Genomic DNA, 41,088 nt, shown 5'->3' on the forward strand with positions numbered 1-41,088 from the left:
GGCGCCGCCTGCTCCAGCCGTGGCGGCAGGGCCGGTACCGCATCCACCGTGCGCTCGCCCGAGCCGCTCCAGCGGTACCAGCCGGCATAGGCGCCGATGGCCAGCACGGCCCCCACCAGGATGATGGCGCCGGTCGGCACGCCGCGCTCCGGCACCGGCTCGGGGAAGACGAGATCCTTGCCGCGCGGCCCCTGCCCCGCCCCCTCGCGGAAGCGGCGCACCAGGTCCGGCGCGTCCAGCCCCATGGCCTGGGCGTAGCTGCGCACGAAGCCGATGCCATAGGCCGCGCCCGGCAGGTCGGCCACCCGGCCATCCTCCAGCGCCGCGATGTAGCGGCGGTTGATGCGCAGCCGCTCCGCCATCTCCTCCAGGCTGATGCCGAGGGAGAGCCGGGCTTCCCGCAATTCCTCGCCGACACGCAGGGCCTCGGCGGGGTTCTCGTTGGAGCGGTTCGAACGCTTCAGGTCATAGGGCACGTGAAAACACCTATCGCGCGGCGGCAGCCGCGACCAACCGTGACACGATGAAGCGGTCTCCCCACCCCGGCGAAGGGCCGCCGGGGATCATGCTCAGCCGCCGGCGCGGCGCGCCGCAAGGGCCGTCGCGGCCTGGTCCAGCAATTCGGCGATGATCTCGGCGGCGGGCTGCTCCCGCGTCACCAGGCCAACGCTCTGGCCGGCCATCAGGCTGCCATTCTCCACATCGCCATCCACCACGGCGCGGCGCAGGGCGCCCGCCCAGTAGTGCTCGATGTCGAGCTGCGCGGCCTCCTTGTCCAGCTCGCCCGCCTTGAAGCGGCGCACCACCTCGGCCTGGTGCTCCAGGAAGCGGCGGGTGCCCTCGTTCTGCAGGGCGCGGACGGGGATGACGGGGAAGTGCGGGTCGAGCTGCACGGTGGGCAGCGCGTCGCGCGCCGCGCCGCGCAGGAAGGCGCGCTTGAAGTTCGGGTGCGCCACGCACTCGGTGGCGCAGACGAAGCGGGTGCCGAGCTGCACGCCGGCCGCGCCCATCTCCAGATAGGAGAGGATGGCCTCGCCGCGGCCGATGCCGCCCGCCACGAACACGGGCACGTCGCGGATATGCGGCAGGATCTCCTGCGCCAGCACCGTCAGGCTGACCGGGCCGATATGCCCGCCGGCCTCGGAGCCCTCGATCACCAGCGCATCGGCGCCGGAGCGCACCAGCTTCTTGGCGAGCGCCAGAGCGGGGGCGAAGCAGATGACCTTGGCGCCGCCCTCCTTGGCCGCCTTGATGGCGGGGCCGGGCGGGATGCCGCCGGCGAAGACGATGTGGCCGACCTTCGCGTCCAGGCAGACCTGCACCAGCTCCATCAGCTTCGGGTGCATGGTGATCAGGTTGACGCCGAAGGGCTTCTGCGTGAGGGCCTGGGTGGCGGCGATCTCCTCGGCCAGCCGCTCCGGCATCATCGCGCCGCAGGCGATGACGCCGAAGGCGCCGGCATTGGAGAGGGCGGAGACCAGGTTCCGCTCGCTCACCCAGCTCATGGCGCCGCCCAGGATGGCGTGGCGCACGCCCAGGAAGGCGGCGCCACGCGCCATCAGCGCGTCGATCGCCGCCATCTCCGGCCGGGGGCTGCTCTCGGCGCGGGGGCTGTCCAGGGGCGCGTCCACGGGCATCAGCCCTCGGCGTCCAGGCCGTAGGCGGTGTGCAGGGCGCGCACCGCCAGCTCCGTGTACTCGGCGCCGACCAGCACCGAGGTCTTGATCTCCGAGGTGGAGATGACCTGGATGTTGATGCCCTTCTCGGCCAGCGACTTGAACATGGTGGCGGCCACGCCCGCATGGCTGCGCATGCCGATGCCGACGATGGAGATCTTGGCGACATCCGGGTCGGCCAGCATGGCCTCGAAGCCGATGGTGGGGCGCTGCTCCTCCAGCACGGCCTTGGCGCGCGGCAGGTCGGTCTTGCCTACGGTGAAGGTCATGTCCGTGGTGCCGTCGGCGCCCAGGTTCTGCACGATCATGTCGACGTTGACATTCGCGGCCGAGAGCGGGCCGAACACATGCGCGGCGATGCCCGGCTTGTCCGGCACCCGGCGCAGCGTGACCTTCGCCTCGTCCCGGGAATAGGCGACGCCCGTCACCAGCGGCTGTTCCACGATCTCATCCTCATCCACGACCATCGAGCCGGGCTTGTCCTCGAAGGAGGAGAGCACCTGCACCCGGACCCGCTGCTTCATCGCCAGCTCGACCGACCGCGTCTGCAGCACCTTGGCGCCGACCGAGGCCAGTTCCAGCATCTCTTCATAGGCCACCGCCGGCAGCTTGCGCGCCTTCGGCACGATGCGGGGGTCGGTGGTGTAGACCCCGTCCACATCGGTATAGATGTCGCAGCGGTCGGCCTTCACCGCGGCGGCGATCGCCACCGCCGAGAGGTCGGAGCCGCCACGGCCCAGCGTGGTCACGCGGTTGTCCGGGCCGATCCCCTGGAACCCCGCCACCACCGGCACCTGGCCCATCTTCATGCGCTCGATCAGCGCCGCGCCCTCGATCTCCTCGACCCGCGCCTTGCCGTGCGCGGCATCGGTGCGGACCGGCACCTGCCAGCCCTGCCAGGAGCGGGCATCAACGCCGATGGTCTGCAGCGCGATGGCCAGCAGCCCGATCGTCACCTGCTCGCCGGTGGCGACCACGGTGTCGTATTCCCGCGCATCATGCAGGGGGGAGAGGTCCTGGCACCACTTCACCAGCTGGTTGGTGACGCCGGACATGGCGGAGACCACCACCGCCACCTCGTTGCCGGCGTCGACTTCCCGTTTCACCCGGTTGGCGACGTTGCGGATACGGTCCAGATCGGCGACGGAGGTGCCGCCGAACTTCATCACGATACGTGCCATTATGGGCGTGCCATGCCGGTCCTGAAGGAACGGTCCGAGAGGGATTGTGCCACAGCCGCGGTTGCGGCCCGCGAGGGGGTGCGACAGATAACGGGCGGAGCGCGTGGCCGCAACCGGCATCACGCGCCCGCCAGCCCGGAGAGCGTGCCATGCCCCAGCCCACCCCCACCGCCCGTGCCGACGAGATCGCGAAGTTCGACGCCCTGGCCGCGCGCTGGTGGGACCCCTCGGGCCCGATGGCGCCGCTGCACCGGATGAACCCGCTGCGCACCGAGTGGATCGGCCGCCGCCTCGCCGCCGCCGAGGGGCGGCCGGGCGCCAACCTCGCCGGCCTCTCGGTGCTCGACATCGGCTGCGGCGCCGGGCTGGCGAGCGAGGCGCTGGCGCGCATGGGGGCGCAGGTCACCGGGCTGGACGCGGCCGCCGCCGCGCTGGAAGCCGCCCGCGCCCATGCGGCGGCGGAGGGCCTGTCCATCGACTACCGCGAGGGCATGCCGGAGGACCTGGCCGCCGAGGGGCGGCACTTCGACGCGGTGGTGGCGCTGGAGGTGATCGAGCACGTGGCGGACCGCCCCGCCTTCCTGGCGGCGCTGGCGGGGCTGGTGAAGCCCGGTGGCCTCGTCTTCCTCTCCACGCTGAACCGCACCCCCCGCTCCTTCCTGCTGGCCAAGGTGGGGGCGGAGTACATCCTGCGCCTGCTGCCGCGCGGCACGCATGACTGGAAGATGTTCGTCACGCCGGCCGAGCTGGGCGCCGAGGCGCGCCGCGCCGGGCTGCGGGTGACCGACATCGCCGGCATGTCCCCCGTCCAGGGCGGGCGCGACTGGCGCGAGAGCCGCGACGTCTCGGTGAACTACCTCGCCGCCCTGCGCCGCGACTGAGCCTGAGCAGGAACGGGGCGGCAGGCACCCCCTCCCCACCCGGCCCTGCTGCCTCAGGCCAGGGTGGTCTCCACCGCCACATTGCCGCGCAGCGCGTGGCTGTAGGGGCAGACCTTGTGGGCGCGCTCGATCAGGTCCTGCGCCACGGCCCGGTCCAGCCCCGGCAGGGAGACGCTGAGGGCGGCCGTGATGCCGAAGCCCTCGCCATCCTCCCGCTGGCCGATGCCTACCTCGGCGGTGACGGCCGCCTCAGCCGGGACCGCGATCTTGCGCTGGCCGGCGACGAACTTCATCGCCCCCAGGAAGCAGGCGGAATAGCCGGCGGCGAAGAGCTGCTCCGGGTTGGTGGCGCCGCAGGGGAGCGGCTGAGGCGTCGGCCGCGCCTCAGCCGTCGGCGCGCGGCACCCAGGGCAGGCGCGCCACGGCGATGCCCTCTTCCTGCAGGGCCTCCGCCTCGCCATCGCTGGTCTCGCCATAGATGCCGCGGTGCTCGCTCTCGCCGCGGTGCATCCGGCGCGCCTCTTCCGCGAAGTCGGCGCCGACATAGTCGCAATTCTTCTCGACCTCGGCGCGCATCCGCTGCAGCAGCGCCATCACCTGCGCCGGCATCGGGCCGGCGGCGGCCTGCGGAGCGCCGGAGGCCTGGGGCTGCGGGGGCGCCGGCGCATCGGACGCCGCCGGCTCGGCGGGGCGGGCCTTGGCGATGGCCGGCGCCATCAGCGCCCGGCTGACCTTGCTGCTGCCGCAGACGGGGCAGTCGATCATGCGCCCCTGGGACAGCTTCTCGAATGCCGCGCTGTCCTTGTACCAGCCATCGAAGCCGTGGTCCTGGTCGCAGCGGAGCTGGTAGTGGATCATACGGGTTCCGGTTGCCGTGGGGCCGGTTGTTCCGTGTCTGCCGGCCGCGTCATGCCGCCTGCAGCATGGCGTCCAGCTTGCCCGCGCGGTCGAGCGCGAACAGGTCGTCGCAGCCACCGATGGCTTCATCGTTGATGAAGATCTGCGGCACGGTGGTGCGCCCGCCGGAGCGGCGCACGGCATCGGCGCGCTCCGGGGAGCCGTTCGGCGCGTCGTATTCGGTGAAGCCGACCCCCTTGCGGCCAAGCAGCAGCTTGGCGCGCGAGCAATAGGGGCAGAATGCGGTGGTGTAGATTTCAACCTTGGCCATGCTGCAGAAATCGTCCCGGCGGGGGCGGCGGTCAAGAGCGTTGCGGGGCCGTCCCGGTGCTTATGTGTCCTCGTCCTGGCGGGGGTCGGGCACGCGGGCGGCGGCCAGCACCTCCACCTGCGCCGCCCCCGCCGCCAGCAGCACGGCGGCGCAGGCTGAAGCAGTGGCGCCGGAGGTGAGCACGTCGTCCACCAGCAGCAGCCGCCGCCCCGCCACCCGCGCGGCACCGCCGGAGGCCAGGCGGAAGGCGCCCTCCAGCTGGGCCGCGCGCGCGGCCGCGCCCTGCCCGGCCAGGGCGGCGGTGCGGCGCGTGCGGCGCAGCAGGTCCGGCGCCCAGGGCACGCCGCTGAGGCCGGAGAGGCGCCCCGCCAGCAGCCCGGCCTGGTTGTAGCCGCGCGAGAGCAGCCGGCGCCGGTGCAGCGGCACCGGCAGCAGCAGCTCGGCCTCGGCCAACAAGGCGCGGCCGGCGCGCGCCATCTGCCGCGCCAGCGGCAGGGCCAGCTCGGTGCGCCCGGCATATTTGAAGGGCAGCAGCAGGCGCTTCGCCCCGGCATTGTAGAGATAGGCAGCGCGGGCCCTCCGGTAGGGCGGTGGCTCGGCCGCGCAGCGCAGGCAAAGCAGGCCGCCGCCCAGCGCCGGCTCCCCCTGACCCGCATGCAGGAAGGGAATGCCGCAGCACTCGCAGAGCGGCGGGCCGATCAGCCGGATGTCATGGAAGCAGTCGCCGCAGAGCGTGCCTTCGGCGAGCACCGGGGTGGCGCAGGCCAGGCAGCGGGGCGGCAGCAGCATGTCCAGCACCGCGTGCCCCAGGTGGCGCATGCCATGCCGCAGACGGTCCAGGCCGGAAACATTGCTCACGATTTCGTGAAATTAGCGGAACGCGCCCCGGCTCCGCAAGGACGCTTGCGCACCGGCCGGTGGCGGCGCATCTCCCTGGCATGGCGGATGCGATGCAGGTTTTCGACCGGACCCTTGTGCGGCGGCGGCGCGACCGCGCGGCATCCCGCATGGCCGGGGTGGCACCCGTGCTGGAGGCCGCCGCCGAGCGGCTGCTGGACCGGCTGGACGACACCACCCGCCGGTTCGGCCACGCGCTGGAGATCGGCGGGCGCGGCGCCGTGGCGCCGGCGTTGCGGGCGCGCGGCGTAGGCCATGTGGTCTCGATGGACCTCTCGGCGCGCATGGCCGCCGGGGCGGGCGGCCTGCCCCTGGCGGCCGACGAGGAATGGCTGCCCTTCGCCCCGGGCAGCTTCGACCTGGTGGTGGCCAATCTCTCGCTGCACTGGGTGAACGACCTGCCGGGCGCCCTGCTGCAGATCCGCCGCGCCATGGCGCCGGATGGGCTGTTCCTGGCCAGCCTGCCCGCCCTCGGCACCTTGCAGCCGCTGCGCGAGGCGCTGGCGGCGGCCGAGACGGCGCTGCGCGACGGGCTCAGCCCGCGCATCTCCCCCTTCCCCGAGCTGCGGGACGGCGCCACGCTGCTGCAACGCGCCGGCTTCGCCCTGCCGGTGGCCGACCGCGAGACGCTGCCGCTGCGCTACCGCACCCCGCTCGCCCTGCTGCACGATCTGCGTGCCGCGGGCGAAGGCAACGCCGTGCTGGCGCGCGACCCGCGCATCCCGCCGCGCGCCCTGTTCCCGATGGCGCTGGCCGCGCTGCGGCCGGATGCCGAGGGCACGTTGCCGATGCCGCTGGAGATGCTGGTGCTGACCGGCTGGGCGCCGGGGCCGGACCAGCCGAAGCCGGCGCCGCGCGGCAGCGCCAATGCCCGGCTGGCCGATGCGTTGGGCACGGTGGAGCAGCCCGCCGGCGAGCGCCCCCCGCCGCGCCACTAGCGCCCCCGCTTCCCTGCCACGGCGGCACCTCTGCCCTGCGCGGCAGCCGCTTGCAACCAAAGGGCGTCTTGCGCATCTTGCGCGACATGGAACAATCCGGTGCCGAGGCGCGGCGCATCATCCTGCACGCGCCCGAAGATTTCGAAGGGATGCGCCGCGCGGGGCAGCTGGCCGCCGCGACGCTGGACATGATCACCGAGCATGTCCGCCCGGGGGTCACCACGGGCGCGCTGGACGCGCTCATCCTGGCGTTCATCGAGAAGAACGGCGGGACCTCGGCCACCATCGGCTACCGGGGCTACCAGCACGCCTCCTGCATCTCCATCAACCACGTCGTCTGCCACGGCATTCCGGGCACGAAGACGCTGGCCGATGGCGACATCCTGAACATCGACGTCACCGTCATCCTCGATGGCTGGTACGGCGACACCAGCCGCATGTATGCCGCAGGCCAGCCCAGCACCAAGGCGCGGCTGCTGATGGACGTGACGCATGAGAGCCTGCTGCGCGGCATCGCCGCGGTAAAGCCGGGCGCCCGTCTCGGCGACATCGGCCACGCCATCCAGAGCTATGTCGAGGGCCACCGCTTCAGCGTGGTGCGGGATTTCTGCGGGCACGGCATCGGCCGCCACTTCCACGCCGCGCCGAACGTGCTGCATTTCGGCCGCCCCGGCGAAGGGCCGCTGCTGAAGCCGGGCATGTTCTTCACCATCGAGCCGATGGTGAATGCCGGCCGCCACGACGTGAAGGTGCTGGACGATGGCTGGACCGCCGTGACGCGCGACCGCAGCCTTTCCGCCCAGTTCGAGCACATGGTGGGCGTGACCGAGACAGGGTGCGAGGTGTTCACCTTCTCCCCCGCCGGGCTGCACAAGCCCCCCTACCAGGCCTGAGTTCCCTGCCACCGCCGGCCCGGCGGTGGCATCCGGGCGCTGGACAAGCGCACCCTGCCCGGTTCAACCTCCGGTCGAGAACGGAGGTCCCATGCGCAAGACGCGCGGGCTGGGCGAGGCCGGCCCCGCCCTTCCCCTGCCGCCGGCCCTGCCGGACTCCCTGACCCCCGCGCCGCGCCCGCTGGCGATGAGCGCGGAAGGCCATCGCGCCCGGATGCGGGCGAAGCTGCTGGCGCACGGCCCCGATGCGCTGCTCGACCACGAGCTGGTCGAGATGCTGCTGTTCCTCGCCCTGCCGCGGCGCGACACCAAGCCGATCGCCCGTGCCCTGCTCTCCCGCTTCGGCAGCCTCGGCGCCGCGCTGAGCGCGCCGGTCGCCGAGCTGCGGCAGGTGGAGGGGCTGGGCGAGGCCGGCATGGCCGCGCTCAAGACCGCCCAGGCCGCCGCCCTGCGCCTGCTGCGCGCCGAGCTGCGGGACCAGCCGGTGCTGGACAATTGGGAGCGGCTGCTCGGCTACCTCAACGCCGCCCTGGCGCGGGAGCGGGTCGAGCAGTTCCGCGCGCTGTTCCTCGACAGCCGCAACCGCCTGCTGGCCGACGAGGCCCAGGCACGCGGCACGGTCAACCATACCCCCGTCTATCCGCGCGAGGTGATGCGGCGCGCCCTGGAGCTGCACGCCACGGCGCTGATCGTGGTGCACAACCACCCGAGCGGCGACCCCACCCCCAGCGAGGCCGACCGCGCCATGACCGCCGAGCTGCAGCGTGCCGCCGCCGCGCTCGGCCTCGCCCTGCACGACCATCTGGTGATCGGCAATGGCCGGCACTTCTCCTTCCGGCAGGCGGGGCTGCTCTGACAGGGCGGCACCGCCACCCTGCCGGGGCCCCGGCCTGCCTCAGCGCGCCACCGGCGGCGGCACCCCGGCGGCGGCCAGGGCCTCGGCCTGCCGCGCGGCCAGCGCCTGCTCGCTGTAGTCGGCGATCAGCTCGTTGAAGAGGCGGTGCCAGTTCAGCCGCGCCCCCAGCCGCAGGAAGGCGCTGCCCAGCCCGACCGCGCCGCGGTCCACCAGCACGAACTCCCGCGGCGGCTTCACGCCGCCGGTGCGCTTGAGGCCGGCATGCACCTCGGCCGCCACCTTGCGGCCGAAATCCGGGTCGTCCACCTCCTGGATCGGCCGCACCCGGTCGTCCAGCAGCGGCTCGTGCAGGAACTTCGCCCAGAGGCCGAGCACCGCCATCTTCTCGCGCGAGAGGTCGGTGAAGCCCCAGATGCGGTAGGCCTCCGCCGCCTTGTCGTCATCGCCGTCGCGGATCGCCTCGTAGAGCATGATCACGCCGGTGAGGAAGGTGGGCGGGAAGACGCGGATGGCGCCGAAATCGAGCAGGTTGATGCCCGCCTCGCTCTCCGCCGTGGGCTGGCGCACCTGGTAGTTGCCCAGATGTGGATCCCCGTGGATCACGCCATAGCGGTAGAAGGGCACGTACCAGGCGCGGAACAGGGCGCGGGCATAGGCGTCGCGCTCCTCCTGCGGAGGGTCCTCGGCCAGGCGGTCGAGGATCGGGCGGCCCTCTAGCCAGGTCATGGTGAGCAGCCGGCGGGTGCTGTACGCCTCCACCGGCACCGGGGTGCGGATGGTGGGCTCGTCGGCCAGCATGCGGTTGTAGAGCCGCATCTGCGCCGCCTCGCGGGCATAGTCCAGCTCCTCGCGCAGCCGGTCGCACAGCTCGATGTAGACATCGTCGTGCTGGATGGCGTCGTCCATCCGGGCGAACAGGCCCATGGCGATCTTCAGCTGCCGGAGGTCGGCCTCCACGACGCTGGCCATGTCGGGGTATTGCAGCTTGCAGGCCACCACCCGCCCATCCGGCAGGGTGGCGCGGTGCACCTGGCCGAGGCTGGCCGCGGCCGAGGCCTCCTGGCCGAAGCTGGCGAAGCGCGACTGCCAGGCCGGCCCCAGCTCGGAGGACATGCGGCGGCGGACGAAGGCCCAGCCCATCGGCGGCGCATTGGCCTGCAGCGCGGCCAGCTCCTTGGCGTATTCGGGCGGCAGGGCGTTGGGCACGGTGGTGAGGAACTGCGCCACCTTCATCAGCGGCCCCTTCAGCCCGCCGAGCAGGGCCTTGAGGTCGTTGGCGTGCACCGTCTTGTCGGTCTTGATGCCGAGATAGCGCTCCCCGGCCACGCGGGCGGCGATGCCGCCCACCGCGCCCGAGGTCCGCGCCATGCGGCGGATCTCGCCGAAGAGGGTGCTGCCCTCGCGGTCCTCAGCCATCCGTGTGCTCCAGTTCGTCGCGCATGCGGGCGCGCCCCAGTCGTTCATTGGCCATCGGTACGCTCCAGCTCGTCGATGAAGCCGGCGATGACGTTCAGCCCCATGTGCCAGAAGGCGGGGTCCGAGGCGTCGAGGCCGAAGGGGGCCAGCAGCTCCTTGTGCCGCAGCGTGCCGCCGGCGCGCAGCAGCTCCAGGTACTTCTCCTGGAAGCCGGGCACGCCGCCGTTCTGGAACACGCCGTAGAGCGCGTTCACCAGGCAGTCGCCGAAGGCGTAGGCATAGACGTAGAACGGCGTGTGGACGAAGTGCGGGATGTAGGACCAGTAGATCTCGTAGTCCGGCGTGAACTCGAAGGCCGGGCCAAGGCTCTCGGTCTGCACCTGCATCCACAGCGCGCCGATCTCCTCGCGGGAGAGCTCGCCCTTGCGGCGGGCGTCGTGCAGCAGCGTCTCGAAGCGGTAGAAGGCGATCTGCCGCACCACCGTGTTCAGCATGTCCTCCACCTTGCCGGCCAGCATGGCGCGGCGCCGCTTCGGGTCGGTCTCGGCATCCAGCAGGGCGCGGAAGGTCAGCATCTCGCCGAACACCGAGGCGGTCTCGGCCAGCGTCAGCGGCGTGCCGGACATCAGGTAGCCCTGCTCCGCCGCCAGGATCTGGTGCACGCCATGGCCCAGCTCATGCGCCAGCGTCATCACGTCGCGCGACTTGCCGTGGTAGTTCAGCAGCAGATAGGGGTGCGCGCTCGGCACGGTGGGGTGGGCGAAGGCGCCGGAGGCCTTGCCGGGGCGCAGCGCGGCGTCGATCCAGGGCTTGTCGAAGAAGCGGGCGCCGATGCGGCCCAGCTCCGGGCTGAAGCCGGAATAGGCCTTCAGCACCCGCTCCCGCGCCGCCTCCCACGGGATCTCGCTGTCATCCTCGTCCGGCAGGGGCGCGTTGCGGTCCCAGTGCTGCAGCTTCGGCAGGCCCAGCCACTTCGCCTTCATCGCGTAGTAGCGGTGCGACAGGCTGGGGAAGCTGGCGACGACGGCGCTGACCAGCGCGTCCACCACCTCGTCCTCGACCATGTTGGCGCGGTTGCGGCTGCTGCCGGGGCGCGGATACTGCCGCCAGCCGTCGATGATCTCCTTGTCCTTGGCCAGGGTGTTGGTGATCAGGGTGAACAGCCGCGCCTTCTCGCCGAAGGCGGCGGAGACGCCCTTCGCCGCGGCCTCGCGCACCTTGCGGTCGCCGTCGGAGAGCTTGTTGAGGGCGCCGGAGACGTTCAGCGTCTCCTCCCCCACCTTCACCTCCATGGCGGCGATGGTCTCGTCGAACAGGCGGTTCCAGGCGGCGCGGCCGGTCACCTCCTTCTCGTGCAGCAGGCGCTCCACCTCGTCCGAGAGCTGGTGCGGGCGGAACACGCGAAGGTCGCGCAGGAAGGGGCGGTAGCGGGCGAGCGCCTTCGAGCCGGAGAGCTTCTTCTCCAGCGCCGCCTCCTCCAGCTTGTTCAGCTCCAGCGTGAAGAACAGGGTGTGGCTGGAGATCGCCGTCACCCGCTCCTGCATGGTCTGGTAGAAGCGGCCATTGGCCGCGTCCTGCGCATCGCCGGCGAAGGTAAGCGAGGCGAAGGACATGACCCGCCCCAGCACCTCCTCGATCCGCTCATAGGTGGCGATGGCCTCGGCCAGCCTGTCGCCGGAGAGGGTGGCGAGCTTGCCGGAATGCGCCTCGGCGAAGGCGCGGGCCTCGCCGTCGGCGCGGGCGAGGTCGGATTCCAGGGCCGGGTCGGCGGGGCCGGCGTAGAGATCGGCCAGGTCCCAGGCGGGGAGCGCCCCGGAGCCATCATTCCCACCATTGCCCCCCTGTGGACGGCCGGCGGTGTCGCGATGCGGAGGGCGGAGGTTGGAAAGCTGCACGGGAGGCCTTGCGGTTGTGGGTTCGCTCTTCCCGATATAAGCCCATGGCGGGGCAGGCCAAGCGCCTCCCCCCCATGTATCGGCGCCGGGGAAGCCGGCGCCGGGCCCCGGGCCGGCGGCAAGACCGGCCGGGGTGCCGCCTCTGCCTGGCCGCGTCCGGCCGCCTTCCCCTGTTCAGAACAAGGAAAACGCCCCCCGCCATGCGCGCCGAGGACAATTGGAACAGCCTGCCCGCCCTGATGCTGGGCCTGGCCCGCTCCTGGCCCGACCGGCCGATGCTGCGCTTCTGGCGCGGGGGCGGCTGGCGCAGCCTGAGCTGGGCCGAATTCGCGCTTCAGGTGGCCGATGTGGCGGCGGGGCTGCGGGCGCGCGGCGTCTGCCCTGGCGACCGCGTGATGCTGGTGGCCGAGAACCGGCCGGAATTCCTGGTGGCCGATACCGCCATCATGGCGATCGGCGCCGTCTCGGTGCCGGCCTACACCACCAACACGGTGGCCGACCACGCGCATCTGCTGCGCGATTCCGGCGCCCGCTGCGCCATCGTCTCGACCACCCGGCTGGCCCAGGCGGTGGCCGAGGCGGCCGGCCTCGGCGGGCTGGACCTGCTGATCTCGATGGAGGACGGCGCCGGCACCGTCTCCTGGGCCGAGCTGACGGCGGTGCAGGGCGACCTGGCGATGCTGGTGGCCGAGGTGGAGCACATCCCCGCCGGGCGGCTGGCCTGCCTCATCTACACCTCGGGCACCGGCGGCCCGCCCAAGGGCGTGATGCTGCCGCACCGGGCGATGCTGGCCAACCGGCAGGGCATCGCCGGCTTCATCCGCCGTCTCGGCCTGCCGCGGGACGCCTGCTACCTCTCCTTCCTGCCGCTCTCCCATGCCTATGAGCATACGGTGAGCTACCTGCTCTGCTCCTTCGGCATGGAGATCGTCTTCAGCCGCGGCGCCGAGCGGCTGGCGGCGGAGCTGACCGACATCCGCCCGCAGGTCGTCACCGCCGTGCCGCGGCTGTTCGAGGTGCTGCGGGCGCGCATCCTGGCGCTGGTGGAGAAGCAGAAGCCCTGGCAGCGGCGCCTGTTCGAGCGCGCCCTGCGGCTCGGCCTGCGCCGGCTGGACGGCCCGCCGCTGGGCGCGCTGGAACGGCTGGAGGACGCGGTGCTGGAGCGGCTGGTGCGCCGGCGCATCCAGGCCCGCTTCGGCGGGCGGCTGGCGGCGCTGGTCTCGGGCGGGGCGCGGCTGGACCCGGAGCTGTCCGGCTTCTTCATGGCCATGGGCCTGCCGGTGCTGCAGGGCTACGGCCAGACCGAGGCCGGCCCGGTGATCAGCGTGAACGTGCCGTGGGAGAACAACCGGCACGCGGTGGGCCGCCCGCTGCCGGGGGTGACGCTGCGCATCGCCGAGGATGGCGAGGTGGTCATCCGCGGCCCGCTGGTGATGGATGGCTACTGGAACAACCCGGAGGCCACGGCCCAGGCCCTGCGCACCGAGGGCGGCGAGGTGTGGCTGCACACCGGGGATGTTGGCGAGATGGTCGGCCCGGCGCTGCGCATCACCGACCGCAAGCGGGATTTCATCAAGACGCTGGGCGGCGACATGGTCAGCCCCGCCCGCATCGAGAGCCTGCTGATGGCCGAGCCGGCGATCACCCAGGCGGTGGTGGCCGGCGAGGGCCGGCCCGGCATCGCCGCCCTGCTGGTGCCCGCCGAGGGCACGGCCGAGGCCGCGCTCGCCGAGGCGGTGCGGCGGGTGAACGGCAAATTGTCGGGGGTGGAGCGCATCCGGCACTTCGCCACCGTGGCGCCCTTCACGGTGGAGAATGGCCAGCTCACGCCGACCATGAAAATCAAGCGCCGAGTGGTGCTGAAGGACCACGCGGCGAAGCTCGATCAGCTCTACGGCTGACCCCCATGGCCGGGAAACCCGGCCATGGCCGCTGCCTCAGCCGATGGTTTCCATCACGAGGCGGCGGATCTCGGCCTGCGACAGGCCGGTGGAGGCGCTGCCCTGCACCACCATGGAGGTCTTGTGGGCCTCCGGCATGGTCTGCAGGCGCGGCTCGTTGATATGCGTATTCAAGGTAGTTCTATCCTTCTTGGGCGGCATAGCGAAGGCCGCCGTGGCTTGGTGTCATGTCGTGAAAACCGGCCAAGCCATAGGGCCTGCGGGGTTCCGCAGGCCAGAACGCCGCCAACCTCAAAGGGTTGCAGACCATTCCTGAAGTGCTTGGGCCGGGAAGAAACCGATATGGTCATGGATGACCAGTGAGGCGCTAATGGCCGTGCGGTTTCCGTCAGAGGCCTATCTAGAGATCCGCGCCGCCCGAAGCAAGCTCTTTCTGAAGCAAGCTCTTTCTCCGGCCCCCACCCTCCGGCGGCCTCAGCGTGGCGGCGGCAGCTCCTGCCCCGGCTCAGGCTCCGGCGCCGCCGCCTCGGCCAGGGCCTCCTGCGCGGCGGCCTCCTCGCGCTCCACCGCCGCTTCCTGCGCCACGGCCACCAGCTCGGTGCTGACCGGCTGCACGGGCATGACGAGGAAGTCCTCCTTCGCCTCCGGCGCGGCGCGCTGGCGCATGCGGTAGAGGCCCCACAGCGCGATCAGCAGCTGGGCGGACAGGATCAGCCAGCCGAGGCCCGGATTGCCCAGCGTGGTCATGGCCGTGCCGCCGATGATCGGGCCCAGCGCCGAGCCGGCGCCCCACAGGATCAGCAGCCCGCCCGAGGCGGCGGCGAACTCGCCCGGCGGCACGTGATCGTTCACATGCGCCAGGATCAGGCTGTAGCCGGGGATCACCATGGCGCCGAACAGCGCCACCAGGCTGTAGGCCATCCAGCGCGGCGGGTCCTCGGGCACCAGCAGCACCATCCACAGCAGCGCCGCCGTGGACAGGATGGACAGGCCGACGATCAGCCCGCGCCGGTCGATGCGGTCGGACAGCCAGCCCACCGGCCAGGTGGCGGCGAAGCCGCCCAGCGAGCCGCAGGCCATGAACACCGCCACCGCCGCCGCCTCCAGCCCCAGCCGCTGCGCGAAGAGCGGCCCGAGCGCGTAATAGGCGCCGGTGCTGATGCCGCTGAGGAAGGCCGCCACCACGCCGAAGGGCGACTGCCCGTAGAGACGGCCGAGATTCAGCTCGGCATCGCCATCCGGCTGCGCCGGCGCCTGGGCGCGGGAGAGCACCACCGGCACCAGGGCGAAGGAGATGATCATGGAGATGACGCAGAACAGCGCGAAGCCGCGCGGCGAACCCATGGTCAGCAGCATCTGCCCCGCCACGCCGGCAATCATGCCGGTCATGCCGTAGACGCTGAGGATCTGCCCGCGCACGGAGGCGTTGGCGGCGCCGTTCAGCCAGCTTTCCACCACGATGAACAGGCCGGCGAAGCAGAAGCCGGTGAGCGCCCGCGTCACCGGCCAGACCCAGGGGTCCATCGCCAGCAGGTGCAGCAGCGGCGCCATGGAGGCGATGGCGGCCAGCGCCGCGAAGGCCCGCGTGTGCCCCACCATCCGCACCAGCCGTCCGCCGCGCAGCGAGCCCAGCATCAGCCCGACATAGAAGCCGGAGCCGACCAGGCCGATCTCGGTGGCGGTGAAGCCCTCCAGCCCGCCGCGCACGGCCAGCAGGGAGGATTGCAGCGTGTTGCCCATCTGCAGCAGCGCGTAGCCGAACAGCAGGGCAAAGACGGTGGCCAGGGTGCTGGCGAGGGAGGATGGCACGGCAAGGCTCCGCGGCGTGCAAGGGGCCGGGAGGCCCCGTGGGAGGGCGGCCCGCTACGATTCCGCCAGCATGGCGGCGCGCGGCGCGCCGGCCCCCAAGGGGCGGCGCGGGGTGGCGGCCGCGCCCCGCGCCGCCCTTGCGGGCTGGCGCGGGGCGCGGGCGCATCACATGCCGAGGGCGCGGCGGTAAAGGTCGAGCAGGGTCTCCTGCTCCTCCACCTCGGCCGGCTCCTGCTTGCGGATGCGCAGGATCTGCTTGATCACCTTCACCTCGAAACCGGCCGACTTGGCCTCGGCGAAGATGTCCTTGATGTCGTCGGCGAGGGCCTTGCGCTCCTCCTCCAGCCGCTCCACCCGCTCGATGATCGAGCGCAGGCGGTCGGCGGCGATGCCGCCCACTTCCGCCTCGGGATCGGCCTCCTGGCGCTCGCGGCTGGCCTGGGCCTCCTGCGCGTCGAAATCGCTCATCATCGTCTCCAGAAACGGACCAGACCCGGCGCCGGAAGGCGGCGCCGGAGGGGCGCGGGTATAGCGGCGCCGGCCAGGGCGGGCAAATGGATCGGGCCTGCGCCCCTCCCCCCTCGCCCGCTTCCCGGCACCCCGGCTCAGTGCCCCGGATTGCTGGCGGCGAACTTCGCCTTCTGCTCGGCCGAGGCCTCCTTCTGGTGCTTCGCCTGCCACTCCTTGTAGGGCATGCCGTAGATGGCCTCGCGCGCCTCCGGGTCCGGCAGGGCGATGCCGCGCGCCTCGGCGGCCTCGCGGTACCAGCGGCTGAGGCAGTTCCGGCAGAAGCCGGAGAGGTTCATCAGGTCGATGTTCTGCACATCCGTCCGCTCCCGCAGGTGCTCGACGAGGCGGCGGAAGGCGGCGGCCTCCAGCTCGGTGCGGGTGGCGGGGTCGATCTCGGTGGTCATGGCATGGGCCTCCTTGCTCAGCGCCCAAGGTGGGGCCGGCACCACCCTCCTGCCAAGGCACCCCCCTGACGCGAGGCACCCCGTGCCCCATATCGGGGAGGACTGCCCTGCCCCGCGCGGGGTCCTTCTCCATCCCCGCAACCCGCCTGGGGAGGCATATCCATGATCCGCTACTCCGTCCTCGACCTCGCGCCCATCAAGCAGGGCGAGGAAGCCAGCCACGCCTTCCACAACGCCCGGGACCTGGCGCAGCACGCCGAGCGCCTGGGCTACCACCGCTTCTGGCTGGCCGAGCACCACAACATGCCGGGCATCGCCAGCGCCGCCACGGCGGTGGTGATCAGCCATGTGGCGGCCGGCACCTCCACCATCCGCGTGGGCTCGGGCGGGGTGATGCTGCCCAACCACGCGCCGCTGGTCATCGCCGAGCAGTTCGGCACGCTGAACGCCCTGTTCCCCGGCCGCATCGACCTCGGCCTCGGCCGCGCGCCGGGCACCGACATGCGGACCGCCCGCGCGCTCCGGCGCAACCTCTCCGGCGACGTGGACAGCTTCCCGCAGGATGTGGTGGAGCTGCGCGCCTGGTTCGCGCCGGTGCAGCCCGGCCAGCCGGTGCAGGCGGTGCCGGGCGGCGGCATGGAGGTGCCGCTCTGGCTGCTGGGCTCCAGCCTCTACAGCGCGCAACTGGCGGCGGCGCTGGGGCTGCCCTTCGCCTTCGCCTCGCATTTCGCGCCACAGGCGATGATGCAGGCGTTGGAAATCTATCGCGAGGGCTTCCGCCCCTCCGCCCAGCTCGACCGCCCCTACAGCATGGCGGCGATGAACATCTTCGCCGCCGACACGGACGCGGAGGGCGAACGCCTGTTCACCTCCCTGCAGCAGCAGTTCCTGAACCTGCGGCGCGGCACGCCGGGCAAGCTGCCGCCGCCGGCCGAGGATGTGGCGGCGCTGCAGCACGAGGCCCGCTATGCCGGCGTCGGCCAGAGCCTCTCCTGCTCGGCGGTGGGGTCGCCCGAGACGGTGCGGCGCCAGATCGGGGAATTCGTGGAGAAGACGGGCGTGGACGAGCTGATGCTGACCGGGCAGATCTACGATCACACGGCCCGGCTTCGTTCCTTCAGCATCGCCGCCGAGATCTGCCGCGAACTGGTGCGGCAGCCCGAAGCGGCGCACTGAACCGTCAGGCGCCGGTCCTTCCCGCCCCTGCGGCCTTCCGGGAGGAAGGCCTCAGGGGTTCTGCTCCGTGTGATCGACATCCTCGCCCGCATCCCGCCCATAGGCGCGGAGCGGGGCACCAGGGGGGTGGAGGACGGGATCGCCGCCTTCGGCACGCTCGAGGTGCGATTTCAGGCTCTGCAGGGCCGCCTCCATGCCATGCGCCAGGGCCTCCTGGGGCGTCTCCCGCTCTGTGGGGTCGTTGGGCTGGGCGGTGTCGGTGCCGAGCGTCAGGAAAAGGCGGGCCACCTTTCCCTCACCCTCCACCCGCCACTCGCCGCTCGGAGAGAACGGCCAGCGCACCGTGAGCGCGGCCTTGTCCGCCGAGAGCTTGCCCTCCGGCGGGCCGGTCTCCTCGCGCCGGAGATGGGGCAGCCATTCCCGCCAGTGGCGGATGTCCGCCACATAGGCGAAGACCTCGGCGGCGGGACGGCTGATGGTGATGCTCTGTTGCATGATGCCATCAACGCGCCGCCGCGATGCCGGTTGCTGGCGGGGCGTCGCCGCCCCGCTGGCGTTCAGGCGTTCAGGCGTTGCCGGAGAGGTAGTCCATGGCGGCCTTCACGCCGCCTTCCTTGTGCGGCACGCCGGCGATGCGCAGCCCCATCTCGACGCCCGAAAGCGTGCCCATCAGCGCCAGGTCGTTGAAGTCGCCCAGATGGCCGATGCGGAACACCCGGTCGTTCAGCCGCCCGAGGCCATTGCCGAGCGACATGTTGAACTTCTCCAGGATGGCGGCGCGCAGCGCGTTGGCCGAGTGGCCCTCCGGCAGCCGCACGGCGGTCAGCACGGAGGAATAGTGGCGCGGGTCCTCGCACTGCACCTCCAGCCCCCAGGCGCGCACGGCGCGGCGGGTGGCCTCGGCGTGGCGGTCGTGGCGGGCGAAGACGTTCTCCAGCCCCTCGGCCAGCAGCAGGTCCAGCGCCGTGTCCAGCGCGTAGAGCATGTTGGTGGCGGGGGTGTAGGGGAAGTAGCCGGTGGCGTTGGAGGCGATCATCGGCTTCCAGTCCCAGAAGCTGCGCGGCAGCTTCGCACCCTCGCTGGCCTTCAGTGCCTTTTCCGAGACAGCGTTGAAGGACAGGCCGGGCGGCAGCATCAGTCCCTTCTGGCTGCCCGAGACGGTGACATCGACGCCCCATTCGTCATGCCGGTAGTCCATCGAGCCGAGCGAGGAGATGGTGTCCACCAGCAGCAGCGCCGGGTGGCCGGTGGCATCCATCGCCGCCCGCACCTCGGCGATGCGCGAGGTGCAGCCCGTGCTGGTCTCGTTGTGCACGACGCAGACGGCCTTGATGGCGTGCGCCGTGTCGGCGCGCAGCCGGGCCTCGATGCCGGGCACGTCGGCGGCGCGGCGCCAGTCGGTCTGGATCAGCTCGGGCTTCAGCCCCAGCCGCTCAGCCATCTCGCGCCAGAGGAAGGCGAACTGCCCCGTCTCGCACATCAGCACCGTGTCGCCGGGCGAGAGGATGTTGACCAGCGCCGCCTCCCACGCGCCGGTGCCGGAGGCGGGATAGATGATCACCGGCTGCTCGGTCTTGAAGACCTGCTTCACCTTCTCCAGCAGCTGCTTGCCGAACAGGCCGAAATCCGGGCCGCGATGGTCCATGGTCGGGTTGTCCATGGCGCGCAGCACGCGGTCCGGCACGTTGGAAGGCCCCGGGATCTGCAGGAAATGCCGGCCGGCGGTGGGCTTGGACTGGAAATAGGCCATGGATCGCTTCCTTCCCTGGACGGGCTGATGGCCCGATCTCTTACGGGCGGTCCATGTGGCGCGCCAATGAGTTCGGCTCGTGGGATTGATGAGCATTATAGATCGGACAGGAGCGCCCGGCTGCGCTAGGGAGAAGGCACTCTCCTGCCCCGCAGGCTGCCACCCAGGGAACGCCCGATGAACGCCATCCACCACTCCAAGGTCCGCCCCGGCGACCCGGCCCTGGCGGCGCGGCTGAAGCGCGAGACCGAGGGCGAGGTGAAGTTCGCCCCCGCCGACCGCGGCCGCTATGCCACCGATGCCAGCATCTACCAGGTGGAGCCGGTCGGCGTGCTGGTGCCGAAGACCATCGCGGACGTGCAGGCGGCGCTGGCCATCTGCCGCGAGGCCGGCGTGCCGGTGCTGCCGCGCGGCGGCGGCACCAGCCAGTGCGGCCAGACCGTCAACCGCGCCCTGGTGATCGACTGCACCAAGCATCTGCGCCGCGTGCTGGAGGTGGACGAGGCGGCCGGCATCGCCCGCGTCGAGCCTGGCATCGCCCTCGGCGCGCTGAACGACGCGCTGAAGTCCCGCAAGAAGTTCTTCCCCGTCGATCCCTCCACCTGGGCGCGCTGCACCATCGGCGGCATGGCCGGCAACAATTCCTGTGGCAGCAAGTCCATCCGCTACGGGCTGATGGCCGACAACGTGCTGGCCATCGACGCGCTGCTGGCCAGCGGCGAGCGGCATACCTTCGGCGAGCTGCCGGACAATCTCGGGGCCGGGATGCCGGCCGGCGTCGCCGCGCTGGTGCAGTCGCTGCGCGCCCTGGGGGCGGCCGAGGCGGAGGAGATCGCGGCGCGCTTCCCGAAGCAGTTGCGCCGCGTCGGCGGCTACAACATCGAGGCGTTGACCCCCGCCGCGCGCGCCGAGGGTCGCGGCAACCTGGCGCGGCTGCTGGTGGGCAGCGAGGGGACGCTCGCCTTCTCCGCCTCGCTGGACCTGAAGCTGTGGCCGATCAAGCCGCGCAAGGTGCTGGGCATCTGTCAGTTCCCCACCTTCCGCGCCGCCATGGCCGCCAGCCAGCACCTCGTCACGCTGAACCCCGAGGCGGTCGAACTGGTGGACCGCACCATGATCGACCTCGGCCGCTCCATCCCGATCTACCGCGCCACCATCGATCAGATCGTGCGCGGCGAGCCGGACAGCCTGCTCATCGTCGAGTTCCACGGCGATGACGACGCGGCCCTGCTGCGCGACCTCGACCGGCTGGACGAGATGATGGGCGATCTCGGCTACCCCGGTGCCGTGGTGCGCGCCACCGACGCCACCCTCCAGGCCAGCATCGCCGAGGTGCGCGAGGCGGGGCTCAACATCATGATGAGCATGAAGGGCGACGGAAAGCCGGTCTCCTTCATCGAGGACACGGCGGTCGACCTGCCCGACCTCGCCGACTACACGGAGCGGCTGAACGCGGTGTTCGAGCGCCACGGCACCAAGGGCACCTGGTACGCCCATGCCAGCGTCGGCTGCCTGCATGTGCGGCCCGTGCTGAACATGAAGGATGGCGCGGATGTCGCGAAGATGCGCGCCATCGCCGAGGAATGCTTCGCCCTCGTCCGCGAATACAAGGGCAGCCACTCGGGCGAGCACGGGGATGGCATCGTCCGTTCCGAGTTCCACGAGAGCATGTTCGGCGCCCGCATCGTCCGCGCCTTCGAGGCGGTGAAGGACGGCTTCGACCCGGAGGGGCTGCTCAACCCCGGCCGCGTCGTCCGCGCGCCGCGCATGGATGACCGCTCCCTGTTCCGCTACCCGCCCGGTTACCGCGCGGACGAGGCGGTGAAGCCGGCGCTGGACTGGTCCGCCTGGCCCGGGCCGCAGGGCGGTTTCCTCGGCGCCGTCGAGATGTGCAACAACAACGGCACCTGCCGGAAGTTCGACGCCAACGTCATGTGCCCCTCCTTCCGCGTGACGCGGGAGGAGCAGCACCTGACGCGCGGCCGCGCCAACACGCTGCGCCTGGCGCTGACGGGTCAGCTCGGGCCGGACGCGCTGGCCGGCGACGAGGTGGCCGAGGCGCTCTCCCTGTGCGTCTCCTGCAAGGGCTGCAAGCGCGAATGCCCGACCGGCGTGGACATGGCCAAGATGAAGATCGAGGTGCAGCACGCAAGGGCGCGGAAGCATGGCATCAAGCTGAAGGACCGCATCATCGCCGAGCTGCCGCGCTGGGCGCCCTGGGCGGCGCGGCTGCCGGAGGTGGCCAACGCGCGCGACACCATCCCCGGCCTCGCCGGCCTCTCCGAGCGGATGCTGGGCCTGGCCGCCGGCCGCACCCTGCCGAAGTTCCGCCGCGACGTGTTCCGCGACCGCGAGGCGGTGACCGGCGGCCCGAATCAGGAGGTGCTGCTCTTCGCCGACACCTTCAACCGCTACTACGAGCCGGAGGTGCTGCGCGACGCGGTGACGGTGCTGGGCCATGCCGGCTACCGCGTCCGCCCGGCCCGGGCGCATGAGGGCCGCCCGCTCTGCTGCGGCCGCACCTACCTCGCCGCCGGCATGGTGGACCGCGCGCGGGAGGAGGCCCGGCGCACGCTGGAGGCGCTCTCCGGAACCGATGCGCCGGTGATCGGGCTGGAGCCCTCCTGCCTCACCACCCTGCGCGACGAGTTCCTCTCCCTCCTCCCCGGGGAGGAGAGCCGGAAGCTCTCGGAGCGCGCCTTCCTCGCCACCGAGTTCCTGGCGAAGGAGGATGGGCTGCTGCCGCTGCACGGCATCCAGGCCCCCCGCGCCCATATCCACGGCCATTGCCACCAGAAGGCCTTCGGCGCCTTCCCGGCGGCGGTGAAGACGCTGCGCCGCATCCCCGGGCTGGAGGTGGCGCCCATCGCCTCCTCCTGCTGCGGCATGGCGGGCAGCTTCGGCTACGAGGCGAAGAATCTGGAGGCGAGCAAGGCGATGGCGGAGCTTTCCCTGATCCCGGCGGTGCGCGCGGCGGCACCGGAAGACCTGATCGTGGCGGACGGCACCTCCTGCCGCCACCAGATCCGCGACCTCGCGGGGCGCGAGGCGCTGCACTCGGTGCAGGTGCTGGCCCGCGCGGCGCGCCCGGCATGAGCCTCTCCCCGCCGGATGTCCTCGGCTTCTGGTTCGGCGACGACGCCACGGTGTTCCGCCCCCGCTGGTTCCAGCGCGACGACGCCTTCGACGAGGCCATCCGCGCCCGCTTCGGTGCGGCGGTGGACCCGGCGCGGGAGGGGGCGCTGGATGGCTGGGCGGAGACGCCGGAGGGCGGCCTCGCATTGGCGATCCTGCTGGACCAGTTCCCCCGCAACCTGTTCCGCGGCACGCCCCGGGCCTTCGCCAGCGATGCCCATGCCCGCGCCATCGCCCGCCGCGTGGTGCTGGAGCGGCGGCACGACCTGGCGCTGCACCCGGTGCAGCGGAGCTTCCTCTACCTGCCCTTCGAGCATTCCGAGGCGATGGCCGACCAGGAGCTTTCCGTCGCGCTGTTCGAGGGCCTGCGGGACCACGCGCCGTCCCGCCAGCCCGGCGGCGTCATCGACTATGCCTGGCGGCACCGGGCCGTAATCCGCTGCTTCGGCCGCTTCCCGCACCGGAACGCGGCGCTGGGGCGGGCGGACACCGCCGCCGAGGCCGCCTATCTCGCGCAGCCCGGCGCCGGCTTCTGAAGGCCGGCCCGGCGGCGGGGCCGGTTTCGCCGCGCCCGATTCACAAGAACGTGCGCCGAATCCGGCCTTCCCCGCGGCGCGGCGTGGGCGGCACCGCCCCGCCGCCGCATCGTGTGCTGTCCCACCCCGGCTCGCAGGGCAATTTCCCGCCCAGAACAGCGATTTAGCCAGTCGGGACCGAACTCTGTGACAGTTTCGCCACAGGCCCCATTCATTGCAAAACCGTACCGCAACTTGGAGATGAAACTCTGGTTTTCCCTGCGCCCGTCCACTGGGTTGCCAAGGAATATGACCATGACGCTTCGTCGCCTGCTTCTCGCCGCCACCGTCCTCGCCACGCCGGGCGTTGCCCTTGCCCAGGGCACCTCTTCCTCTCCCTGGTACTCGCCCATGGGCTGGCTGCCGACCGCCGCGGCCGAGCCGGTCTCGGGCGTCTATATCGGCGCCGGCGCCGGCTGGAACCACTCCGACGCGCGTGGCCTGACGGCCCAGGGCGGCAACGCCGCCTACTTCGACGGCACCTCGGGCAACCGCCAGGGCAACCTCGGCTTCGAGGAGGGCTTCATGGGCGCCCTCTCGGTCGGCTACGGCTTTGGCAACGGCTTCCGCACCGAGATCGAGGGCAGCTACCGCTACAACAACGTCGACCGCCTGGGCGGCTTCCAGAACCGCGCCGGCGGCGCGCCGGGCGTGGCCTTCCGCAACATCGACGGCGACATGCAGCAGTACGCCGTGATGGCGAACGTGTTCTACGACTTCCAGCTGCCGCGCTGGTTCCCGAACATGCCGGTGGCCGTGGTCCCCTACATCGGCGGTGGCGTGGGCTACATGTGGACGGAGCTGGAAGCCAGCGGCGCCCGCCTGCCGGCCGGCGCCAACAGCGTCCGCATCGATGACTCCGCCGGCCAGTTCGCCTATCAGGGCATCGCCGGCCTGGCCTTCCCGATCACCGCCGTGCCGGGCCTCTCGGTCACCGCCGAGTACCGCTACACGGGCGCGCTGCAGACCAAGTTCGACGGCACGGTGCGCAACCCGGCGGGCGGCGTCGTCTCGCGCGGCAGCTACGAGGTGGACCAGGCGCACAACCACTCCGCCATGCTGGGCCTGCGCTATGCCTTCAACCAGCCGGTGCCGGCCGCGCCCGTGCCGGTCGTGGCGCCCGCGCCCGCCGCTGCCCCGGCTCCGGCCCGCACCTATCTGGTGTTCTTCGACTTCGACCGCGCCGACCTGACGGACCGCGCCCGCCAGATCATCGCCGAGGCCGCCCAGAACAGCAGCCGCGTGCAGACCACCCGCATCGAGATCGCCGGCCACGCCGACCGCTCGGGCTCGCCGCAGTACAACCAGCGCCTCTCGCAGCGCCGCGCCGATGCGGTCGCCGCCGAGCTGGTCCGCCTCGGTGTCGCCCGCTCCGCCATCGGCGTGCAGGCCTTCGGCGAAAGCCGCCCGCTGGTGCCGACGGCCGACGGCGTGCGCGAGCCGCAGAACCGCCGCGTCGAGATCGTCCTGCGCTGATCACGCAGGCCGGTTCCGCACGGAACGAGAGGGGGGCGCCGCGAGGCGCCCCTTTTTTCATGCCGCCCTCCGCGCGGCGGCGGCATGAAAAAAGGGCGGGGCGCCATGGCGCCCCGCCCGGCCGGGTGGGTGTAATCCCTCAGTTCATCCGCGTGGGCGGGTCGCCCGGCGGATCCCCGAGCGGCGGGATGTCGGGCGCATCCGGCGTCGGCTGGTCCGGCCCCGGCGGCTCGTCGATCGGCGGCTCCGGCAGGTCCGGGCCCGGCGGCTCGCCGGGCGGCGGCATCGGCGCCGGCGGATCGGTCGGCGGGATCGGGATCTGCGCCCGGATGCCGGTGTCTGGCAGGCCTTGGACTCGCATGGGGTCCCTCACTCCTGTTCAAGGATAGAGAAGCGGGCGGGGAGGCCATGGGTTGCCGCCCCGGGCGCCGAATTCGCCCCGCATGGCGTGAGGCACAGCCATGACATCTCTCATGTTGCAGCGCACAAAAATTCTCCCCTAGTCTGAGGCTGAGGGAAAGCCGTGCACGGCCTCGACTGACGGAGAGTCGGATGCGACGTAGGGATTTTGTCCGCCATGCCTCGGCGGGGCTGCTGGCGGCGCCCGCCCTCCTGGCCGCGGGCCGGGCCAGGGCGGTGGAGCCGGTCGATGTGGAGCTGGCGCTGGCGGTGGATGTCAGCCGCTCGGTGGACGCGGAGGAGCAGGAGCTGCAATTCCGCGGCTATGCCGCCGCCTTCCGGGACCCGCGCCTGCTGGACGGTATCGCGCGCGGGGCGATCGGTTCCATCGCCGTATGCTTCTTCACTTGGTCCGACTGGAACGTGCAGGAGCTGCTGGTGCCCTGGGCGCGCATCGACGGGCGGGAGAGCGGCGAGCGCTTCGCCGCCGCCATCGACGCCGCGCCGCGCCGCACGCACCTCTACACCTCGATCTCCGCCGCCATCGACTACGCGGCCACGCTGTTCGGCCAGGGCTATGAGGGCACGCGCCAGGTGGTGGACATCTCCGGCGACGGCGTGAACAACTCCGGGCGGCCGCTGGCCCAGGCGCGCGCCGACGCGCTGTCCCGGGGCATCATCCTGAACGGCCTGGCGGTGCTGGACCGCACCCCGCCCCCCGCGCAGTTCGCCACCCTCCCCCCGCCGCTCGACGACTACTACCGGGACGAGGTGATCGGCGGCCCGGGCGCCTTCCTGATGGTGGCGGAGGGCTTCCAGGCCTTCGAGGGCGCAGTGCGGCGCAAGATCATCCGCGAGATCGCCAGCAATCCGCCGCCCGGCCCGCTGGTGGAGCGCGCCTACGCCTGAGGGCGGGCGCGCTGCCCTGCGCGCCCCGCAGCCCCGTCCCCCGGCCCCGTCCTCTGGCGCCGGGGCGTGCCCGGGCGCATGGTCGGCGCCTCTGCCCCCACAGGAGGAAACGGCGCCGGATGCAAGAGGAAAACGATGGCCTGCCGCAGCCGCAGCGGCTCTGGGCGATCCTGGCGCTCGCCGTCTCCATCGCCATGGCGGTCATGGATTCCTCCATCGCCAATGTCGCCCTCCCCGCCATCGCGGCCGATCTGCGCGTGCCGCCTTCCGACGCCATCCTGGTGGTGAACGCCTACCAGATCGCCGTGGTGATGGCGCTGCTGCCGCTGGCCTCGCTGGGCGAGCTGATCGGGCATGAGAAGGTGTACCGCACGGGGCTGGCGCTGTTCGTCATCGCCTCGCTGTTCTGCGCCATGGCCGATTCCCTCACCGGCCTCGCCACCGCGCGGGCCGTGCAGGGGCTCGGTGCCGCCGGGCTGATGAGCGTCAACACCGCGCTGGTACGCTTCATCTATCCGCAGCGCCTGCTGGGGCAGGGCGTGGGTGTCAACGCGCTGGTGGTGGCCATCTCCTCGGTGCTCGGGCCGACGGTGGCTGCGGGCATCCTGAGCGTGGCGCACTGGCCCTGGATCTTCGCCGTCAACATCCCGGTGGGCGCGCTGGCGCTGCTGCTCGCCATCCGCTTCCTGCCCGCCACGCCGCGCGCCCGGCGCCGCTTCGACGCGGCCAGCGCCCTGCTCAGCGCCGCCACCTTCGGCCTCGTGATGACGGCGCTGGAGCAGTTCGCCCGCGGTGCCGCCCCCTGGCAGGCGGGGCTGATCCTGGCCGGCGGCGTGGCGGCCGGCATCGCCCTGGTGCGGCGCCAGGCCGGGCGGCCGGCGCCGCTGCTGCCGGTGGACCTGCTGCGCATCCCCATCTTCGCCCTGTCGGTCGCCACCGCCATCTGCTCCTTCGCCGCACAGATGCTGGCCTTCGTGGCCCTGCCCTTCTTCCTGCAGCACGGCCTCGGCCGCAGCCAGGTGGAGACGGGGCTGCTGATGACACCCTGGCCGCTGGTGCTCATCATCGTCTCGCCGCTGGCCGGGCGTGCCTCCGACAAGCTGCCGGCAGGTTTGCTGGGCGGCCTCGGCCTCGGGCTGATGGCCACAGGGCTGGCGCTGCTGGCCTGGCTGCCCGAGGCGCCCACCGCCCTCGACATCGGCTGGCGCATGGCGCTGTGCGGCCTCGGCTTCGGGCTGTTCCAGAGCCCCAACAACCGCACCCTCCTCTCCTCCGCCCCGCGCGAGCGCAGCGGCGGCGCCAGCGGCATGCTCTCCACCTCCCGCCTGCTGGGGCAGACCAGCGGCGCGGCGATGGCGGCCTTGACCTTGCGGCTGGCCGGGGAGAATGGCGCCACGGCGGCGCTCGGCGTCGCCGCCACCATCGCCGCCGGCGCGGCGCTGATCAGCTTCACACGCCTCACACCCCGCATCCGCTGAGATCGCCCTGCCAGGAGTGCCGCCCATGTCCGCCGAGCCGAAACACCCCTCCCCCGAGGCGCTGGGAGAGGAGATCCTGCGCCAGACCGCCGCCTGCGGCCCCGGCAAGTCCATCTGCCCGAGCGAGGTGGCGCGCGCCCTGATGCCGGACCCGCTGTGGCGCAGCCTGATGACACCCGTGCGCCACGCCGCGCTGAAGCTGCAGAAGGAAGGGCGCATCGAGATCCTGCGCAAGGGCAAGCCGGTGCCGGCCGAGGAGGTGCGCGGCGTCATCCGCCTGCGCGCCGCCGGCGCGGCCTGACGCGCGGGCCGCTTCCCTTCTCCTGCGAGGTCGCTTTTCCATGCGGCGCATCCTTCCCTTCCTCGGCGAGGCCTGGGCGCTGGCGCGCCCCTACTGGAACAGCGAGGAACGCTGGCGCGCGCGTGGCCTGCTGGCCGTGGTCGTGCTGCTGAACCTGGCGCTGGTGGGCATGGGCGTGCTGCTCACCTACTGGCAGCGCGCCTTCTACAACGCGCTGGAGGCAAAGGACTTCGCGGCCTTCACCGGGCTGATCCTGTGGGGCCAGGGCGGCGAGGAAGGCTTCATGCCCGGCTTCTCCCTCATCGCCGCGGCCTACATCCTGGTGGGCGTCTATGCGCTGTATCTCCAGCAGGCGCTGCAGATCCGCTGGCGCCGCTGGCTGACCGACCGGATGCTCTCCGGCTGGCTGGAGAAGCGCGCCTATTACCGCATCGCGCTGACCGATGCCGGCACCGACAACCCCGACCAGCGCATCGCCGACGACACCCGCCTCTATGTGGACGGCACCCTCGTCCTCGGCCTCGGGCTGATGAACGCGGTGGTGACGCTGGCCTCCTTCGTGGTGGTGCTGTGGGGCCTGTCGGGGCCGATGGAGGTCTTCGGCCTCTCCATCCCCGGCTACATGGTGTGGGTGGCGCTGCTCTATGCCGGGCTCGGCACCTGGCTGGCGCACCTGATCGGCCGCAAGCTGATCGGGCTGAACTTCCTGCAGCAGCGGGTGGAGGCGGATTTCCGCTACGCCCTGGTGCGCTTCCGCGAGACCATGGAGGGCGTGGCGCTGCATGGCGGCGAGGCGCAGGAGAAGCGCGGCCTGCTGGCCCGCTTCGGCGCCGTCATCCAGAACTGGTGGGGCATCATGCGCGCCACCAAGCAGCTCACCTTCTTCACCGCGGGCTACGGGCAGCTCGCGGTCATCTTCCCCATCGTCGTCGCGGCGCCCGCCTTCTTCGCCGGGCGCATCCAGCTCGGCGGGCTGATCCAGACCTCCTCCGCCTTCGGCGAGGTGCAGGGCTCGCTCTCCTGGATCGTCACCAACTACGCGCGGCTGACCGAGTGGCGCGCCACGGTGGAGCGCCTCACCGGCTTCCAGCGCGCCCTGCGGGCGGCGCAGGAGGCGGCCGGGGAAGGCCCCTCCCTCACCGCCGGCGGCGGCGACGGGCTGCGGGTGGAGGCGCTCTCCATCGCCCTGCCCGATGGCCGCGCCCTGACACAGGATGCCGCGCTGCACCTGGCGCCGGGCGAGGCGGTGGTCATCACCGGCGCCTCGGGCAGCGGCAAGTCCACCCTGTTCCGGGCGCTCGCCGGCATCTGGCCCTTCGGCACCGGGCGCATCGCGCTGCCGCCGGGCGAGGCGCTGTTCCTGCCGCAGCGCCCCTACATCCCGCTCGGCACGCTGCGCGCCGCCATCTGCTACCCGCATGATGCGGCAGGGTATCCGGAGGAGGCCGTGGTGGCGGCGCTGGAACAGGCCGGCCTCGGCGCGCTGCGCGGCCGGCTGGACGCGGTGGAGCCCTGGGAGCGCCGCCTCTCGGGCGGCGAGCAGCAGCGGCTGGCGCTGGCCCGCGCCCTGCTGCTGAAGCCGCGCTGGCTGTTCCTCGACGAGGCGACGGCCAGCCTCGACCCGGAGGCGGAGGAGCATCTCTACGCCACGCTGCGGCGCGAACTGCCGGAGACCGCCATCCTCTCCATCGCACACCGCCCCGCCGTGGTGCGCCACCACGACCGGGTGCTGCGCCTCTCGGAGGGGCGGATCGGTCCCGCCTGAAGGGGTGGCGCGGCCCCTTCAGGCGCTGCCGATGAAGATGCCCGTCAGCAGCACCAGCACGCCGCCCAGCACCACCTGCACGATGGCGCTGGTGAAGGGCGTCTCCATGTAGCGCCAGCGGATCCAGGCGATGGCGAACAGCTCCAGCGCCACGATCACCCCCGCCACCGCCGTGGCGGTCCAGAAATCCGGGATCAGATACGGCAGGGTGTGGCCGAGGCCGCCCAGCGTCGTCATCACGCCGCAGACGCCGCCGCGCAGCCAGGGATGGCCGCGCCCGGTGATCTCGCCATCGTCCGAGAGCGCCTCGGTCAGCCCCATGCTGATGCCGGCGCCGATGGAGGCGGCGAGGCCGACGACGAAGGCATCGCCCGAGTTCTGCGTGACGAAGGCGGCGGCGAAGATCGGCGCCAGTGTGGAGACGGAGCCGTCGATCAGCCCCGCCAGGCCCGGCTGCACCACCTGCAGCAGCAGCATCCGCCGCGCCTCGGCATCCTCGGCGCTGCGGGCGTCGGCGGGCAGCAACTCGGCCTCCAGCGCCGCGGCGCGGTCCTCGTGCTTCTGCTCGATCTCGGCGAGGTCGCCGAGCAGGCGGCGCACCTCGGTGTCACGCGCGCGCTCGGCGGCACGGGCATAGAACTGGCCGGCCTCGCGTTCCATCAGCGCCGCCTGGGCGCGCACCGTCTCGATCCGCAGATCCCGCATCAGCCAGACCGGGCGGCGCTTCATGAAGCCGCGCACATCCTGCCGGGTGATGTAGGGCATCTCCCGCCCGAACTTCGCCTCGTAGAGGGTCAGCAGGCGGTGGCGGTGCTCCTCCTCCTCCGCCGCCATCGCGTCGAACAGCGCGGCGGAGGCGGGGTAGCTGGCCCGCAGCCGCAGCGCGAAGCTGCGGTAGATGCGGGCATCCTCCTCCTCATTGGCGACCGCCAGGGCGAGGGTCTCGGCCTCCGTCAGGTCCTGGAAGCGTTTCATGCGGGTGGCTCTCCTGCCCGGCATTGTTGCCGCGGAGCCCGGGCGAGGCAACCCGGCAGGCGCAGTTTCCGCCGATCTTTCAGGTACTTGGAGAGAATGCGCCGCGTTCTCAACCCGGCTTCGCAAAGCCCCCGGCACGGCCCATGATGCGGCTCCGAACCCGCAGGAAAGGATCTGGCCCATGACCGCCGTGCTGCAGCCCGCCATCGACCATGTGGTGATCAATGTCGGCGACAGGCTGGACGACGCGGCCGGGCGCTACGCCCGGCTCGGCTTCCAGCTCACCGAGCGCGGGCATCACTCCCTGGGTTCCAGCAACAACCTCGCCATCTTCGGCACGGACTACCTGGAGCTGCTGGGCTTCGAGCCAGGCCGCGCGGCGGCGCGGCCGGAACTGCTGAGCATGCCGGCCGGCCTGGGCGGGCTGGTGTTCAAGCCGCCGGCCGATGCCGGCTTCCGCGACCGCGTGGCCGCCGCCGGACTGCCGGTGCAGGATTCCCGCGAATTCGTCCGCCCCGTCGCGCTGCCGGACGGCACCAGCCCGGAGGCGCATTTCCGGGTGACGCATCTGGGGCCGGAGGTCACCTTCGGCGGGCGCGTCTTCTTCTGCCACCACTTCACGCCGGAGCTGGTGTGGCGGCCGGAATGGCAGCGCCATGCCAATGGCGTCACCGGCATCGCCGAGTTCGGCATCGTCAGCGACGACCCGGCGCGGGCGCTGGCGCCCTACAAGGCGCTGTTCGGCGAGGAGGCGATCCGGCCCGTGGCGGGGGGGCTGGCCATCCAGGCGGCGCAGGGCGCCGTGCTGGTGCTGCTGCCCGAGGCCGCGCGCAGCCACTGGGGCGAGGGCCTGCCGGAGCTGCCCGCCAGCGGCGAGCGCATGGTGGCGCTGAGCTTCCGCACCGGGGGAACCGGGCTGGACACGGCGCGGGCGGCGCTCCAGTCCGGCGGGGTGCCGATGCTGGAGAAGCCGGGCCGCATCCTGGTGCCGGCCGAGGAAGCCTGCGGCGTGGCCCTGGCCTTTCTCGGCTGAGGCGGCGCCTCAGGCGCCCGTAAAATGGCCGGGCTGGGCGGCGCGCAGCGTCTCCACCCGGCCCAGCGTGTCCGCCAGATGGCGCCGCAGCGCCATGGCGGCGCCGGCGCCGTCCCCGGCCAGGATGGCGCCGGCGATCGCCTCATGCTCGCGCAGGATGGTCTCGGCCTTGCCGGGCGCGGGCAGGTGCAGGCGGCGCAGCCGGTCGAGATGCCCGCTGCGGCTGCGCACCATGGCCCAGAGCGGGGAAATGCCGGCCGCCTCGTGGAGCGCCTCGTGGAAGGCGTCGTCGGCAGCGGTAAGGCCGGCATGATCCTCCCGCGCCACCAGCGCCTGCCGCGCGAGGTGCCCGGCCAGCACCTCGCCCAGCGTGGCCGGGGGCGCGGCGGCGAGCGCCTGCACCATCTCCAGCTCCACGGCGCGCCGCAGGAACTGTGCCTGGCGCGCGCTGGTCAGGTCGATCGGCGCCACGCGGGTGGAGGCGCTCGGCACCACCTCCACCAGCCCCTCCGCCTCCAGCCGCATCAGCGCCTCGCGCACCGGCGTCTGGCTGAGGCCGAGCTGCGCCGCCAGCGCCGCGCGGGAGAGCACCGCCCCCGGCGGCAACGCCAGGGTCAGGATGGCCTCGCGCAGGCTGGCATAGGCGAAGGCGCCCGCCGAGGGAGGGCGTCCGAAGGGCTGCAGGGGAAGGGCGGCAGGCGGCTGGATGACGGACATGGTGGGAACCTTATAAGCCCGGCACGCGAAATCCGAAATATCGGCTGCTTGCCGGACAAGGTGATGTCCGGTATCGAGGATGGCAAGGCCGCCCTGTCGCGACGGCCGGATCAGGGAAACGTTCCATGGCCCCAGCCTTGCCCCGAGCCTTGCCCCGCCTCCTGGTGGCGCGCCGCCTGACCCCGGCCGCCACAGACCGCGCCCGCCGCGAGTTCGACGCCCTGCTGGCGGAGCACGACATGAGCACGGAGGAGGCGATCGACGCCGCCGCCGCGCACCGGGCGGAGGCCATCCTGATCGGCCCCAAGGTGAAGCTGGATGCCGCCGCCATCGCCCGGCTGCCGGGCCATGTGAAGCTGATCGCCAACAGCAGCGTCGGCTACGACCACATGGATGCCGAGGCCGCCCGCGCCCGCGGCATCCTGGTGACCAACACGCCGGACGTGCTGACCGACTGCACCGCCGACCTCGCCTTCCTGCTCATCCTCGCCGCCTGCCGCCGCGCGCATGAATACGAGGCGCTGATGCGCGCGGGCTGGCGCAAGGGGCTCGGCCTGCCGGACATGCTGGGCGTGCGGCCCTCCGGCAAGGTGCTCGGCATCGTCGGCATGGGGCGCATCGGGCGGGCCGTGGCGCAGCGCGCGCGCGGCTTCGGCATGCGCATCCTCTACCACAACCGCAGCCGCCTCTCCCCCGATCTGGAGCAGGGCGCGGAATACTTCGCCTCGGTGCCCGAGATGCTGCCGCACTGCCAGATCCTCTCGCTGCACCTGCCGGGCGGCGCGGCGAATGGCGTGCTGATGGACGAGGCCGCCTTCGCCGCCCTGCCGCGCGGCGCCGTCTTCGTCAACACCGCGCGCGGCTCGCTGGTGGACGAGGACGCGCTGCTCGCGGCGCTCACCTCCGGCCATCTCTTCGCCGCCGGGCTCGACGTGTTCCGCCGCGAGCCCGACTACGACACGCGCTTCGCCGCCCTGCCCAACGTGTTCCTCACGCCGCATGTCGCCAGCGCCACGCTGGAGACGCGCGACGCCATGGGCCTGCGCGCCCTCGACAACGTGGCCGCCATCGCCGCCGGCCGCGCTCCCCTCGACCCTGTCTGACCCGGAAGCCCTGCCGCCATGAGCGAATCCCCGAGCAGTTCCCCCCTGCCCCGCGTCAAGTCGCCCGAGGAGCTGCGCAGCCGCCGCTGGTTCGGCCCCGCCGACCTCCGCTCCTTCGGCCACCGCTCCCGCGCCATGCAGATGGGCTACGCGCCGGAGGAATGGACCGGCAAGCCGATCATCGCCATCCTCAACACCTGGTCGGACCTCAACCCCTGCCACGCGCACTTCAAGCAGCGCGTCGATGACGTGAAGCGCGGCGTGCTGCAGGCGGGCGGCTTCCCCGTCGAGCTGCCGGCGATCTCGCTGGACGAGAGCTACCTCAAGCCCACCTCCATGCTCTACCGCAACCTGCTGGCGATGGAGGCGGAGGAGCTGATCCGCAGCCACCCCGTCGATGGCGTGGTGCTGATGGGCGGCTGCGACAAGACGACGCCGGGCCTGATGCTCGGCGCCACCAGCGCCAATGTGCCGGCCATCTACCTGCCCGCCGGCCCCATGCTGCGCGGCAACTGGGCCGGCAAGGTGCTCGGCTCCGGCTCGGATTCCTGGAAGTACTGGGACGAGCTGCGCGCCGGCAAGATCACCGACAAGGACTGGCTCGGCGTCGAGCAGGGCATCGCCCGCAGCTACGGCACCTGCATGACCATGGGCACGGCCAGCACCATGACGGCGATCGCGGAAGCGGCCGGCATGTGCCTGCCCGGCGCCTCCTCCATCCCGGCGGCGGATGCCAACCACATCCGCATGGCCTCCGCCTGCGGCCGCCGCATCGTCGAGATGGTGTGGGAGGATCTGACGCCGCAGAAGATCCAGACGCGCCCGGCCTTCGAGAACGCCATCGCGGTGGCGATGGCCATGGGCTGCTCGACCAACGCCATCATCCACCTCATCGCCATGGCGCGGCGCGCGGGGCAGGATATCGGCCTCGACGATTTCGAGCGCTACAGCCGCAAGGTGCCCGTCATCGGCAATGTGCGCCCCTCGGGCAGCACCTACCTGATGGAGGATTTCTTCTACGCCGGCGGCATCTGCGCGCTGATGGGCAACATCCGCGAGCACCTGCACCTGGACTGCCTCACCGTCACCGGCCGGACCATGGGCGAGAACATCGCCGACGCGAAGGTCTACAATGACGACGTGATCCGCCCCCTCTCCAACCCGATCTATGGCGAGGGGTCGCTCGCGGTGCTGAAGGGCAACCTCGCCCCCTCCGGCTGCGTCATCAAGCCCGCCGCCATGGACCAGAAGTTCCTGAAGCACTCCGGCCCCGCCGTGGTGTTCGACGACTACCCCTCGATGAAGAAGGCCGTGGAGGACGAGGATTATCCCTTCACGCCGGACAGCGTGCTGGTGCTGCGCAACGCCGGCCCGCAGGGCGGCCCCGGCATGCCGGAATGGGGCATGCTGCCCATGCCCAAGAAGCTGCTGAAGATGGGGCTGCGCGACATGCTGCGCATGTCGGATGCGCGCATGTCCGGCACCAGCTACGGCGCCTGCATCCTGCACGTCTCGCCCGAGAGCTTCGTCGGCGGCCCGCTGGCGCTGCTGCAGACGGGCGACATCATCGAGATGGACGTGCAGGCGCGCAGCCTCAACATGCTGGTCTCCGAGGAGGAGCTGGAGCGCCGGCGCGCCGCCTGGGTGCAGCCCGCGGCGCGCTACGAGCGCGGCTATGGCTGGATGTTCACCAAGCACATCCGCCAGGCCGACGAGGGCTGCGACTTCGACTTCCTGGGCACCGAATTCGGCGCCCCCGTCCCCGAACCCGTCATCTACTGAGCGAAGGCGAAACGCCCATGGCCCTGAGCCCCGAGACCCGCGACAAGCTGAAGCAGGTCAGCACCGCCACCCTGGCCACCGCGCTGTTCAAGCGCGGCTTCCGCAGCCAGATGATCCAGGGCGTGCAGCCGCTGCGCCCGATGGCGGAGAGCATGGTGGGGGAGGCCTTCACGCTGCGCTACATGCCGGCGCGCGAGGACCTCAACAAGCTCGACGTGTTCCGCGACCGCGCCCACCCGCAGCGCAAGGCGGTGGAGGAATGCCCCCCCGGCGCGGTGATGGTGATGGACAGCCGCAAGGACCCGCGCGCCGCCTCGGCGGGCGGCATCCTGGTGACGCGGCTGCAGCAGCGCGGCGTGGCCGGCGTCGTCACCGATGGCGGCTTCCGCGACAGCGCGGAGATCGCCACGCTCGACATGCCGTCCTTCCACGCCCGCCCCTCGGCGCCCACCAACCTGACGCTGCACCAGGCCATCGACATCAATGTGCCGATCGGCTGCGGCGACGCGCCCGTGTTCCCGGGCGATGTCATCGTCGGCGACAATGACGGCGTCATCGTCATCCCCGCGCATCTCGCCGACGAGATCGCCACCGAGGCCACCGAGATGACGGCCTTCGAGGATTTCGTCACGGAGAAGGTGCGCGGCGGCCAGAGCATCCTCGGCCTCTACCCGCCGACCGACGAGAGCAACCTCGCCGCCTTCGCCGAATGGCGGAAGGCGAACGGGCGCTGACGCGCCGCCGGGGGAGGCCGCCCTCCCCCGGCTTTCGCCGCCTCAGTCGAAGCTGAGGAAGCCCGGCATCTCGCTGATCGGCCGCGCGGCCTTCAGCTTCGCGAGGTCCGGCACCGGGCGGGCGAGCGCCGTGTCGCCCGCCGTCGCCGCCTCGATGGCGGCGGCCACCGCGATCACCAGCGCGTCGCCGCCGCGCGGGCCGACGATCTGCAGGCCGAAGGGCATGCCCGCATGGTCCACGCCGAGCGGGATGCTGATGGCCGGGTGGCCCACCAGCGTCACCGCATAGGCCATGGCCAGCCAGTGGAAGTAGTTCTTCGTCGGCTGGCCGTCGATCTCGGACGGGTAAAGCTCGCTCCACGGGCGCGGCGAGAGGGTGATGGCGGGGGTGATGATGACGTCCACGCCGCTCTCGAAGAAGCCCTGCCACGCGCGGTACATCTTCGTCTGCGCCACCGAGGCACGGGCCACGTCATTGGCGCTGTAGCGCAGCCCCTCCTCGACATTGGCGCGCACATTGGGGCCGACATCCTGCGGCCGCACCCGCACCTTCTCCTCATGCGCGGCCAGGAAGTTCAGCGCGCGCAGGATGGCGAAGGTCTCGTCGGCGCCGTCACAGTTCGGCGTCTTCTCCTCGACGCTGGCGAAGAAGGGCGAGAGCGCCTTCATCCGCTCGGCAAAGACGGCGCGGATGTGCTTCTCGGTCGGCGCGAAGCCGAAATCCGGCGTGGCGGCCACGTGCAGGGTGGAGAGGTCCACCGCCTCGTGCAGCGGCATGCCGCGCCGCACGTCGATATCGGGCAGGGTGTAGGCCAGCGGGTCGAGCGCGTGGTCGGCGGCCATGACGGAGAGCATCAGGGCAAGGTCGCCCATGTCGCGCGCCATCGGGCCCAGCACCGGCAGGTTGGACCAGCCGAGCAGGCGGCGCTCCGCCGGCACCAGGCCGGGGCTGGGGCGGAAGCCGACGATGCCGTTGAAGGCCGCCGGGTTGCGCAAGCTGCCGCCGGTGTCCGAGCCGCTGGCCAGCGGCACCATCGAGCAGGCCAGCGCCACGCCGGAGCCGCCCGAGGAGCCGGCCGCCGAGCGCGTCGGGTCGAAGGGGTTGCCCGTCGCGCCATAGACGGCGTTGCGCGTGTTGGCGCCGGCGCCGAATTCCGGCGTGTTGGTCTTGCCAAGCACGATGCCGCCCGCCTCGCGCAGGTCGGCCACCATGGAGGAATCCCTGGCGGGCACGTGATCCTTGAAGATCGGGCTGCCGAAGGTGGTGCGCAGCCCTTCCGTCTCGTCGAGGTCCTTGATGCCGAGCGGCAGGCCGTGCAGCGCGCCGAGCGCCGCGCCCTGCATCACCGCCTGCTCGGCCTGCTTCGCGGCCGCGCGGGCGCGCTCCTCGTCCATGGCCGTCATGGCGTTCACGGCGTGGTTCACGGCGCCGATGCGCGCGAGGCAGGAATCCAGCAGCTCAACAGGCGAGAGCTTCTTCTCGCCGATCAGGCGGCGGGCGGTCACGGCGGGCAGGTCACACGGTTCAGTCACGCGGCAGGCTCCTTTTCATCCGGTCCAGGCAAGGGGCTGCGCGGCGGCCCGCCGCGCAGCCATTCCCTCAATAGCCGAGCGCGCAGCCATCCTTGCGGGGGTCGGAGCCGCCGATCAGCACGCCGCGCGCATGGTCGATCAGGATCGCCTGGCCGCCGCCATGCGGCTTGTCGATCAGCTCGCAGCTGTGGCCCAGCCGGTTCAGCCGGTCGATCACCGCGGCCGGGACGCCGCGCTCCACCTGCACCTTGCCCTGGTAGGGGAAGAGGCGCGGCAGATCGAGCGCCGCCTGCACGTCGAGGCCGAACTCGAAATGGTTGGACAGGAACAGCGTCTGCCCCATCGGCTGGAAATGCCCGCCCATCACGCCATAGGGCATGATGGCGCGGCCATCCTGCATCACCATGCCGGGGATGATGGTGTGCATCGGCCGCTTGTTCGGCGCGATGCAGTTCGGGTGGCCTTCCTCCAGGCGGAAGCCGAAGCCGCGGTTGTGCAGCATCACGCCGCTCTTCTCGGCCAGCAGGCCGGAGCCGAAGCTCTCGAACAGCGAGTTGATGAAGGAGCAGGCGTTGCCGTCGGCGTCGACGACGCAGAGATACACCGTGTCGCGGTGCTTCGGCAGCATCTCGGCCATGCCGGCGGGCGGCAGCTCGGGCATCGCCGCGTCGTCGCGGATCAGGGCGCGCAGCTTGCGGGTGTAGTCGTCGCTGGTGAGCTTCGCCACCGGCACCTCGACCTGCGAGGGATCGGCCAGGAAGCCGTCGCGGTCGCGGTAGGCGAGGCGCGCCGCCTCGATGTGGCGGTGCAGCCGCTCGGTGGAGAGCGGCCCCTGCTCCGGCGTCTCGCACTGGCCGAGCACGCCCAGCATCTGCAGCACCAGCAGTCCGGAGCCGTTCGGCGGGCACTGGAAGATGTCGAGGCCCTTCCAGCGCGTCTGGATCGGCGTGACGAACTCGGCCACGTCCAGCCCGGCGGCGAAGTCGGCCTCGGTGTGGGTGCCGCCGGCGGCGCGCAGCGTCGCCACCATGTCGGCCGCGATCTCGCCCTCATAGAAGGCCTTGGCGCCGCGCTCGCCGATGGCGCGCAGCGTGCGGGCCAGCTCCGGCTGGGCGAAGCGGTCGCCGATGGCGTAGGGCTTGCCGTCCTTCAGGAAGCGGCGCGCGGCGGCCGCCTGCTTGCCCAGCTTGGGCGCCGCCGATTCCCAGTCGCTCGCCACGCGGGCATGCACGGGGTGGCCTTCCTCGGCGATCCGGATGGCGGGCGCCAGGATCTGCGCCAGGCTGAGCTTGCCATGCGCCTTGTTCAGCTTCTCCCAGGCCGAGATGGCGCCCGGCACCGTCACCGAATGGGCCGAGGTGGCGGACATGGCGGTGAGGCCATCGGCGCGCAGCTTCTCCGGCGTGGCGCCGGCCGGCGCCCGGCCGGAGCCGTTCATGGCGATCACCTGCCCCGTGCCGGCGGGCGCGTAGAGGCAGAAATTGTCGCCGCCGATGCCGGTGGATTGCGGCTCGATCACCGCCAGCACGGCGCAGGCGGCGATGGCCGCGTCCAGCGCGTTGCCGCCCTGGCGCAGGATGTCGATGGCGGTGAGGGTGGCCGCCGGCATGGAGGTGGCGGCCATGCCATGCGTGGCCAGGACGGGGCTGCGGCCGGGGGCGTGGAAGTCGCGCATGATGGTCCTTACGGAAGCGAAAACGTCGATGGGCAGGGGGAGAGGCCGCCGGCGCCCGGGGATGGGCGGCGCGCCTTTTGCGGCGCAGCATTCCATCGGCCGGGCCTCGGCGGCCTCTCGCGGGGCGCTGACGCTGGCACGGCTGGCGCGCCGCGTAAATGCGGCCACTTCCACCGCCGCCCCCGCTGCGCTATCGGATGGAGATGGAAGCCACCGCGACGATCGAAGATTTCGACCGCCTCGACATCCGTGTCGGCACCGTGGTCGATGCGCAGCCCCTGGAGGGGGCGCGCAAGCCGGCCTTCCGGCTGGAGATCGACCTGGGCCCGGAACTCGGCATCCGCCGCTCCTCGGCGCAGATCACCGTGCACTACACGCCGGACAAGCTGATCGGCCGCCAGGTGCTCTGCGTGGTGAACTTCCCGCCCCGCCGCATTGCCGGGTTCGAGAGCCAGGTCCTGACCCTGGGCCTGCCAGACCCGGAGGGTGCGGTGGTGCTGCTCCGACCCGATTTCGCCGTCCCGAATGGCGGCAGGATGTTCTGAACCATGGCGCCGCGCTACTACACCGTCAGCTGGGACCAGCTTCACCGAGACAGCAAGGCCCTGGCCTGGCGGCTGGTCGAGAAGGGCCCGTGGAAGGGCATCGTCGCCATCACGCGTGGCGGGCTGATCCCCGCCGCCATCGTGGCGCGCGAGCTGGATTGCCGGATGATCGAGAGCGTCTCCATCATCACCTATGACGAGGAGGTGCGCGGCGAGCCGCAGGTGGCCAAGCCGCCCGTCGCCGCCGGCGATGGCGAGGGCTGGCTGGTGCTGGACGACCTGGTGGACACCGGCACCACGCTGCGCGTGGTGCGCGGCCTGCTGCCCAAGGCCCACTTCGCCACCGTCTATGCCAAGCCCGCCGGCAACCCGCTGGTGGACACCTACATCACCGAGGTGAGCCAGGACACCTGGATCCTGTTCCCCTGGGACACCGAGCCGCAGTTCATCGCCCCCATCGCGCGCTCGGCGGTGCCGAAATAGGCCACCGCCAGTCCGGGGCCCGCGCGCGGGCCCCGGTTCCACCCGCCCCTCAGTAGCCCCGGTCCGGGACCACCCGGTTGGGCATCGGCTGGCCGGCGCGCGCCGCCCGCAGATTCTCGAAGAAGATGTCCAGGCTGCGGTCGTTGTAGGTGGCCGGGTCGTCGGACGACATGTGCGGCGTGACGAAGAGGCCCGGCGTGCGCCACAGCCGGCTTTCGGGCGGCAGCGGCTCGGGCACCGCCACGTCGGTCACGGCGCCGCCGAGATGGCCGCTCTCCAGCAGGTCGCACACCGCGTCCTGGTCCCACAGCGCGCCGCGGCCGATATTCACCACCTTGCCACCGCGCGGCAGCAGGGCGAGGCGGCGGGCGTCGATCATGCCGCGCGTCTGCGGCGTCAGCGGGCAGGCAAGCAGCAGGAACTCGGCGCGCGGCAGCACGGAATCGATATCGCTCTGCGCCACCACCTCGTCGCACGACTCGTGCGGGGTGGCGCTGCTGCGCACGCCGATGACATGCATGCCGAACTGCTTCGCCCGCGCGGCGACCGCGCCGCCGAGCGAGCCAAGGCCCACCACGCAGACGGTGCGCCCCGCCAGGACGGAGGCGAAGCGCGGCGCCCACTGCCCCTGGCGCGCGTCATGCGCGAACCACGGCACATGGTTGGCCAGCATCAGCAGCGCCATGATGCCGAACTCGCCGGCCTTGGCGGCATGGGTGCCGCGGTTGTTCAGCAGCGTCACCTGCTCCGGCAGCCAGTCGAAGGGCGCCAGCCGGTCCAGCCCGGCCGAGGTGCAGAAGATGGTGCGCAGCTTCGGCGCCACGCCGGGCAGCGCACCCTTCGGGAAGCGCTGGTGCACCACCTTCGTCCAGGTGACGATGGCCTCGGCATCGGCCATGGCGGCGGCGAAGCCGGCATCGTCCGAGGCGAAGCTCACGCGGAGATCCGCCATGTCGGGCGCGCGCGCGATGGCCGCGTCCCATTGCTGCGGCGTGATGGGGAAGACGGTCTCGTCGGCGGGGTTCTGGACATGGATGCGCATGGCGCGGAGGGTCGCAGGATGGCGCGCCGCGTCAAGACGGTTACGCACCAATTGACAGGCCGCCGCGTTGCGCGCCC

General features: G+C 71.9%; 40 protein-coding genes. 19 read left to right on the forward strand and 21 right to left on the reverse strand.

Features of this window, described 5'->3' with window-relative positions:
* From ACZJYS_RS05350 to ACZJYS_RS05360, 3 genes are all read right to left on the reverse strand, one after another.
* Positions 1-476: helix-turn-helix domain-containing protein (locus ACZJYS_RS05350; RefSeq protein WP_493176313.1), on the reverse strand; the 476-nt coding region annotated here is incomplete at its 3' end.
* A gap of 93 nt (positions 477-569) precedes the next feature.
* Positions 570-1,580, reverse strand: coding sequence for an NAD(P)H-dependent flavin oxidoreductase (locus ACZJYS_RS05355; protein WP_109518582.1), 1,011 nt, complete (start codon positions 1,578-1,580; stop codon positions 570-572).
* 56 nt (positions 1,581-1,636) lie between these two features.
* Positions 1,637-2,857 (reverse strand): aspartate kinase, encoded by a 1,221-nt coding sequence (locus ACZJYS_RS05360; RefSeq protein ID WP_109518565.1) that lies wholly within the window; start codon positions 2,855-2,857, stop codon positions 1,637-1,639.
* 149 nt (positions 2,858-3,006) lie between these two features.
* Here ACZJYS_RS05360 and ubiG point away from each other — a divergent pair, with 149 nt between their 5' ends.
* Positions 3,007-3,738 (forward strand): bifunctional 2-polyprenyl-6-hydroxyphenol methylase/3-demethylubiquinol 3-O-methyltransferase UbiG, encoded by a 732-nt coding sequence (gene ubiG, locus ACZJYS_RS05365; RefSeq protein ID WP_109518564.1) that lies wholly within the window; start codon positions 3,007-3,009, stop codon positions 3,736-3,738.
* A 53-nt stretch (positions 3,739-3,791) separates the two neighbouring features.
* Here the strand turns inward: ubiG and ACZJYS_RS05370 are convergent, their stop codons facing one another.
* From ACZJYS_RS05370 to ACZJYS_RS05385, 4 genes are read right to left on the reverse strand one after another with little or no spacing between them, the layout of a single operon-like run.
* Positions 3,792-4,214, reverse strand: a complete 423-nt coding sequence (locus tag ACZJYS_RS05370) for an organic hydroperoxide resistance protein (protein WP_493176317.1) — start codon at positions 4,212-4,214, stop codon at positions 3,792-3,794.
* Positions 4,123-4,596 (reverse strand): DUF1178 family protein, encoded by a 474-nt coding sequence (locus ACZJYS_RS05375; protein ID WP_109518562.1) that lies wholly within the window; start codon positions 4,594-4,596, stop codon positions 4,123-4,125. Before ACZJYS_RS05375 ends, ACZJYS_RS05370 begins: the two co-directional genes overlap by 92 nt.
* 49 nt (positions 4,597-4,645) lie before the next feature.
* Positions 4,646-4,906, reverse strand: a complete 261-nt coding sequence (gene grxC, locus ACZJYS_RS05380; protein ID WP_109518561.1) for a glutaredoxin 3 — start codon at positions 4,904-4,906, stop codon at positions 4,646-4,648.
* 60 nt (positions 4,907-4,966) lie between these two features.
* Entirely contained in the window at positions 4,967-5,764 is a 798-nt protein-coding gene (locus tag ACZJYS_RS05385) for a double zinc ribbon domain-containing protein (RefSeq protein ID WP_493176320.1), read from the reverse strand.
* An 80-nt stretch (positions 5,765-5,844) separates the two neighbouring features.
* On the opposite strand from ACZJYS_RS05385, the gene ACZJYS_RS05390 reads away from it, so the two are divergent.
* The 3 genes from ACZJYS_RS05390 to radC all read left to right on the forward strand — a co-directional run bounded on the left by ACZJYS_RS05390 (position 5,845) and on the right by radC (position 8,490).
* Positions 5,845-6,741: a methyltransferase domain-containing protein gene (locus tag ACZJYS_RS05390; protein WP_493176323.1), complete on the forward strand. Its 897-nt coding sequence runs from the start codon at positions 5,845-5,847 to the stop codon at positions 6,739-6,741.
* Positions 6,742-6,827: 86 nt separating this feature from the next.
* Entirely contained in the window at positions 6,828-7,634 is an 807-nt protein-coding gene (gene map / locus ACZJYS_RS05395) for a type I methionyl aminopeptidase (RefSeq protein WP_493176325.1), read from the forward strand.
* Positions 7,635-7,725: 91 nt separating this feature from the next.
* Positions 7,726-8,490: a RadC family protein gene (gene radC, locus ACZJYS_RS05400; protein WP_493176327.1), complete on the forward strand. Its 765-nt coding sequence runs from the start codon at positions 7,726-7,728 to the stop codon at positions 8,488-8,490.
* A gap of 39 nt (positions 8,491-8,529) precedes the next feature.
* Here radC and ACZJYS_RS05405 read toward each other — a convergent pair whose 3' ends face one another.
* On the reverse strand, positions 8,530-9,906 hold the full coding sequence (locus ACZJYS_RS05405) for an ABC1 kinase family protein (RefSeq protein ID WP_379648495.1): 1,377 nt from the start codon (positions 9,904-9,906) through the stop codon (positions 8,530-8,532).
* Positions 9,907-9,950: 44 nt separating this feature from the next.
* On the reverse strand, positions 9,951-11,801 hold the full coding sequence (locus ACZJYS_RS05410) for a M3 family oligoendopeptidase (protein ID WP_493176331.1): 1,851 nt from the start codon (positions 11,799-11,801) through the stop codon (positions 9,951-9,953).
* A gap of 200 nt (positions 11,802-12,001) precedes the next feature.
* On the opposite strand from ACZJYS_RS05410, the gene ACZJYS_RS05415 reads away from it, so the two are divergent.
* Positions 12,002-13,702, forward strand: a complete 1,701-nt coding sequence (locus ACZJYS_RS05415; RefSeq protein WP_109518556.1) for an AMP-dependent synthetase/ligase — start codon at positions 12,002-12,004, stop codon at positions 13,700-13,702.
* A 36-nt stretch (positions 13,703-13,738) separates the two neighbouring features.
* Here ACZJYS_RS05415 and ACZJYS_RS05420 read toward each other — a convergent pair whose 3' ends face one another.
* The 4 genes from ACZJYS_RS05420 to ACZJYS_RS05435 all read right to left on the reverse strand — a co-directional run bounded on the left by ACZJYS_RS05420 (position 13,739) and on the right by ACZJYS_RS05435 (position 16,425).
* The gene (locus ACZJYS_RS05420) at positions 13,739-13,876 is read right to left on the reverse strand and encodes a hypothetical protein (protein ID WP_181378244.1); all 138 of its coding nucleotides are present in this window, start codon (positions 13,874-13,876) and stop codon (positions 13,739-13,741) included.
* A 300-nt stretch (positions 13,877-14,176) separates the two neighbouring features.
* Positions 14,177-15,511 carry an MFS transporter gene (locus ACZJYS_RS05425; RefSeq protein ID WP_379648501.1) on the reverse strand — a complete coding sequence of 445 codons (1,335 nt, stop codon included), beginning with the start codon at positions 15,509-15,511 and terminating at the stop codon, positions 14,177-14,179.
* Between the two features lie 165 nt (positions 15,512-15,676).
* Positions 15,677-15,979: a DUF2312 domain-containing protein gene (locus ACZJYS_RS05430; RefSeq protein ID WP_109518555.1), complete on the reverse strand. Its 303-nt coding sequence runs from the start codon at positions 15,977-15,979 to the stop codon at positions 15,677-15,679.
* Positions 15,980-16,116: 137 nt separating this feature from the next.
* On the reverse strand, positions 16,117-16,425 hold the full coding sequence (locus ACZJYS_RS05435; protein WP_109518554.1) for a DUF1244 domain-containing protein: 309 nt from the start codon (positions 16,423-16,425) through the stop codon (positions 16,117-16,119).
* Positions 16,426-16,587: 162 nt separating this feature from the next.
* On the opposite strand from ACZJYS_RS05435, the gene ACZJYS_RS05440 reads away from it, so the two are divergent.
* A complete protein-coding gene (locus ACZJYS_RS05440) occupies positions 16,588-17,601 on the forward strand; it encodes an LLM class flavin-dependent oxidoreductase (RefSeq protein WP_493176336.1) in 1,014 nt (337 codons plus the stop codon).
* 51 nt (positions 17,602-17,652) lie between these two features.
* Here the strand turns inward: ACZJYS_RS05440 and ACZJYS_RS05445 are convergent, their stop codons facing one another.
* Complete coding sequence (locus ACZJYS_RS05445) at positions 17,653-18,096, reverse strand: SRPBCC family protein (RefSeq protein ID WP_493176338.1); 444 nt, start codon at positions 18,094-18,096, stop codon at positions 17,653-17,655.
* 70 nt (positions 18,097-18,166) lie between these two features.
* Positions 18,167-19,351: a pyridoxal-phosphate-dependent aminotransferase family protein gene (locus ACZJYS_RS05450; RefSeq protein WP_493176340.1), complete on the reverse strand. Its 1,185-nt coding sequence runs from the start codon at positions 19,349-19,351 to the stop codon at positions 18,167-18,169.
* A 177-nt stretch (positions 19,352-19,528) separates the two neighbouring features.
* Between ACZJYS_RS05450 and ACZJYS_RS05455 the strand changes: the two genes are divergently transcribed.
* From ACZJYS_RS05455 to ACZJYS_RS05465, 3 genes are all read left to right on the forward strand, one after another.
* Positions 19,529-22,447 (forward strand): FAD-binding and (Fe-S)-binding domain-containing protein, encoded by a 2,919-nt coding sequence (locus ACZJYS_RS05455; protein ID WP_493176342.1) that lies wholly within the window; start codon positions 19,529-19,531, stop codon positions 22,445-22,447.
* The gene (locus tag ACZJYS_RS05460; protein WP_493176344.1) at positions 22,444-23,022 is read left to right on the forward strand and encodes a DUF924 family protein; all 579 of its coding nucleotides are present in this window, start codon (positions 22,444-22,446) and stop codon (positions 23,020-23,022) included. Before ACZJYS_RS05455 ends, ACZJYS_RS05460 begins: the two co-directional genes overlap by 4 nt.
* 294 nt (positions 23,023-23,316) lie before the next feature.
* Positions 23,317-24,537, forward strand: coding sequence for an OmpA family protein (locus tag ACZJYS_RS05465; protein WP_109518548.1), 1,221 nt, complete (start codon positions 23,317-23,319; stop codon positions 24,535-24,537).
* A gap of 139 nt (positions 24,538-24,676) precedes the next feature.
* Here the strand turns inward: ACZJYS_RS05465 and ACZJYS_RS05470 are convergent, their stop codons facing one another.
* The gene (locus tag ACZJYS_RS05470) at positions 24,677-24,898 is read right to left on the reverse strand and encodes a hypothetical protein (protein WP_109518547.1); all 222 of its coding nucleotides are present in this window, start codon (positions 24,896-24,898) and stop codon (positions 24,677-24,679) included.
* 191 nt (positions 24,899-25,089) lie between these two features.
* On the opposite strand from ACZJYS_RS05470, the gene ACZJYS_RS05475 reads away from it, so the two are divergent.
* The 4 genes from ACZJYS_RS05475 to ACZJYS_RS05490 all read left to right on the forward strand — a co-directional run bounded on the left by ACZJYS_RS05475 (position 25,090) and on the right by ACZJYS_RS05490 (position 29,389).
* Positions 25,090-25,845 carry a DUF1194 domain-containing protein gene (locus tag ACZJYS_RS05475; RefSeq protein WP_493176349.1) on the forward strand — a complete coding sequence of 252 codons (756 nt, stop codon included), beginning with the start codon at positions 25,090-25,092 and terminating at the stop codon, positions 25,843-25,845.
* Between the two features lie 119 nt (positions 25,846-25,964).
* Positions 25,965-27,323, forward strand: a complete 1,359-nt coding sequence (locus tag ACZJYS_RS05480; RefSeq protein ID WP_379648510.1) for an MFS transporter — start codon at positions 25,965-25,967, stop codon at positions 27,321-27,323.
* 25 nt (positions 27,324-27,348) lie between these two features.
* Entirely contained in the window at positions 27,349-27,624 is a 276-nt protein-coding gene (locus ACZJYS_RS05485) for a DUF3253 domain-containing protein (protein ID WP_493176351.1), read from the forward strand.
* A gap of 40 nt (positions 27,625-27,664) precedes the next feature.
* Positions 27,665-29,389, forward strand: coding sequence for an ABC transporter ATP-binding protein/permease (locus tag ACZJYS_RS05490; RefSeq protein WP_493176354.1), 1,725 nt, complete (start codon positions 27,665-27,667; stop codon positions 29,387-29,389).
* An 18-nt stretch (positions 29,390-29,407) separates the two neighbouring features.
* Here ACZJYS_RS05490 and mbfA read toward each other — a convergent pair whose 3' ends face one another.
* Positions 29,408-30,364 carry an iron exporter MbfA gene (gene mbfA / locus ACZJYS_RS05495; RefSeq protein WP_109518542.1) on the reverse strand — a complete coding sequence of 319 codons (957 nt, stop codon included), beginning with the start codon at positions 30,362-30,364 and terminating at the stop codon, positions 29,408-29,410.
* 181 nt (positions 30,365-30,545) lie between these two features.
* Here mbfA and ACZJYS_RS05500 point away from each other — a divergent pair, with 181 nt between their 5' ends.
* On the forward strand, positions 30,546-31,397 hold the full coding sequence (locus ACZJYS_RS05500; protein WP_493176356.1) for a VOC family protein: 852 nt from the start codon (positions 30,546-30,548) through the stop codon (positions 31,395-31,397).
* A gap of 9 nt (positions 31,398-31,406) precedes the next feature.
* Here ACZJYS_RS05500 and ACZJYS_RS05505 read toward each other — a convergent pair whose 3' ends face one another.
* Positions 31,407-32,114, reverse strand: coding sequence for a GntR family transcriptional regulator (locus tag ACZJYS_RS05505; protein WP_493176358.1), 708 nt, complete (start codon positions 32,112-32,114; stop codon positions 31,407-31,409).
* A 125-nt stretch (positions 32,115-32,239) separates the two neighbouring features.
* On the opposite strand from ACZJYS_RS05505, the gene ACZJYS_RS05510 reads away from it, so the two are divergent.
* From ACZJYS_RS05510 to ACZJYS_RS05520, 3 genes are read left to right on the forward strand one after another with little or no spacing between them, the layout of a single operon-like run.
* Positions 32,240-33,217 carry a 2-hydroxyacid dehydrogenase gene (locus ACZJYS_RS05510; RefSeq protein ID WP_379633805.1) on the forward strand — a complete coding sequence of 326 codons (978 nt, stop codon included), beginning with the start codon at positions 32,240-32,242 and terminating at the stop codon, positions 33,215-33,217.
* An 18-nt stretch (positions 33,218-33,235) separates the two neighbouring features.
* Entirely contained in the window at positions 33,236-34,999 is a 1,764-nt protein-coding gene (gene araD, locus ACZJYS_RS05515; RefSeq protein ID WP_493176361.1) for an L-arabinonate dehydratase, read from the forward strand.
* A 17-nt stretch (positions 35,000-35,016) separates the two neighbouring features.
* Complete coding sequence (locus ACZJYS_RS05520) at positions 35,017-35,733, forward strand: ribonuclease activity regulator RraA (RefSeq protein WP_109518538.1); 717 nt, start codon at positions 35,017-35,019, stop codon at positions 35,731-35,733.
* 42 nt (positions 35,734-35,775) lie between these two features.
* Here the strand turns inward: ACZJYS_RS05520 and ACZJYS_RS05525 are convergent, their stop codons facing one another.
* The gene (locus ACZJYS_RS05525; RefSeq protein WP_493176363.1) at positions 35,776-37,266 is read right to left on the reverse strand and encodes an amidase; all 1,491 of its coding nucleotides are present in this window, start codon (positions 37,264-37,266) and stop codon (positions 35,776-35,778) included.
* Between the two features lie 67 nt (positions 37,267-37,333).
* Positions 37,334-38,941 (reverse strand): gamma-glutamyltransferase, encoded by a 1,608-nt coding sequence (gene ggt, locus ACZJYS_RS05530; protein ID WP_379648521.1) that lies wholly within the window; start codon positions 38,939-38,941, stop codon positions 37,334-37,336.
* Positions 38,942-39,144: 203 nt separating this feature from the next.
* Here ggt and ACZJYS_RS05535 point away from each other — a divergent pair, with 203 nt between their 5' ends.
* A complete protein-coding gene (locus ACZJYS_RS05535) occupies positions 39,145-39,486 on the forward strand; it encodes a tRNA-binding protein (RefSeq protein WP_109518577.1) in 342 nt (113 codons plus the stop codon).
* Positions 39,487-39,489: 3 nt separating this feature from the next.
* Entirely contained in the window at positions 39,490-39,969 is a 480-nt protein-coding gene (gene gpt / locus ACZJYS_RS05540) for a xanthine phosphoribosyltransferase (protein WP_109518535.1), read from the forward strand.
* A gap of 49 nt (positions 39,970-40,018) precedes the next feature.
* Here the strand turns inward: gpt and ACZJYS_RS05545 are convergent, their stop codons facing one another.
* Entirely contained in the window at positions 40,019-41,011 is a 993-nt protein-coding gene (locus tag ACZJYS_RS05545) for a D-2-hydroxyacid dehydrogenase (RefSeq protein ID WP_493176366.1), read from the reverse strand.
* Positions 41,012-41,088: the final 77 nt, after the last annotated feature.

It is taken from the genome of Roseomonas sp. TS2, from assembly GCF_058833935.1.

Bases quoted from the DNA above. Each gene is read 5' to 3' on its own strand.
- ACZJYS_RS05355 (WP_109518582.1), bottom strand. From the start codon at position 1,580: ATGGCGGCGATCGACGCGCTGATGGCGCGTGGCGCCGCCTTCCTGGGC.
- ACZJYS_RS05360 (WP_109518565.1), bottom strand. From the start codon at position 2,857: ATGGCACGTATCGTGATGAAGTTCGGCGGCACCTCCGTCGCCGATCTG.
- ubiG (WP_109518564.1), top strand. From the start codon at position 3,007: ATGCCCCAGCCCACCCCCACCGCCCGTGCCGACGAGATCGCGAAGTTC.
- ACZJYS_RS05370 (WP_493176317.1), bottom strand. From the start codon at position 4,214: ATGGCGAGACCAGCGATGGCGAGGCGGAGGCCCTGCAGGAAGAGGGCA.
- ACZJYS_RS05375 (WP_109518562.1), bottom strand. From the start codon at position 4,596: ATGATCCACTACCAGCTCCGCTGCGACCAGGACCACGGCTTCGATGGC.
- grxC (WP_109518561.1), bottom strand. From the start codon at position 4,906: ATGGCCAAGGTTGAAATCTACACCACCGCATTCTGCCCCTATTGCTCG.
- ACZJYS_RS05390 (WP_493176323.1), top strand. From the start codon at position 5,845: ATGGCGGATGCGATGCAGGTTTTCGACCGGACCCTTGTGCGGCGGCGG.
- map (WP_493176325.1), top strand. From the start codon at position 6,828: ATGGAACAATCCGGTGCCGAGGCGCGGCGCATCATCCTGCACGCGCCC.
- radC (WP_493176327.1), top strand. From the start codon at position 7,726: ATGCGCAAGACGCGCGGGCTGGGCGAGGCCGGCCCCGCCCTTCCCCTG.
- ACZJYS_RS05405 (WP_379648495.1), bottom strand. From the start codon at position 9,906: ATGGCTGAGGACCGCGAGGGCAGCACCCTCTTCGGCGAGATCCGCCGC.
- ACZJYS_RS05415 (WP_109518556.1), top strand. From the start codon at position 12,002: ATGCGCGCCGAGGACAATTGGAACAGCCTGCCCGCCCTGATGCTGGGC.
- ACZJYS_RS05430 (WP_109518555.1), bottom strand. From the start codon at position 15,979: ATGAGCGATTTCGACGCGCAGGAGGCCCAGGCCAGCCGCGAGCGCCAG.
- ACZJYS_RS05435 (WP_109518554.1), bottom strand. From the start codon at position 16,425: ATGACCACCGAGATCGACCCCGCCACCCGCACCGAGCTGGAGGCCGCC.
- ACZJYS_RS05440 (WP_493176336.1), top strand. From the start codon at position 16,588: ATGATCCGCTACTCCGTCCTCGACCTCGCGCCCATCAAGCAGGGCGAG.
- ACZJYS_RS05445 (WP_493176338.1), bottom strand. From the start codon at position 18,096: ATGCAACAGAGCATCACCATCAGCCGTCCCGCCGCCGAGGTCTTCGCC.
- ACZJYS_RS05450 (WP_493176340.1), bottom strand. From the start codon at position 19,351: ATGGCCTATTTCCAGTCCAAGCCCACCGCCGGCCGGCATTTCCTGCAG.
- ACZJYS_RS05455 (WP_493176342.1), top strand. From the start codon at position 19,529: ATGAACGCCATCCACCACTCCAAGGTCCGCCCCGGCGACCCGGCCCTG.
- ACZJYS_RS05460 (WP_493176344.1), top strand. From the start codon at position 22,444: ATGAGCCTCTCCCCGCCGGATGTCCTCGGCTTCTGGTTCGGCGACGAC.
- ACZJYS_RS05465 (WP_109518548.1), top strand. From the start codon at position 23,317: ATGACGCTTCGTCGCCTGCTTCTCGCCGCCACCGTCCTCGCCACGCCG.
- ACZJYS_RS05470 (WP_109518547.1), bottom strand. From the start codon at position 24,898: ATGCGAGTCCAAGGCCTGCCAGACACCGGCATCCGGGCGCAGATCCCG.
- ACZJYS_RS05475 (WP_493176349.1), top strand. From the start codon at position 25,090: ATGCGACGTAGGGATTTTGTCCGCCATGCCTCGGCGGGGCTGCTGGCG.
- ACZJYS_RS05480 (WP_379648510.1), top strand. From the start codon at position 25,965: ATGCAAGAGGAAAACGATGGCCTGCCGCAGCCGCAGCGGCTCTGGGCG.
- ACZJYS_RS05485 (WP_493176351.1), top strand. From the start codon at position 27,349: ATGTCCGCCGAGCCGAAACACCCCTCCCCCGAGGCGCTGGGAGAGGAG.
- ACZJYS_RS05490 (WP_493176354.1), top strand. From the start codon at position 27,665: ATGCGGCGCATCCTTCCCTTCCTCGGCGAGGCCTGGGCGCTGGCGCGC.
- mbfA (WP_109518542.1), bottom strand. From the start codon at position 30,364: ATGAAACGCTTCCAGGACCTGACGGAGGCCGAGACCCTCGCCCTGGCG.
- ACZJYS_RS05500 (WP_493176356.1), top strand. From the start codon at position 30,546: ATGACCGCCGTGCTGCAGCCCGCCATCGACCATGTGGTGATCAATGTC.
- ACZJYS_RS05505 (WP_493176358.1), bottom strand. From the start codon at position 32,114: ATGTCCGTCATCCAGCCGCCTGCCGCCCTTCCCCTGCAGCCCTTCGGA.
- ACZJYS_RS05510 (WP_379633805.1), top strand. From the start codon at position 32,240: ATGGCCCCAGCCTTGCCCCGAGCCTTGCCCCGCCTCCTGGTGGCGCGC.
- araD (WP_493176361.1), top strand. From the start codon at position 33,236: ATGAGCGAATCCCCGAGCAGTTCCCCCCTGCCCCGCGTCAAGTCGCCC.
- ACZJYS_RS05520 (WP_109518538.1), top strand. From the start codon at position 35,017: ATGGCCCTGAGCCCCGAGACCCGCGACAAGCTGAAGCAGGTCAGCACC.
- ggt (WP_379648521.1), bottom strand. From the start codon at position 38,941: ATGCGCGACTTCCACGCCCCCGGCCGCAGCCCCGTCCTGGCCACGCAT.
- ACZJYS_RS05535 (WP_109518577.1), top strand. From the start codon at position 39,145: ATGGAAGCCACCGCGACGATCGAAGATTTCGACCGCCTCGACATCCGT.
- gpt (WP_109518535.1), top strand. From the start codon at position 39,490: ATGGCGCCGCGCTACTACACCGTCAGCTGGGACCAGCTTCACCGAGAC.
- ACZJYS_RS05545 (WP_493176366.1), bottom strand. From the start codon at position 41,011: ATGCGCATCCATGTCCAGAACCCCGCCGACGAGACCGTCTTCCCCATC.